The following is a 57,671-nucleotide window of genomic DNA, read 5'->3' as shown; positions in this document are numbered from 1 at the left end:
TCGCGGTTTTGGCTAGTGCGATAGATTCACTGCTTGATGTGGGAATCTCTATTTTTAATTTTTTTGCCATTAAAAAGTCCGAGCAACCTGCGGATAGTAAATTTAACTATGGGTTAGGAAAGCTAGAATTCCTAGCAGCCACATTTGAGGGTTTGATTATCACATGTTCAGGAATATATATTTTTTATACTTCTGTGCAAAAACTTATCTCCTCTCACGCGCTTGAGAGTTTATCTTCTTCCATAGGCATGATGATTGTCTCTTTTTGCGTAACATTTGTGCTTGTATGGTTTCTCCAAAAAGTAGCCAAAAAAACGCATTCACAAGTGATCAAAGCCGATGTGATTCACTACAAAGTAGATTTGCTTAGCAATGGTGCGATTTTATGTTCTCTTGCTATCATTAGTTTTAGCGGTTTTGAAAAACTTGATGCAATTTTGGGGATTATCATTGCGCTCTATATTATAGTTTCTGCTTTTAAGCTCATCAAGGAAAATGTTTTGTTATTGCTTGATAGGGCGATTGAACCACATATTTTTGCGCGCGTGCAAGAGATTTTAGAAGATTCTCCTATCACGAGCTATCACGCATTGCGTAGTCGTATCGTGGGAAATATCATTTTTATTAATGTGCACTTGGTGTTTCACCCAGATATTACACTTATAGAAGCGCATAAAATTTGTGATGACATAGAAAGCCGCATTCGCGCAATTGACAAAAGCTTGGTATGGGAAATTAATGCCCACCTTGATCCTTGTGATGATTCAGAATTTGATGTGATTTTGTAGTAAGGATAATATATGGAATTTCTTGTTGATTTTTTAGAATCTAACGCATTACAAGATTCAAAAATCTTCCCTCATCTTAAATGCGATGAGCAAGAAGCACAGATTCTCCAAAACCTTCTAAAAAATTATCTGTATGGTGAGAATATTTGCTCTGTGTCGCTATTTTTGAGCAAGTATTATGGCGAACAAGAATACAAAACACACTTTGAGCTTTTACCAAAAATATATAACCTCATCGAAATGGGGTGGGTTACACAACTTAATTCAGATGATCCTAATAGTATGCCTATGCTTATGCTAGAACTATATAATGAGCGCATTAGTCTTTCGTATAATTTTTTGCGACTTTTGGAGGGATACTTTGATGACACTCTACCAGAAATTAGCGCATACACTAGTGATTTGGAATATCTAAAAGATCAGTTTAAACGCATAGATTTATTACACAAAACAAGTCGTATGCGTCAAGATTCTCTATCGTTATCCAAAAATTCTCTCAAACTCCTTGAAGATAGAATCTCTGCAAGGCTAAAACTTACCAAAAAGCAACTCTCTCTTATAAAGTTTTTCAAAACCCATAAATTAAACCAAAAAGAACAAACTATATTTTTAGCCTTACTCAAAGAAGAATATTTCCCAAGAAGCATGCAAAATATGCGAGATGCAAACGCACTTATGCACCTTATAAGCAATGATGAATATGAAAAAATGGCAAACCTTGAGCTCCTTAGTGAAGATTCTAAATTGCTTTCAAAAGGCTTGATAGATTATGATGAGTATCTTTCAGGGTTTGGAAATATTGATAAATCTTTTTTTATCCCTAATGAAATTTTGCACATAATCAATAATCCCACCAAAAAACCAAAACACACAAAAATCACTCTAGAATCTCTAGTCAAAAATCAAGAAATTTTTGAACTCCTTGAGCCAAAATCCACGCTTGATGAGGTGATTTTATCCCCAAATACAAAAGAAACCCTAAAACATATCCTTGCACAAGTAGATTCTGTAGTTATTAATCGTTTAAAGCTATGGGGGATCAAAGAAAGCAAAAATATTGAAGCTAAAATTTTATTTTTTGGACCTCCAGGCACAGGCAAGACGCTTAGCGCAATGGCATTAGCCAAAAGCCTAAAAAAAGAGGTGTTAAGCTTTGATTGCTCAAAGATTCTATCCGCGTATGTTGGGGAGAGTGAAAAAAATGTGCGCCTTATTTTTGATACTTACAAAGAGATGTGCAAAAAAGTCAAAAGTGAGCCTATTTTGTTTTTAGATGAGGCAGATCAATTTCTCTCATCAAGAGGTGGAGCGCACACAAGCACAGATAAAATGCATAACCAAATGCAAAATATTTTTTTAGAACAAATTGAGCGTTTTGAGGGAATCTTAATCGCAACAACTAATCTTTTAGAAAATTTTGATAAGGCATTTTCGCGGCGATTTAACTACAAAATCGAATTTAAAAGACCAAACAAAGAGCAAAGGCAACAACTCTGGGAACATCTTTTGCCAACAAATATTACCTTAAATGGCACACGGGAAGCATTTATCGCGAAATTTTGCGAATCTGATCTTAGTGGTGGGCAGATAAAACTTGTCGTGCGAAATACTGCCTACAAAGTCGCCACAAGAGAAGATCCTATTTTTTGTATGCAAGATTTTGAAGAAGAAATCAAAAAAGAGCTAAACGCAAATTTTGATAACCAAAAAAGCGTAGGTTTTAGAAGGGAGTAATGATGATAGATATTTATCCGGCTATTGATCTTAAAGATGGTAAGGCTGTGCGTCTATACAAAGGAGATATGCAAAGCGCGAAAGTCTATGGTGAAGCACTAGCATTTGCTCAAGAAATTGAGGCAATGGGTGCAAAGTGGCTACACATCGTAGATTTAAATGGTGCATTTGCTGGAGAGCCACGCAACAAAGAAGTTATTAAGCAAATTCTCTCACACACATCGCTAAAAATCGAGTTAGGTGGAGGAATTAGGACGCAAGAAAACATCGCATACTATCAAGATTTGGGCGTGGAGAGGATTATTTTAGGATCTATCGCGCTACAAGATCCAGAGTTTGCACTCAAAATGGCACAACACTATAAAATCGCCATAGGAATTGATGCACGCAATGGCAAGGTAGCGACACAAGGTTGGGCAAAAGAGGAAGATATGGAAGCAAGTGTATTTGCTTCATATTTCAAAGGAAGCAAGGTAGATGCTATCATTTGCACAGATATTAACCGCGATGGCGCTCTAAGTGGCATAAACATAGAATTCACACAAAATATCGCACAAGCTAGCGGTATTTATACGATTGCGAGTGGAGGATTCTCTGATGCCGCGGAATTAGAGATTCTTAGTGCCAACCCTCATATACGCGGAGTTATCATAGGTAAAGCTTTTTATGAGCACAAAATAGATTTACAAAAGTATATGAAAAATACTTAGATTAAAGCAAATCTCAAACTTTGTATGCTAAGATTTGTGCAATTTTTCCGATATAATCCAAAATAAATTAATATTAAGGAGAGCAGCAGTGAAATTACTTGTAGTCGATGATAGCTCAACAATGCGAAGAATCATAAAAAATACACTCCAGAGATTAGGCTATGAGGATATTTTGGAAGCTGAACACGGCGTGGAAGCGTGGGGTTTGCTTGATAGTGTAGAGGGCATCAATGTGCTTATTACAGACTGGAATATGCCTGAAATGAATGGACTTGATCTAGTCAAAAAAGTAAGAAGTGATGATCGCTACAAAGATATTCCTATTATTATGGTTACCACAGAAGGTGGTAAAGCCGAAGTTATTACCGCACTCAAGGCTGGTGTGAATAATTATATTGTGAAGCCTTTTACTCCGCAAGTGCTTAAAGAAAAGCTTGAGGTAGTTTTGGGTGTGAACGAGGGCTAAACTCCCATCTCCTAATGCACGAAAAATACTTTCAATATACTATTTATCCAAGTCAAGATGTAGAGATCTTTGCGGATTTCCTCTCTTGCTTTATTGCAACATACTCTCAAGATTCTAGTTTGTGTAGTATCGAATATATCCAAAACGATAGCGTCTTTGATGAAAAGTTAGATTCTACACAATGGCACACGCTGCACACTACATACAACACGCTTTTACACTCTCCACAACAAACAAAACTTATAGCGCGTTTTCCATTTGATGTGCGTGAAGAATTTGCCAAAAACTTGGCGGAGTTTTGTGAGATTCTTAGCCACAGGGTAGAATCTAGCGTAGGTTGCGCTTACGCAATTACCCAAAAAGATAACCAAGATTGGATACAAGCCTATAAGGATTCTATTAAACCCATTGTATGTGGCAAGTTTTTTATCACACCTTCGTGGGATCTTTCACGCACTAGCTCACAGGATTGGCAACACATACCTATCATCATAGATCCTGCTCTTGCCTTTGGATCAGGACATCACGCAAGCACGGCAATGTGTATTGAAATGCTAAGCACTCTTAATTTACAAGGTAAAAAACTCCTTGATGTAGGTTGTGGAAGCGGTATATTATCCATAGTAGCTGCCAAACTTGGTGCGGAAGTGTATGCGTGCGACACCGATCCCCTTAGCATTGCAGAAAGTCAAAAAAACTTTGCCAATAATGATGTCTCTGCATGCAAAATTTGGGAAGGGAGTATAGGAAGCCTCAAAACAGATTTAACTTTTGATGTTATAGTAGCAAATATTTTAGCCTTTACCTTGAAGATTCTCTACAAGGATTTTATACACAATCTCTCTAGTGGCGGGATTTTAATCCTTTCTGGGATTTTAGAAACCCACAAAGATGATGTGTTAGAGACTTTTTTACAGGGTTTTAGGCTTATAGAATCTTGTGTGCGTGATGAGTGGGTAGCCCTAAAACTCCAAAAATGCACACATGATAAATCTTAAGGAGTATAAACAATGACAGAAAATCAAAATAATAACAACAAAAAAACGCCATTTAAGCAAAATCCATTTTTGACTTTTGCTATCTTGGTGATTGGTGTAATGATTTTATTTAAGCTCTTTTCACCTACAGGAGATATTCTTAGCGATAGACTAAGTGGCAATGTGGTTAGCAAAGAGGTAAGCTACTATGAGCTTAAACAACTCATTCAAAATAAAGAGGTAGATTCTGTAAGTATTGGACAAACTATCATACGCGCGCTTTCTACAAGCTCATCACCAAAAGTCCTATACACCGCCAAAAGAGTATCGGATCCAAATCTCACGACTTTGCTTGATGAAAAGCAAATCGAATATAGCGGCTTTAGTGAATCTAACTTCTTCACAGATATGATTAATATGCTATTGCCTATTTTTATCATCATTGCTATTTGGCTCTTTATCGCAAGTAGAATGCAAAAATCTATGGGTGGTGGTATGTTTGGTATCGGAAGCTCAAAAAAACTTGTCAATGCTGAAAAGCCCAATGTAACCTTTGATGATATGGCAGGGAATGAAGAGGCAAAAGAGGAAGTCGTAGAAATTGTGGATTTTCTAAAATACCCAGAACGCTATGCGGCAGTGGGCGCAAAAATTCCTAAAGGCGTGCTGTTAGTAGGTCCTCCGGGCACTGGTAAGACTCTGCTTGCCAAAGCAGTCGCAGGGGAAGCAAATGTCCCGTTTTTTTCTATGAGTGGAAGTAGCTTTATAGAAATGTTTGTAGGACTTGGCGCTAGTAGGGTTAGAGATTTGTTTGAAATGGCAAAAAAAGAAGCACCTAGCATTATTTTTATTGATGAAATTGATGCGATAGGAAAATCTCGTGCTGCAGGTAGTATGGTAGGTGGCAATGATGAGCGAGAACAAACACTAAACCAACTTTTGGCAGAAATGGATGGGTTTGGTAGCGAAAATGCTCCTGTGATTGTCTTGGCTGCAACAAACAGACCAGAGATTCTTGACCCTGCGCTTTTAAGACCAGGGCGTTTTGATAGACAAGTGCTTGTTGATGCACCAGATTTCAAAGGGCGTGTTGAGATTCTAAAAGTCCATATAAAAAGCGTCAAACTTGCGCGCGATGTGGATTTACAAGAAATTGCAAAATTTACCGCAGGGCTTGCAGGGGCGGATTTGGCAAATATTGTTAATGAGGCTGCACTCCTTGCAGGGCGTGAAAATAAAAAAGAAGTTTCTCAAAAACATTTCAAAGAAGCAATGGAGCGAACAATGATAGGTTTAGAGAAAAAATCTCGATCTATTTCGCCAAAAGAAAAGAAAATAGTTGCTTACCACGAAAGCGGACATGCTCTTATGGGTGAACTCACAAAAGGTGCGCATAGAGTAAATAAAGTTTCTATCATACCACGTGGTATGGGTGCGCTTGGCTATACTCTTCATACACCAGAAGAAAATCGCAATCTTGAGCAACGCTATGAAATGTTGGCACAAATTGATGTGTTACTCGGTGGGCGCGCTGCTGAAGAAGTATTTTTACAAGAAATTTCTAATGGTGCATCTGATGATTTACGACGCGCTACAGGAATTTTAAAAAATATGATTGTGTATTATGGTATGACTGATGTAAGCGGGCTTATGGTGCTAGAGGACTTTACGCGCAGAAATAATTTCTTGGGCGGTGGTGCTAATAGCCGTGAATTTAGTGAAGAAACTGCACAAAAAATGGATAATTACATACGCACTATGCTTGAAGAACACTTTGAGCATGTCAAGAAAACATTGCGTGAGTATGCACCAGCTATTGAAAGTATGGTTGCTGAATTATTAGACAAAGAAGTTATTGATGGTAGCAGAGTGCGAGAGATTATAGAATCGTATGAAAAAGAACATAATATGACTTCTCGCCTAGTCCCCATAGAAGAGGAACACTAAGAATATTAAGGCACTAAAGGAGGAAAGATGAACGCAAACATACAAATAATAGCCAAAGAAGGTTGGTTTGGCGCGATTGTGTGGGCAATTATTTTTTTAATCAGTGCATATCTTGATCTTGGGTTTATCACCTTTGTTATGTTGCTTGGCTTGGCATTTTGGTTATATATGTTTCGCAATCCCGAAAGGATCGCGGATGTAGATTCTACGAGTTTTGCAGCACCAATAGATGGCGTTGTGAAAAATATCGATATTCTTGAAGATAGCGTGTGTGTGGAGATTCAAACTCGATGCTATGACATAGGTGTAATACGAGCTCCTATGGATATTCTTAGCGCAAATTTGCAATGCAAAAATGGACTTAATCTCTATTTTAGTAATAACGATAAAAAGCATATGCTTAACGCATCTTTTAGCCTATCTTGGCAAGAACGCAATGACATATATCGTATAGACTTTTTCCCTCAACTATTAGATACTTCACGCATATATGCTACCTCAAATCTCGCTGTGGGTGATCGCTGTGGTTACATGAAAATAGGCTTTACCAAGATATATCTTCCAAAAACATTTAATATAAAAGTGAGTGTGGGAGATAAGGTCTATGGATATGAAAGTATCATAGGATACAATCAATGAAAATAAGTCCGCTTTTCATACTACCGAATCTCTTTACCGCTGGTAGCATTTTTTTAGGCATTTTAAGCATCATTGCCTCTTCACACAATAATTTTGCACTTGCGTGTTGGTTTATTGTCATTTCCATGATTTTAGATGGACTTGATGGGCGCGTAGCACGACTTACTAATACCTCTAGTAAATTTGGTGTAGAGTTTGATTCACTTGCTGATGTTGTGGCATTTGGTGTAGCACCCGCTATGTTATTGTTTTTTTATGTAGGAGAATCATATGGGCGACTTGGTGAAGTTGTCCCTGCGCTTTTTGTGATTTTTGGTGCAATTCGCTTGGCACGATTTAATATCACTACTTCAGATGAGCCACATTTTTTCATAGGTTTACCCATTCCATCAGCTGCAATTTTTGTCGTGCTTTGGATTCTAGTAGATTTGGAATATTCTATTTTTTCTGCTTCGATGTTGCCCCTCTTGCTGTGTGCATTTATTGTTGGAATCTTAATGGTAAGCAATATTCGTTACCCAAGCTTTAAAAAAATGCACTGGAATCTTAAGGCATTTATTGTTCTTGTGATCTTACTTGGTGTTATTTTTGTTTATCCTTCAGAGGCACTTTGCATACTCATTAGTCTTTATGTTGTGTATGGAGTTGTGCGTTGGCTTATACTTTTTGGCAAGATTCTTTGCAAGACAGATAAAAGTAAGTAGTGTGAGCTTATACATAATCTTATGCAAAGTTTCTATACTATACAATACGCCAAATTTTTTATGGAGCATTTATGCTAAGTTATAAAGATTCTGGAGTAGATATAGACGAGGGTAATGCCCTTGTAGATGGACTAAAGCCCTTAGTTCAAAGCACATTTGATACAAATGTTATCGGTGGGATTGGTTCTTTTGCTGGTGCATATGCTATGCCTAGCGGATATAAGCAACCTGTGATTTTAGGCGCTACCGATGGCGTAGGGACAAAACTACGCCTTGCCATAGATTCAGATATTTTGGAGAATGTGGGTATTGATCTTGTCGCAATGTGTGTGAATGATCTTATTTGCAACTTTGCTACACCGATATTTTTTCTTGATTACTACGCTACAGGCAAGCTTGATAAAGCAAATGCGTTGCGTGTCATACAAGGCATTGTAGAAGGCTGCAAACTCGCACAATGTGCGCTTATAGGTGGAGAGAGTGCTGAAATGCCTGGTATGTATGCCAAAAAAGACTTTGATCTTGCCGGATTTGCCGTAGGGATTGCAGAACAAGAGGATTTGCAACGCCAAACAAAACTAAAAGAGGGAGATGTGCTTATAGCCCTACCTTCTAGTGGTTTGCATTCTAATGGCTATTCGCTAGTGCGAAAAGTCCTAGAGCGCGCTAATCTTACATTAGATTCACTCTTTGAAGGTCTGCCACTCGCACAAACGCTCCTTACACCTACTGCTATTTATGTCAAAACCTTTTTGGCACTAAAAAACCATATCAAAGCACTTGCACATATTACAGGTGGTGGGATTATAGAGAATCTCCCTCGCGCGATTCCTCATGGATTAGGTGCTTGTATCCAAAAAAGTGCTCTTAAAACACCGCCAATTTTTGATTTAATGCGTCAATATGTCGATGAAGCAGAATGTTTTAGGACTTTTAATATGGGTGTTGGAATGATTTTTATAGTAGATCCAAAGGATGTCGATCTTGTGGTAGGCAAAAGTGGGGGTTATGTGCTAGGATATATAGATTCTAGCAGCGGAGTGAAATTACAATAATTATGGAGCATATATGTCATTAAAATCTATTGTAAAACTCTATTCTATCCCCATTCTTATCGTGATATTGGGAATTTTTTTGTATTTTGTGATATTTGCAGAACTTAATGAAAAAAAATTGTCATATTTATACGCACAATATAAAGACAACAAATCACAATCCGCACAAAACGCAGTAGATACAGATTCTCAAAATACACATACAACATCATCTACTGCTCCAGCACAAACACATAATGCACAACCAGAAGTCATCTTGACACAACCCACCAAAGAACCCCCAACCCCTCAAGCTACACAAACTATAGCGGTTGAAACCCCTCAAACAACTCAAGAGATTGCACAAGACCAAGCACCATCACAAGCAAATACAGACACACAAGATACGCTACCCCAAGCGCCACAACAAATACCTCAAATCTTTGATACCCCACAGATTCGGTATGTGCATGTGCGTAGTGCTAATATTCGCGCACTGCCAAATATAAATAGTGAGATTCTATACAAGGCATATGCGGGGCAACAACTACTCTTAGTGCAAAATATTCCAGAAAGTGAGTGGAGTGAAGTGGAGGTAGATTCTAAGATTCGTGGCTATATCGCTTCATACTTGCTTAGCACTAATCCCCCACAAGAAAACGCACAAAATACAAATGTCATATCCAAAAATACTATGCCTGAAGTTATCGTCAAGTCCGCTAACATTCGTGCACTTCCTAGCTCCGATGCACCAGTGATTACGACACTTAAACTTGGTCAAAGCGTGCAAGTCCTCCAAGATGATGGCGAATGGAGCAAAATCCTTTTAGACAATGGACGAGAAGGCTATATTGCATCTCGCCTTTTGAGCAAATAATGCAACAATTTTGTGTTTTTGGTAACCCTATCGCGCACTCAAAATCCCCTCTTTTACACAATACTACTTTTATGTCTTTAGGATTTGAGGCGCGCTATGGGAGATATTTACTAAAAATCCCTGATGAGCTTGGTGCTACATTTAGTATGCTTAAACTCCAAGGGGCAAATATTACCGTGCCTTTTAAAGAAGTGGCATTTGCCCAAAGCCACGAGGTGCGAGGGATTGCCAAAGAAATTGGGGCTGTGAATACTTGGGTGCGTGAGGGAGAGAAAATCATTGGTTATAATACCGATGCGCAAGGCTTTTTTATGTGTGTGCAAGAATGGAATCTGCGTAATGCACTGATTCTTGGTGCAGGTGGTTCGGCAAAGGCTTTAGCCTTTATCTTGCGACAAAATGGTATCACCACACACATCATCAATCGCTCCAAAACGCGCTTAGAAGACTTTGCGCGCAATGGTTTTGTGTGTTTTACACCCCAAAATTTCCACTCTACTAAGCCCTATGATATCGTGATAAATACGACTCCAGCCGGGCTAAATGATGAACTCTTGCCACTGCAAGAGACGCTTTTGCGCGCCATTCTCTCTCAAGCACGCTATGGCTTTGATCTTATTTATGGCAGGCAGACACCATTTTTAAAACTCGCCAAAGATCTTGGTTTGCAAACCTCCGATGGCGCACAAATGCTTATCAATCAAGCAGCACTTAGCAGTGAGTTTTTTAGCTTTGGGGCTATTAGCACCAAAGACGCACTTACATGTATGAATGCCCTTGGATTATAGAATCTAAGGCTTTTTGAAGATGAGAACAAGTATAATACACTCTTTATAGAGAGGTGTCCGAGTGGTTGAAGGAGCACGCCTGGAACGCGTGTAAGGTGCAAGCCTTCGAGGGTTCGAATCCCTTCCTCTCTGCCATATTTATACATTTCTTAGATACAAATCAATCCGCGTAAATTCATATAGACAAATGCCAAGAAACCGATTATAATGTGTATTTTTATGGAGGGTATGAATGCCACTAGGGGAAACGGATACAAGAATCAAATTTATCGATACCAAACTCAAAGATTCTAGCTGGAGCGAGGATTTTATCAAGCGTGAATATTATTTTACCGATGGTAGAAAACTGCTTGGAGGCAAAAGGGGTGTTAGAAAATTTGCTGATTATTTGCTGTGCTTCCAAAACAACAATCTAGCTATTATCGAAGCAAAAAGGCTTGGCAAAGATTCACTAGATGGATTATCTCAAGCCATAGAATATGGCGAGATTCTTGGTGTGCGTTTTGTGTATGCTACAAATGGCATAGACATTTATGAATACGATAGACTAGATTCACAAGGTCGCTATATAGATGAGTTTCCAAGCCCACAGATTCTCTTTGATAGGATTTTTGGCAACCTTTTGGAATGGCAACACAAACTTCTAACCCAAAAAGAACTTCATATCCCACAAAAGCCATTGCGTTATTATCAAAAAATAGCACTAGATAGAGTGATACAAGCCCTTATCAATAACAAAAAGCGAATCTTGCTCACCCTCGCCACTGGCACAGGCAAGACAACTATCGCCTTTGCACTTTGCTATCGCCTCTTGCAATCCAAATGGAATCTTGATAATGCCAATAGAAAGCCGAAGATTCTCTTTCTTTGTGATCGCATTACCCTGCGAAATCAAGCTTTAAATGAGTTTAATCCCATAGAGGAGGATTGCAAAGAGATTAGTGCAGGAGAGATACGCAAAAATCAAGACAAAGTGCCTACAAGTGCTGATGTGTTTTTTGGTATCTATCAAAGCCTAAGCAGTGAGGAGAATATTCAAGAAGACGCCAAACAAGACAGACACAAAGAAGAAAGCAAGTTGTATTTGCAATACCCAAAAGATTTCTTTGATCTTATTATCATAGATGAATGCCATAGAGGCGGAGCCAATCAAGAGGGGAGCTGGAGGGCTGTGCTAGATTATTTTGAAAGTGCAGTGCATTTGGGGCTTACTGCCACGCCAAAGCGAAGCGATAATGTAGATACTTACAAATATTTTGGTAACGCTGTGTATGAATACAGCCTAAAAACTGGGATAGAAGATGGCTTTCTCACGCCTTATAAAGTCAAGCGTATCATCACCACTCTAAGCGATGGCTATACATACAACCCCGATGACATTGTGCAAGGCGAACTACAAAGCAGACATTATGCGCCAATCAAATTTGAGCGTGAGATCACACTACCCAAATACAACGAATTTATCGCCAAAAAGATTCTAGAGCTTATCAATCCTATGGATAAAACGATTATCTTTTGTGTCAATCAAGCCCACGCAAGTGCTATAAAAATCGCCATTGACACACACAAAAAGATTAAAAGAGATGATTATTGTGTGAGAGTTACAAGCGATGAGGGGACTATAGGACTAAACTATCTTAAAGAATTTCAAGACAATGATAAAAGCTATCCTGTGATTCTCACAAGCTCCAAAATGCTAACAACAGGTGTCGATGCTAAAAATGTCCGAAATATCGTGCTTCTTGCCAATATCGGATCAATGATTGAATTTAAGCAAATCATAGGGCGAGGCACAAGAGTGTATGAGGGCAAAGACTTTTTTACAATACTTGATTTTTTTGGTGCGACCAAGCTTTTTTATGATCCAAAATGGGATGGAGAAAGCAATGCCATAGATGAAGAGAGTAACACAGATTCTGATACTAGTTTCCCTGTAAGCACCAAAAGTAACAAACAATCAAACAAAACAGATGAAACGCCAAGCCAAAAGGTGGTGATTCACCTAAAAAGCACCAAGCTACAAGTGCTAGATATACAAACGCGTTATGTAGGAGGAGATGGCAAACCGCTAGGCACAAAGGAGTTTTTGGAATTTCTCATCGGCAAGCTTGGTGCATATTATGATGACGAAAAGAAACTAAAGGCGATGTGGAGTGAGCCAAAAAATAGACAAGCATTCTTAAAAAGTCTCCAAAATGAGGGGATCGATGATGAAGTGCTAGAGAATCTACAAGAGATTTTTGAGCGAAAAGATTGCGATATTTATGATATTTTGGCGCATATTAGCTTTAGTAGCGAGATAGTATCACGCAGTGAGCGAGTGATAAGCGTGAGAAAAAGTGGCTTTTTGCAAAGATTCCATAAAGAAAGAGCTATAAGACTTATAGAGTTTTTGCTAGGATATTATGAAAAACACGGAATCAACGCCTTTGACAACATTAGCACTTTGCTAGAGCTTAGCTCACTTGGCTCTATGCAAGAAATCATTAATGACTTTGGCGGAATCTCTGCACTAAAAGAGAGCATAGAGGATTTACAGAGGGAAATATATGGGGTGTGAAAAATGGAAAATGAAATGATAAATACCTATGTAAAAAATTCTGCTAATAATTTTGTCATATTTTTAGATGAAACTCTATGTCATCAATATCATCATTTTTTACTATCTATTTCAAATCAATTTGAAAGCAAAAAGTGGAAAATGAAAAATTTTAAAAATTTTATTATTACTAATTTAAAAGAATGCGCTCTAACAGAACAAGAAAGGCAAAGTTTAGCAGGCAATGAAGGTGAAATTTTAGATAAAGCTATCTCAAAACTAAGAATAAATGAAAGAAGTGGAGAGATAGGAGAAATTTTCCTCCATGGTATCATGAGGGAATATTACAATGCTCTACCTATTGTTCCTAAAATTTTTTATAAACAAAATCGCAATGTGGAAGCATTAGGATTTGACAGCGCCCATTTAACTATAGAAAACAAGAATGCCATTTGTGGCTAGGAGAATCAAAGTTGTATGATAACTTAGATGATGCTATAAGAAATGCTATAAAATCTCTAAAAGATCATCTAAGTGACGACGAAATTATGCGTAATGAAGCTAGAATAATTGCAAATTCACATGAATTAGATAATTTAGGAAAACATCATAACATTCAGACACGCACATTGGCAAATTTCAAGCAAATTGTTAATGGGAATATTAATCTTGATGAATTAAAAAGCATTTTACATGTGCCAATATCTATTATTTATAATTGTGACCATACAAAAAACATTGAGGAAATTACCGACGATTATAAAACAACAATAAAAAATTTTCATAAAGAAAAGGGGAATGAAATATCAGAGGAAATCAAAAAACTTTCAAATAAAATTACATATATCGATAGAATAAAATTTCACATAATTTTATTTCCTGTTCCTGATAAGAAGGAAATTATGAGCAAAATAAATAAAATCTTTGAGAGTTATAGAAATGCTGACTAGTGAACAAATCTTTGATAAATGTGTAGAGATATATAAAATTCTAAATAACAACAAAGAAGCAGAAGCTAAAGAAGAGCTTTTGTATTTACTCGATGAAATTCAAGATAAAGCTTTATATCCGCCTATATTAAATCATCTTATCAGACAATTTGGGTTATACCCCTATATGAATCAAGATACTTCGATTTTAGAAGATAGATTTTTGCTAGAATGTTTTAAAACAGATATTGGAGAGGATGAACCAAAGGTTTTACATAGAGAACAATCAAGGGTTTTAAAAAGACTTTTAAGCAATGAAAGCCTTATTCTTTCTGCTCCAACAAGTTTTGGCAAAAGTTTTATTATCGATGCTCTAATAGCTATGAAAAAACCAAATAATATATTAATCATTGTCCCTACAATTTCTTTATTGGATGAAGCTAGAAGAAGACTTGTAAAGAAATTTTATAATTATGATATAATCACAACCACTCAACAGACCGATTTAAAAAATAACAATATCTTTATTTTTTCTCCAGAAAGAGCAGTTGAATATTTTTCATTTATTAATAAAGAAAATATCAGACTTGATTTTTTTATAGTTGATGAGTTTTATAAAATATCAAAGGATTATGAAAAAGAAAGATTTGCTCCATTGCAAAATGCTATTTTGAAATATATGGGTATTTCTGATCAAAGATATTATATTTGTCCTAATATAGATAAGATAAAAAATGAAAATAGCATTCTTTGTAAAGGAATGAAATTTGAATGCCTTGATTTCAATACTGTTTTTATTCATATTAATAAATGTTATAAGAATAAGGATTTTAAAAAAGAAGAAAAAATTCTAGAAATAGTAAAAAAAGATGAAAAAACTCTAGTTTATACTCAAAGTCAAAGCAATATAAAAAAAGTTTGTGAAATCTTGGTAGAAAATACCATTATAGAAAATTCAAATGCTTTATTGGAAAATTTTGCAAAATGGTTATCAAAATATTACGGAGAACACTACCTTAATGATACATTAAAAATTGGCGTGGGAATACATCATGGAAGGCTTCATAGGTGTCTATCGCAATTGCAAGTAAGATTATTTGAAGGAAAAGATTTACTAAAAACCATTGTTTCTACATCTTCTTTAATAGAAGGGGTTAATATTCCAGCAAAAAATCTTATTTTATGGGATAAAAGAAATGGAACAAAAAATATAAATCATTTTACTTATAAAAATATTATAGGTAGAAGCGGAAGAATGTTTAAATATTTTATAGGTGAAGTATATTTATTTGAATCTCCAAACGAAGATGATAATCAAGAAAAGATATTAGATGTAGAAATCAAATCAGAATCTTTATCTATTAATGATGAGATAAATAATGAAATTCCCGATAATATACAAACAGAAGTTAAAAATAATCAACGAGAGATAATAAAATTAATAGGAAGAGATAAATTCGATTTGCTTAAAAAAGAAACATTGTTAAAAAATGATTTAGAAGTTATTATAAAAATAATTCAAATATTGCAAAGTGAAGATTTTAATAGTGAAATTTTTACATATTTATTTAATGATGAACCTGATACATGGTATATCTTATCTAAAATTGCGTCTATAGGAGAATTTCATTGTAAAAATATTGGCGATATAAATACTGTTGAGTTGGTAAAAAAATTATCACAAAATTGGACTAAACCACTACCAAAACTTATTAAAGATATGGGAATTGATTTGGATGATTTTTTTAAATTTGAGAATCATGTAGCTTTTAAAATTGCATCACTATTTTCCGATATTAACACTTTACAAAAAATACTCTACCCTGAAAAAGCGATAGATATTTCAAGTTTTGTTACAAAACTTTCAAATGCCTTTTTGCCATCTGTGGTTTATACCCTTGAAGAGTTTGGACTCCCTAGAATCGTTTCTAAAAAACTTCATAAATGTGGATTCATTGATTTTGAAAATAAGGATTTAACAATAGAACAAGTATTAGATAATTTTAAAGAAAATACAGCTGATAATATAATCAACAAATTAAAAGAAAAAAATCTTTACGATGATTTTGAAGATTATATATTAAATTATTTTTATGAAGGTTTAGGGCAGTAAAATGACACATTTACCGCAGGGGTGGGAAGTAAAAACAATAGAAGATGTTTGTAAAAATTCAAACTCGAATTTAGCCTTAAAAGATATAAAAGATAAAAGTGGAGATTATCCTGTTTTTGGTGCAAGTGGCATAGTTGGTTATGTGGATTTTTTTCATAAAGCTCAAGAATGTTTAGGTATAATTAAAGATGGTGCAGGGGTTGGAAGAGTCTTTGTTTTACCTAAACAATCATCAGTAATAGGCACTTTAAGCTATTTAGAAAACAATGAAACTACGAATCTCAAATATTTGTTCTACTTTCTTAAAAATCTCGATTTTTCAAAATATATTTTAGGTTCGGCAATTCCACATATTTATTTTAGAGATTATAAAAAAGGGCAGATTCCACTTCCGCCGCTAGAAGAGCAGATGAGAATTGTAAAAATTCTAGATTCTGCGTTTGCTAGTATTGATAGAAGCATAGAGCTAGTAAAAGCAAATCTTGCTAATCTCGATGAGTTAGCCAAAAGTGTGCTTGATAGAGCTTTTAATCCTTTGGGAGATTCTACAGAATCTACACAGAATCCTAGCACACGCGATACACAATCTCCCTATCCCCTCCCGCAACATTGGGAATGGAAAACCTTGGGGGAGATGTGTAAGATTCTCAATGGTGGGACACCAGACACAAAAAACCCTGTTTTTTGGGATTTAAATCAATCGCACGAAGTGCAGACAGATAAAAGCGTCGTCGGGGTGGGGGGAGAGGTTGAGAGGGGGGAGGGAGCGACTTCGCAATTCAAGCCCCTCCACCCTCTCGCAAAAGACATAGAAACTAAAAATGATGATTGTAATTCTACGCCCTTATCTCAAGATGATAACTCCCCCTATCCCCTCCCGCAACATTGGGAATGGAAAACCTTGGGGGAAATTTGTTCTATTACAGACGGGACACATAAAACGCCAACTTATGTAGAAACTGGGATTCCATTTTTGTCTGTCAAAAATATTTCTAAAGGCTTTTTTGATTTAAGTGATGTTAGATACATATCGCAAGAAGAACATAATAAGCTTATTAAGAGAGCTAAGCCTGAATTTGGAGATATTTTGATTTGTCGTATTGGAACTTTAGGTAAAGCTATAAAAATTTCTTTAAAGTTTGAATTTAGCATATTTGTTAGCTTGGGACTTTTGAAACCAAAGATTAAGTTAGTAAGTGATTATTTAGCTCATTTTTTAAACTCTTATTGTATTGAAAAATGGATTAATGATAATAAGGTGGGTGGAGGAACGCATACCGCCAAACTAAACTTAAATGTTTTAGAAAAATGTCCTGTAGCCCTCCCAAAAGACATAAAAGAGCAAGAGCAAATCGCAAAGCATTTGGATTCTACTTTTGAGAGAATCAAAAAGCTAAAAGAGCTTTATAACGCACAGCTACAAGACTATGAGGAGCTTAAGCAATCCCTGCTTACTCAAGCTTTTAGCGGAAAGTTATAAATGTTAAAAAATTTGCCAAACTTTAACACAACAGCAAGATATGTTAAAAATTTTGGATTTTTTTAACATATTATCAAAGGATAACAATGCAAAAAAGCATAAAACGAAATCTTACTATGGATTTTTTAAGCTTTAGTTTGGAAAATCAAGAAGAGTTTTTAGAAGTAGTTTATAAAAACGATGATATATGGCTTAGTGCTGCTTTAATGGCTAGGTTATTTGAGTGTTCTAGTGATAATATTTATTTGCATATCAATAATATCTATAAAGAAAACGAACTTGATAAAAATTTAACTTCCGAGGAAATCTCGGTAGTTCAAAAAGAAGGAAAAAGGGAGGTTGCAAGAAAAATCACATTTTATAATTTTGATGTAATCATTAGCGTAGGATATAGGATAAATTCTTATAAAGCTACAAAATTTAGACAATGGGCTACAACAATTTTAAAGCAATTTAGCATCAAAGGATATGTGCTGGATAAAGAACGCTTGAAAAATGGTAGCGTAATAGATAAAAACTATTTTGATGAGCTTTTAGAAGAAATTAGAGAAATAAGAGCTAGTGAAAGACTCTTTTATCAGAAGATAACTGATATTTACACAACAGCAATCGACTATGATAAAAATGATGAATTAACTAAAGAATTTTTTGCTAGTGTGCAAAATAAACTTCATTTTGCTACACATGGACACACCGCAGCAGAGCTTATAAAACAAAGGGCAAATTTTCAAAAACCAAATATGGGACTTAATACTTGGAAAAATGCACCTGAAGGTAAAATTTTGCAAAGTGATGTAGTAATTGCTAAAAACTATCTTAGTCAAGATGAGCTTTTAGAATTAAATCGTATAGTAGGTATGTATCTTGACTATGCTGAAGATAGGGCAAAGAAAAATATAGCAATGACTATGCAAGATTGGAAAGATAAGCTTGATAGCTTTTTAGAATTTAATGAAAGAGAAATTCTAAAAGATAATGGTAAAATCAGTAAAAAAATAGCAGATGATTTTGCCAAAGAAGAATTTCATAAATTTAGAGTTATTCAAGACAAAAATTATAAATCAGATTTTGATAAAGCTATTTTAAAAGCCTTAAAGGATAACAATGCAAAATACAATCGATAGAATCACAGACATACTAAGGCGTGATGATGGCATAAGTGGTGCGATGCATTATAGTGAGCAGATTAGCTGGATATTGTTTTTGAAGTTTTTAGATGATTATGAAAGAGAATTAAAAGATGAAGCGTTTTTGAATGATGTGCCTTATACGAGCATTTTAGATTCTAAGTATGCGTGGCAGAGCTGGGCAGCACCCAAAAAAGATGGCAAACTTGATGTGAAAAATGCGCTAAGTGGAAGTGATTTGCTAGAGTTTGTCAATAACGAGCTTTTCCCTTATCTCAAAAGTTTTAAAAACAATGAGGACTTTAAAAGTATCGCGTATAAAATCGGTGGAATCTTTGAATTTATCGACAATAGAATCGCCAATGGACACACGCTAAGAGAAGTGATAAACCTCATCGATGAGCTTAGCTTCAGCAAAGAAAGTGATGTGTTTGCACTGGGTGATGTGTATGAGAAACTACTCAAAGATATGGGAAGCGATGGCGGTAATAGCGGGGAGTTTTATACGCCAAGAGCGTTGGTTAAAGTAATGGTAGAAGTTATCAACCCTAAGCCAAAAGAGAGAATCTATGATCCAGCGTGTGGGAGTTGCGGATTTTTGGTGGAGAGCTTTTTGCATATTTTGTATGAAGATAGGGCAAAAGGACAAAAAGCAAATCTAAGCGTAGAGGAGCTAGAGTTTTTGCAAAAAGACGCACTCTTTGGCAAAGAAAAAACGCCGCTTAGCTATGCTATGGGGATTATGAATATGATACTTCACGGGATAAAATCCCCAAATATTATCAAAACAAACACGCTAAGTAAGAGAATAACAGACATAACAGAGAGTGAAAGATACGAAGTCATACTTGCAAATCCTCCTTTTGGTGGCAAAGAAAAAGAACAGATTCAGGGCAATTTTATTGTGCCTTCCAACGCTACAGAGCTTTTATTTTTGCAACATATCCTAAAATCACTCAAAACCAATGGTAGATGTGCGATTATCGTGCCTGAAGGGGTGTTGTTTCAAAATTCAAATACCTTTGTGAAAGTCAAGCAAGATTTGATAGAAAACTATAATCTAGAATGTGTGCTAAGCCTACCTAGTGGCGTGTTTCTCCCCTATAGTGCAGTAAAAACCAATGTGCTATTTTTCTCCAAAGGGTTAAGAGGCATTGTAGATGAACAAGATAGCAGTGTGTATTATTATGAGCTTATCCCACCTTATAAACTCACCAAAAATAAGCCTTTGGAATATGCGCATTTTAAAGAATTTTTGGAGTGCTACAAACAACGAAAAATCACACCGCATTCTTACCTTGTGAGTTTGGAGGAACTAAAAGCAAGGAATTATGATCTAAGTGCCAAAAATCCCAATACAAAAGAGGAAAAATCCTTGCGTGAAGTGGGTTCGATTTTAGAATCTTTGCACAATACCCAAAATCAAGTGATGACACTTTTGGGAGAGCTAGAAACACAAATACACACAAAATCTCACTAACGATACAAAAGCCTAAGACATATGCGTATAAAAGCTAAGGCTACACTTGATCTTCTGGCAACACTCTAGCTAAGACATTAAAAAAGCGCAACAATATGTTTGCATTTGGCGATTTTTGGTGAATCTCAAATTCTCCGTTTTTATTGTATCCTTTCCAAAATATCTTATCATCTACGCACCAAAGTTGCCACGCATCCGCCATTTCTTCTTGGATATTTGCCTTTGTTTTTTGGGCAAAGCTTGGATTTTCAAAAACCACCACAGATTCTGTATTAAGATTACTTGATCGCTGATCGAGATTAAAGCTCCCTACCCATGTAATGCGCTCATCAAAAACAATCGTTTTGCTATGCAAAGACGCACCTGAACTAAACTTGCCTCGCACACCACTTTTCTTTTTTTTGCCCTCATATTGGTATTCATACACGCGCACACCATTTTTGACAAAAATATCACGATAGCGCTCCCACGCCGCATACACTACAAGCGAATCTGTTGAGGCTAGTGAATTAGTAAGGACGCTAATATGTATATTGCGATCTTGGAGTGATTGGAGATCGCCTATAGTATGCTTACCTGGCACAAAATACGCCGCGGCGATATACACATCTTTTGTAGTATGCGCAAAGATTTGTTTTAGCGCATCTGTGATAGGGCGATTGGGATTTGCTTTGTCGATTTTATCTGGCGTATCCGCGATAAACATTGCCTTGCCCCACGCCATATCAAATTGTTTTGTCGTGTAGTCCTGCATAAATGCTCTGATTGTCTCATCATATTTTAAAAATCCGCTAGGCTGGGTAGCGATCTTTTCTGAAATTGCTTTAATCTCTTTGATGTAATTTTTCATCGATCGCTTGGAGGGCAAAAGTGTCGCAGGGATAGAGCGCTCATACTCCCAATACTTCATAAAGCTCTTTGTTGCGGACTTTGCCACATCGCCGATAAAAACTACATCGGTATCGGTAAAATTTAAATGTGTATTATTATCAAAATAATCATCTGCGACATTACGCCCACCGATAATAAGCGCAGTATTATCAACGATAAAAACCTTATTGTGCATACGGCGATTGATACGCGAAAAATCATAAATCATTTCAGGGTAGCGCAAAAGCTTGGAGCGATTTTTATAGGGGTTAAAAATTTTAACCTCAATATTTGGGTGTGAATCTAGCGTAATAATATCCGAAAAATCAGAATCTAAGCCATTGTCATCAATCAAAATACGCACCTGCACGCCTCGATTTGCCGCTTTCCAAAGCTCGTGCATAAAAATTTTGGACGCAAACTCATCTTTGTAGATATAGGATTGTAAAAAGATAGTTTTTTGTGCCATACGCGTAAGTGCGACGCGGTGCAAAAATGCTTGTGTGCCATCAGATAGCAAAAATGCGCCACTCTCGCCTTTGTGTGCCTCTAACTCATTAGCATATACCATACCTAGTGTTGTGGTATTTGGGATAAATTCTGGGATTTTTTGCTTTTGTGGTAAAACACTGGCATTGACATCTTTGACATTCACCACCACAGAAGAACACCCTGCATACATAAAAACTACCAAAAATCCTATGACAATGATACTAGCAACACTCAATATATGTTCGCTCAGAAATGTCATAACTAACCCTTGGCTACGCTTCAAATCTTGACTTCACCAAAAGTCTGCTCAAGCTTCTTACCAAAGTTGCTCATAAACCCTTCGCAAGATCGCATACCACTCAAAATCACTATCCAAGAAACATAAATCCACAACATCAAAAACAGCAAAATAGAAATTTGTCCATAGATACTTTTGTAAGTTTGGTTATAAAACACATAATACACAAACCCCCATTTTGTGATAAGCCACACAATCGTAGTGCCTAAACTAGAAAGCAATAACGGGAAAAAATGCAAGACTTTGTTTGCTGAAATTTTAAACAACACAAAAAACATCACCCAAGTGATGAGATAAGGCAAAGTCTTATACAGCATACTAAAATCCGCCACATCATTAAGCACCCTTTGGACTTCACCACTAAAATAAATAGAAAGCGCCAAGGACACTGGAAACAAAGTAATCATAGTCCAATACACCACGACAGAATCAAAAAACTTTCTAGGGCTTGAATTAAATACTTTAGCAGTTACATACTCAAAGTTGCGAAAAAACAAAATCGAAGTAACAAGCACATATACTAATCCCATCGTGCCAAGCTTGGAGCTATTTGCCAAAAACGCATCAAGGTATTGAGAAAATGTGTCTGTATTGGTGGGCAAAAGATTTGATAAGATAAGCTCTTTTAGCTCCAAAATCTCGCTTTGAAACTGCGGAAAACTAAGCAAAATAGAAAAAAAGATAAGCAACATCGGAATAAGGGCAAAAATCGTATAAAAACTTAGTGAAGCAGCATAAATCAACTGCTGATCAAAAAAGCGATAGATTCTGCGAATCTCAACGCTTATTTTGCGCACAAATACTTTGGAGACAAAAGGTTTTTTCATCGATTAATGGCAACTTGTCGCGGGTGTGTATCCATATGAAAGTATGCGATCAACATCGTTTTTGGGAGCCTCGCCTTTTGTCGTGAGATAATCACCTAGCACAACCGCATTTATCCCACATTCAAAAAGCTTTTTTTGATCCTCACCAAAGATATGCTCTCGCCCACCAGCTATCATCAAACGCGTTTTTGGTAAAAATTCACGCGCTAATGCCACGCAATCAAGTGCTTCTTCTTTGCTAAGTTTAGGAGCTTTTATAGGCAAATTTGGGTTAGCGATATAAAAATTTATAGGGCTAGAATGAGGTGTGAGAATCTGCAATGTCTTAAGCATATCAATCCTATCTTCCCAACTCTCTCCCAAACCAAAAATCCCTCCTGAACATAGCCCAAGCTCTGCTTTTAGTGCATTCTCGCAAGTCTCAAAACGCTCACTCCAAGTATGGGTGCTACAAACTTGTGGGAAAAAATTCTTAGAAGTTTCAAGATTATGGTTATAGCTATCCACACCATTTGCCTTAAGGTATTTGAGTGAATCCAAATCCGCTCTCCCACAACACGCGATAATATGTAAGCCCAAATCCGCCTCTTTAATCGCGCGTGCAGCTTGTGCGATATATTCACATTTTTTAGAATCTAACCCGCGCCCAGAGGTTACAAGACAAAACCCAAGTGCGCCGTATTCTTTAAGGCTTCTTGCTTCGTGCAAAATATCCTCTATAGGTTTATTTTTGTATGTAGGAACATTTGTATTGTAATGAGAAGATTGAGTGCAATATTTGCAATCCTCTGCGCAATTTCCGGAAGTTACATTGCAAATAGAGCATAAAAAAATTTCTTTTGGATTCATTGTATTCCTTTGGTATGAGTTGTATAAATGATATTTTGTATTTGGTTGGCAATTTTCATAGCATTTTGCCCATCAATTTCATTGGGCGCGATCTCATTTTTTGGTGCAGTATTGGATACTTGAGAATCCCTAGAATTAGCGCGACACATATTGCTAAAATCGAGCAATTCCAAAAGCAAGGCTTCCTGTGGTCGCACCTCGATACTCTCACTGCGCGATGAAATAGAGATATTGTGTAAATGTTGCTCGATAGTTTGCTTGTTGATTAGCACTTCTTTGCTCAAAAGATTACAATCAATATACATATCTTCGCAAGTAGCAGTAATTTGGCGGATTCTCTTTTCTGTGATACGCGAAGCTGTAATCGTGCTAAAAGCACCATTTTTATGCGTGATAATCGCACGCGCATATTCAATCATACCATTAATCACGACACCATGGGCTTGCACCTCACGCGCTTCTCCATTAAAAAGCAAACTCAAATCAATATCGTGAATCATCAAATCCATTACAACATCAACATCTGTAATGCGGTTGCTCATTTTATTGGTGCGGACAAAATCCACACTAAAAATGCGTGGAGAATTTTTTAGTAATTCCCGCAAAGCAGCAATAGCAGGATTATAGCGCTCAATAAATCCTACTTGGATACAGAGATTTTTATTGCGTGCAGCATCTACGATGATTTGGGTTGTATCAAGCGTATCGGTTAGGGGCTTTTCGACAAAAATATTTTTGATATGATCGCTTACTTTTTGGATATAGTCAAAATGCGTAAAAGTCGGCGTAACAATAATCACGCCATCGCTATTTTGCAAAGCATTTTCTAGCTCACTTTCATCTTGGAGCGCATACACATCAAATTCTTTTGCACTTTTTTCTAATAATTCTTTATTCACATCATAAATAAAGCTTACTTCAACATTTTTTAAAAGATTAAGGTTGCGTAGGTGGTTTTGACCCATTTTGCCAATGCCTAAAAGCCCAATTTTTACAATTTTGCGATCCATACTTCCACCTATACTCTAGCTAAGCAAAGCATTAAGAGATTCTATAATATAGCTCTGCTCTTGCTCACTCAAGAAGGCACTAAAAGGCAAAGAAAAAATCTCGCGTGAGATTCTCTCGCTCACAGGGAATGCACCTTGTTTGTAACCCAAATATGCCAAAGATTCTTGTAAATGCAAAGGTAGCGGATAATGTATAGCCGTAGGAATGCCTTTGTTTTGTAGCATATCTAGCACTTTTTCACGCGTAAATCTCTCATCAGCCAATCGCACCGAATATTGCGCATATACACTTGTGCGATCGCTTGGAATCTGTGGCAAAATGAGATTTTTTAGGTTGCGTGTATAGATATGTGCTATCTCCTCACGCTTGGCAATCTCTTGGTGAAAATGCTTAAGCTTGGCGTTAAGCACCGCGCATTGTATAGAATCTAAACGCCCATTAAGTCCTATGTATTTATGCATATAACGCCCAATTTGCCCGTGATTAAGGATAGATCCGATTTTAGAATCAAGCGCTTCATCATTGCAAAATACCGCGCCACCATCGCCATAACACCCAAGTGGCTTAGATGGGAAAAAGCTTGTTACGCCTATTGTAGAGAGGTTACACGAATATTTGCCTTTGTATGTTGCACCAAAACTTTGACACGCATCTTCTATCACGGCGATGTTATGTGCATTGGCGATAGCATTGATACTATCCATATCCGCAGGTAATCCATACAAACTCACAGGAATAATCGCCTTAGTGCGTGGTGATATGGCAGATTCTATTTTAGAGGGATCGATGTTATATGTCGCCTCATCAATATCAACAAAAACAGGTTTTGCACCCAAAAGCGCAATCATTTCAGCAGTAGCAATAAATGTAAAAGGTGTTGTAATAACCTCATCATCTTTTTGTATCCCAAGTGCCATAAGTGCAATAAGTAGTGCGTCTGTGCCGCTAGAAACTGCACGCGCATACCGAGCATTACAAAATGCACTAAGATTAGATTCTAATGTATGCACACTTGGACCCATAACATATGCACTAGAATCCAAAACCTCTTGTATCGCTGTATCTATCTCATCTTTATAAGCCCTATATTGTGCCTTTAGATTAATAAATTGTATATCCATCGCTCACCTAGTTCCGACAAAATTTGGGGAATTTTACCAAAAAAATATTTAAAAATTTGTCCCATATCCGATTTAGCTTCTAACTTGCACAAGGAAGTGCAAGCAAACATACATAAAGGAGTATATCATGGCTTTCCAAGTCAACACTAACGTTAGCGCACTTAACGCAGCAGCTCAAGGGACATTCACCCAATACAATATGAAAAACTCACTTGAAAAGTTGAGTTCTGGTCTTAGAATTAATAAGGCAGCAGATGACTCTTCAGGTATGACTATTGCCGATAGTTTGCGATCTCAAGCAAGTGCATTAGGTCAAGCTATCAGAAACACAAACGATGGTATGGGGATTATCCAAATTGCGGATAAGGCGATGGACGAACAATTAAAAATCCTAGACACAATCAAAGTCAAAGCGGTTCAAGCAGGACAAGATGGACAATCAACACAATCTCGTCAAGCAATCCAAGCGGACATTAAACGCCTTATTGAAGGTTTGGATAATATCGGTAACACAACTACTTACAATGGTCTTGCATTGCTTTCTGGATCATTCTCTAACAAAGAATTCCAAGTAGGTGCTTACTCTAACCAAACGATTAAAGCATCTATTGGTGCGGCTGTGTCTAACAAAATCGGTCAAGTGAGACTTGAAACAGGTCAGAATGTTACAGCAACTGGTGAAGTGAAGTTGAAGTTTGTTAATGTCGATGGTGTTAATGATGTAGAGCTTGAATCTGTAAAAATCTCTTCATCTGCTGGCACAGGTTTGGGAGCACTTGTAGAGGTTATCAACAAAAACTCTGATAAAACAGGTGTGCGTGCAACTGCCAATGTTATCACAACTTCAGATGAAGCTGTCAAAGCGGGAAGCCTTGGTGGTGTGATCCTTAATGGATTCTCAATTGGTGATATTATTGGTATTAAAGATAACGATAGCGATGGTCGTTTGGTGCAAGCTATCAATGCCGCTACAATGGATACAGGTGTAGAAGCTTATACAGATAACCTTGGTCGTTTGAATTTGCGTAGCACCGATGGTCGTGGGATTCAATTCTCTACAACAGGTGCGGTAGCACAACAAGGGCAAAACCAACAAGCTCAAGGCAATGGACAAACTCAACAACAAGCCGCTGGCGTGCTTGCAATAGAAAAAGTCAATGGTGGCAAAGATATTACTGCAGGTCCAGATGTTAAAAATGGTGGTAACTGGAACCTTGGACGCCTTTCACTTGTAAGAACTGATGCAAGAGACATTGTAATAAGCGGAGCAGGTATTAGTGCAACAGGTTACAACACAGATCAAACAGTTGCTGAAGCTACCGTGAACTTGCGTGATGTAACAGGTTCTTTTGACAAAGATATTCGTTCAGCTTCTGGTGGTAACTTTAATGGTGTGTTTATCGACGAATCAAAAAACCTTGGTGCAGGTGTAACTTCTCTAAGAGGTGCAATGGTAACAATGGATATCGCAGAATCTGCTACAAAAATTCTCGATAAAATCCGTGCAGACCTCGGTTCTGTTCAAGGACAAATGGTAAGCACTGTTAATAACATCACTATTACTCAAGTGAATGTTAAAGCAGCTGAATCACAAATTAGAGAGGTGGATTTTGCAGCTGAAAGCTCAGAATTTAGTAAGCTAAATATCTTGGCTCAATCTGGAAGTTATGCACTTTCTCAAGCTAACGCGGTTCAACAAAACATCTTAAGACTTCTTAACTAGTCTTAAGGGTTATGCCTTACTTTTTGCTAGAGGTGCTTACCTCTAGCATACTTCAAGTGCTTCTTTTTACCTCTTTTGATAGATTATCCTAAGCCCAATTTTTTGAATCTTAAGCTACAATTTTCTTGATACTCTTATAGAATCTAAGGATATTTCACAATGTTTGTCGATAGTGCTGATATTTTTGTATTTTCTGGTAATGGTGGTGCTGGTGGCGTAAGTTTTTTGCGTGAAAAATTTGTCATACAAGGCGGACCTGATGGCGGAGATGGTGGCAAGGGTGGCGATGTAATCATCGAAGTAGATCCAAATGCACACACCTTAGCAAATTTTCGTGGCAAAAAACATTATCGCGCACAAAATGGTGCAAATGGTGCACCACGCAATTGTAATGGGAAAAGTGGCGAGAATCTCATTATCAAAGTGCCACTTGGCACGCAGATTCTAGACTTTGATAGTGGTGAGGTTTTGGCGGATTTTGGTGAGAATGCAATGCGCGTAAAACTCCTAGAGGGTGGCAAGGGTGGATTAGGCAACGCACGATTTAAAACCGCGCGCAATCAAGCCCCTACACACGCCCAAAAAGGTATCCCAGGAAAAGAACTGCATATCCGCCTAGAACTCAAGCTTATCGCTGATGTTGGGCTCGTGGGCTACCCAAATGTAGGCAAATCCACGCTTATCTCAACACTTTCAAATGCAAAACCAGAAATTGCCAATTATGAATTTACCACAATCACACCACACTTAGGGGTAGTGGAAGTTGATGAATTGCATTCTTTTGTAATGGCAGATATTCCGGGAATCATCGAGGGTGCGAGTGAAGGCAAGGGATTGGGATTAAGATTCCTGAAACATATTGAGCGCACGAAATTTTTACTTTTTGTGCTTGATAGTGCAAGAGAAATGGATATCTGCACGCAATACACAAATCTAGTGCGAGAACTTGAAAATTTTTCCCCTGCCTTAAGTCAGCGAAATTTTGGGATTGTAGTTAGCAAATGCGATGTGCATACACCAGAGCTAGATTCACTCCAATCCCTTTGTGCCTCACACGCACACACACCACATTTTATCCTGCCTATTTCGGCTGTAGCCCATCAAGGGACCAAGGAACTTGTTTTTGCACTTTTTGAAGCCTTGCAATCAAACTCTGCACAAAATCCCTAAATACTAAGTTTTTGGTAAAACGCACTTTTGCCACAAAAAGTAGTGGATATGAGAATATATTTGGCTTAGTTTTTAGAATCTGTGTGGGCGTTTGATACGCTTCAAACGCACTTGCCGATAAAATCGCTCTAAACCTCTTTTTTCCTTTGGTCCTATAGCATAAAAAATATGCTCCAAATACTCTGCAATATACCAAGATTCTATCCCACTCCTATGCGAAGCTGCCATAAGCATATAGTGGGGAATTTTTTTGTGTTTAGTCCCATAACGCTTATTAAATGCCTTGCTAATACGCCCTAAAAGCTCTCCATAGCTACTAAAGCACAAACGCCCAAAGACAAAGGGTAGTTTGGTGCGATCCCACCATTTTTCTCCCATATCTTCAAATTCACCGCCATCGTATCTAAACTTAAGCGCCCTATCACCGATGAGCACCTCACCTTGCAACCCCAAAACCTGCGAAAGCGCATTGGAAGTATCAGATTGGTAATCAAAGCCACTGCCTTTTTTGACAATCACACTCCATACTGCACCTTTGGCGATGATACCGCTAGGACATACCTTATGTTTATAATGTGATGCATAACCAGCAATCGATGAGATAAATCCCGCATCAATGCGCCTAAACAAGAAATCTTGATTAAGCTTTGAGGGAAAGGATTTTTTAAGTGCAATGCACTTTTTCATATATGAGGGCAGTGGATAGGCTTTGATACACACATCAAAGGGCAAAAGATTAAGATATGCAATTTTTCCAAAACGCATTAAATAACCATTGTGACATGTTGGTGTTTTGATAGTGTGCTAAAAATCGCGTCGCGCTGTTCTTGAGAATCTACCTCGAGTTTGATATGCACGCTCACGAATTTTCCGCCATTAGAAAAACGAGTTTTTATAATCTCATAAGGGTTATTAATGGCTTCAAAAATGGCATTTTGCACCTGTGTTTCATCTCTGCCAATCACAACATACTCCCACAAAGTAGGATATGTAATCTGTGGAGTTTGCTCTAAATCGTTATGAATGTGTTGCATTTACACTCCTTGCAATAATGTTACAAATTCATCTGGAATCTTGGTAATCTTTTGGTGGATAATATCAACAAATGCAAGTGTTACCTCCATACCAAAGATACGATCTTGTGTTGTAGGCGAAAGGCTAGATGTATTATGTCCTTGAGTGATTCTGTATATGTCTTGTCTAAGACGCACGGAAGTCTGTCTCATCTGCAATACCTCTGTTCGCACCTCTAGCACATCGCCTAGCTTAGCACTCGCATAAAATTTTGCCTCCAAACCACTAACCACAAAACCACAATTTCCGCTATATGGCTGCATAGTGTTGGCAAAGAATATCTCGCTTCGTGCACGTTCGCAATATTTGATATAGTTTGTGTGATAGACAATCCCACCACAATCTGTATCCTCAAAATAGATTCTCACTTGATATGTCTGCATTGCATTTCCTAAGATTTTAGCGATTCTAAAAATTGCTTATACAACGCATTTAGATTCTCAAGCTCTTTGGTGCAGTCTTTGGAACTTGTCTGCTCTAGAATCTGCAAACGCTTACACAAATACTCAAAAAGCACCCTATCAATATCAGGAAGTTTGTTTGCTGCACTTGCCTCTTTGGATCTACCCTTGACAATCACGCGTGCAGGTATGCCTACTGCTGTGCATTCAGGTGGGACATCGCGTATAACCACAGAATTTGCACCAATCTTTGCATTTGCCCCTATGGTAATATCACCCAACACTTTTGCTCCAGCCCCAATCACAACGCCATTTTCTATGGTAGGGTGGCGCTTGACCTTATCCAAACTCACGCCACCTAAACTCACACCTTGATAAATGGTTACATCATCGCCTATAATCGATGTTTGTCCTATCACCACACCAATAGCATGATCAATAAAAACACGCCTACCAATCTTTGCTTCTGGGTGAATATCAACATTGGTAATAAAGCCTGTAATCCCCATAAGCACACGCGCCAACCTCCGAAACCCACGCACATACAACCAATGTGCCACCCTATAATGCACAAGTGCAATCACACCCGGATAAAAAAATAGCTCGATTCTACTCTCTAGCGCAGGGTCACGCAACCTCACAATACTAAAATCCTCTTTAATGAGTTGCCACAAACTACGCTCTTGCATATTAGCCCTTTTTGATACTAATGGTGCGGAGATAGCCATTTTCGCTAAGCATAACATATAAGCGTCCTAGCACCTCTTTTTTGCTATCTGAATCTAAATCCTGATTTTCCTCGATATATTGCTTTAGGATTCGCTCAATCTCTTTGGTATCATAATCCAAGTCATCAAGCACATCAAGAATAGTTTGCGCTTCCAAAAGATTGCAAAGCTCATAGCCTTTATTAAGATCATCATCAAATACAACGCTAAATTCTGTAGGGTGCGTAAAAAGATTATGTCGCATACCCAACACCTCTTGATACGCTCCCACAAGAAAGAATCCTAAAAAATATTCTTCTTTGGTTACATCAACATCGTGCAAATACAATGGCTTACTCGCATCAAATGCTACTTCCCCATCACTATCGCAAGTAATATCCCATAAACTCGCACTCCTTGTTGGTCGGCGATTTAATCTATCAAGAGGCATTACTGGAAAATTTTGTCCCAATCCCCAATAATCAGGCAAGCTTTGGAAAAAGCTACAATTTAGCAAATAGCGCTCTTGCACTTGTTCTTGAATAGCAATAATCTCATTATGATTTTTATGCTTAAGGAGTTTGAGGACTTTTTTGATAATAAGATGCACCAACACTTCGGTATTGCTACGATCTTGCAAATCGATATATCCCAAATCAAATAAAGTCAGTAGAGATTCCATATGATCAAAGCTATCGTGCAAGTATTCAATCGCGGTTTTTTCACTCACGCTCTCATAAAGATCATAAAGCTCTTGGATAAGTGGTGGATTAGAATCTTTAAGTTTAAGTGCCTTTTCATCATATTCTTGAGAAAGTAGCTCTAGCACAGGTGCGACCAAAACCGCGTGATTAGCGGCAATAAAACGCCCAGATTCTATAAAAATATCAGGTTCTTTCTCGTTTTTGTTTTTTGCAATTTCACGCAATGAAAACACCACATCACCGCTAAATTCTTCAAGCGTGTAATTGCGATTATTCTCATTTTCGTGTTGGGTATATTCCACCGCCAAACCACCGCCGATATTCACGCAACTTAGATTCTTAGCGCCTTTTTTGCGAAGTTCGGCATAAATGTTTCCAGCCTCCCTCAAGGCTTTTTTAAGAGGCAAAATATCACTCATTTGGCTACCAATATGAAAATGAATCATTGTAAATCTATCTAAAAGATCGTGTCGCTCAAGCATATTAAGCGCCTCTAAAAGTTCTGTAGAAGTTAAGCCAAATTTTGAATAAATTCCACCGCTTTTTGCCCACACACCTATACCACTGCTATGAAGGCGGATTCTAAGTCCTATTTTGGGATAAGGCTCACCCATTTCTTTGGCAACATCAATGATTGTTTCTAATTCATTTAACCCCTCAATCGTGATTGTAATATCGTGCTTCATATTTGCCGCAATAAAGCCAAGAGAAATCATCTCTCGATCTTTAAAGCCATTAACAGTAATTGGCGTATTTTTGTTGGCATATGCCATTGCCAAAATAAGCTCTGGCTTACTCCCTGCCTCTAACCCATAACATTTATCTGCACTTTGCTCCACAAGTGGCAAGACAAAATGTGGCATTTGATTGACTTTGAGGGGGAAAACTGCCTTAAAATTCCCTTGGTAATTGTATTCTGCAATAGCACGCTCAAATGCCGTAAAAACCTTGCAAATCTGATTTTTGATAAGATGAGGAAAGCGTAGCAGTAATGGACCTCGATAGCCCTTTTCACGAATCTCTTGCACGATTTGTATCAATGCGGGTTTGCTTTTGTGATTAATTTTTACTTGCCCATCATCAATAAAAAAATCGCCATTAGCCCAAAAGTTAATGCCATAATCCACCATAACTATACCTTACAAATCTAGATTCTAAACTCGCATTATACAAAAGATAAAGATATAATGCGCCAAAAAACATACCCAAAGATTAAAGATTCTTAATCACCAAGGAGTGGCTATGCTAGAAATACAAAACCTAAGCTCATATACGCTAGATTCACATAAGTTTGAGGAGATTTTTTTCACCCTTGCCAAAGCCTATAAACCAAACCTAGCCTCTCATCTTTGTGTAGAAATTCTCATCACAGATTCAGCCCAAATCCAAGAAATTAATGCAACACACCGCAACCAAGATAAACCCACAGATGTGCTTTCATTTCCTTTGGATGTGGATTTTGTGTATGCACCTGCAGAATGTATACTAAACATAGGTTCTGTGGTGCTTAATGCCCAAATGGCTGATGCAGTAGCCACAAACTTAGGACATAGCCTAGAAGATGAGTTATATTTACTATTTATCCACGCTTTGTTGCATATTTTTGGTTTTGATCATGAAGTCGATAATGGTGAGCACAGGCAAGAAGAGTGTCAATGGATCACATTCTTTAAACTCCCAAAAAGCCTTATAGAGCGCACACAAGATTCATAACAAAAGGAATATCCTTTGCTTTTATCACAAAAAACACAAGGATTTGGTGATGAAAAATATAGCATTGTGGATAGGAATGTGCGGATTTGTAACTCTAACATACGCATTTGATGCGGATATTGATTTTAATGAGATTCCAAACTATGTCGAAGAATCTCCCTCTCAAGAATTTATCCCAGATATTCCGCGCGCAGGAAGCTTATTTGGCACGGGTGATAGACCCCTGTTTGCTGATAGAAGGGCGATGAAACCTGATGATCTTATCACCGTGATTATTGAAGAAAACGCAACAGCAAATTTCACAACCAACAAAGCCTATAATGGGACAAGTGGCGGTGTTGTTACGCCTCCTAGCATACAATATGGTGGCGCCGATGAGGAACAACAAAAAATCGCTCAAGAACTCAACAACCAAAGCGCCTACACTCTCACCAAAGCCAACAACACGACAAACTTTACTGGTGGTGGCAACCAAAGTCATACCGATGCGATTAATGCTACTATCACTGCACGCATCATCAAAGTGCTAGAGAATGGCAATTATTTCATTGCAGGACAAAAAGAGATTTTAGTCGATGGAGAAAAACAAATTTTACAAGTAAGCGGTGTGGTGCGTCCATACGATGTAGAAAAAAACAACACCGTCCAAAGTCGCTACCTTGCCGATGCCAAAATCGCCTACCGATCTGTAGGACCTATCAGCCAAACGCGTAGTAAAAACCCAGTGAGTGATGGAATCGAGAGTGTGTGGCCATTTTAGATGAATCTCGCCATTATTCCCGCTAGAGGAGGTTCAAAGCGAATCCCACGCAAAAACGCTAAACTTTTTTGTGGTAAGCCTATCATAGCCTACGCAATCCAAAATGCCATACGAAGCGAAATTTTTGATGAAGTGATTGTAAGCACGGATTCAGAAGAAATCGCTACTATCGCCATACAATATGGCGCAAAAGTGCCATTTATGCGCCCACAACACTTAAGCGATGATCACACACCCACGCTCTCAGTCATAGCACACGCCTTACAAATGCAACAAGCCCAAGATCTTGATATGGTTTGCTGCTTGTATCCAACCACGCCACTTTTACCTACACACATACTCACGCAGGCTTATACTATGCTTTGCAATGATGATAATGTGCATTATGTGTTTGGAGCACTTGAATATGCGCACAGCCCTTGGCGGAGTTTTAGACTAGATTCTATCTCGCTACCTACCCACACGCATACCACCACACAAGAAAAAGCATTTGCTCCCACACTTTTATATCCACAATTTGAAAAGACACGATCCCAAGATCTTGCACCGCTATATTATGATGCAGGGCAATTTTATTTTGCCAAGGCTTTATATTTTATGCAACAAATACCCATATTTGCGCCACATTCTCGCGCTCTTATCCTAAATCCTTTGTATGCCCAAGACATAGATACATTACAAGATTGGCAACTTGCCGAACTAAAATACCAACTTGTGCATACAACAAATGCCAAATGACACTCTATTATTTCTATGATGATGGTGCCAAAGCTGGATTAGGACATTATCGTCGCATACGCCTACTCGCACAAAAAATCAAACACATAACAACACACCAAAAAATAGAGCATGTGTTTTGCCCCATATCAACATATGCGTTACAACACCTAGAGAATCTACACACATTTTGTGCTAACATACACCCACAGCAAACTTTAGGTGCGATAGTAGATAGCTATATCTTTGAGGCAAAGCACTTTGCCTTGTTAGATTCGGTATTCCCACGCCTTTTGTGCCTTGATGATGAAAATCGCAATGTGTATCCACCAAAAAGTTTTATCCTTAATGGTGCGCTTAATGCCCACAAACTCTATCCTCACCACGATAGCCAATATATGTTAGGCATAGACTTTGCACTTTGTGATGAGATATTTACGCCTATACCCTTAGCACAAGAAAAGGTGCGTGCGATATTTGTAAGTTTTGGAGGCAGTGATCACCAAAATTTTAGCACACAGATTTTGCCATGTATTCAATCTAGTATGCCATCTTGCACCATACACCTTGTATTGGGTCAATACTATCCTCACCTGCCACCTACAGGAGAAAACCTTATATGCCACAATGCCCTTAGCACACCACAAATGCAACAAGTCATGCAACAATGTGATATTGCCATAAGCGCAGGTGGTGGCACACTCATAGAACTCGCCCAAAGCCTTATGCCTACCATTATGATTGAATCTGCGCCAAACCAACACTTTCAAATCACGCAATTTGCTACACTTGGTGCATTTAAACACGCCAAAAGCCTTGCACAAATCCCAAAGATTCTGCAATCTCTTGCACCCCAATCCGTGCGCCAAAGCATAAAAAACACTCTAGCAACTTTGCATTTTGGACAAAACATACAATCTGCCCTAAGGAATATCTTTGGCTTATAATATTGCGTGGAGATCGCGTGGGAGGAAATGATGAATTATACAATACTTGGCTATGAAGCAAGAGATTTTTGCTCTTGTGAGCAACATTTGTTAGAAGAAATTTTAGCTATCCGCAACACACCACAAGTCGCACAATGGATGTATAGCACACATATCACGCACAAAGGGCATTTTGAGTTTGTCAAGCACCTAAAGCAAGATCCAACGCAACGCTATTGGGTTATTTTACACGAAAATTGCATCCTTGGAGTTGGATCACTCACGCGTATGCGATACAAACACGCTTATCTTGGAATCTATACCAACCCACACGCCACGCATATCGCACACAAAGGGCAAAAAATACTGCACATTATCGAGCATATTGCCTTTAAAGAGTTTGGCTTACATACTTTATTTTTGGAAGTAATGAGCACTAATAAACGCGCCCTAAATTTCTATCAAAAGGCTGGATTCACACATAATGGGATTTTGCAGGATTTTGTGTTGCATGATGATGTGTTTTGTGATGTGTGCATTATGAGTAAAACACCCAAGCAACATCTTGCAATCAAACCCACACATATGACACACACACCCTTAATCGTAGCAGAGCTTAGCGCCAATCATTGCGGAAGCTTAGAGATCGCGCGTCAATCACTCCACGCAATCGCCAAAAGTGGCGCACATGCCATAAAACTCCAAACCTACACGCCAGATTGTCTCACGCTTGATGCAAAAAATCAATACTTTAAAATACAAAAGGGATTATGGAAAGATACATATCTCTATGAACTTTATAAAACTGCCCAAACACCTTGGGAATGGCATGAAGAGCTTTTTACATTAGGGCGGGATTTGGGGTTACTTGTCTTTAGCTCACCATTTTCTAAGCAAGGGGTAGATTTTTTAGAATCTCTTGATTGCCCTATGTATAAAATTGCAAGTTTTGAGGTGCTAGATCTTGAGCTTATAGAATATGTGGCAAGGCTAAAAAAACCTATGATACTCTCAAGTGGCATAGCTGATGAACAAGAACTCCAAGAAGCAATAACCCTATGCAAAAAACACGGAGTGCGCGATATTACACTGCTTTTATGCACAAGCGCTTATCCTGCGCCATTAGATTCTATACACCTAGCAAGTATGCGTGCATTTGGGCAGAGATATGGTGTAAAGTTTGGACTCTCTGATCATACACTTGGCACTCTGTGTGCGAGTATGGCTGCAACGCTTGGGGCTAGTATGATAGAAAAACACTTCATTTTAGACAAAAAATTACAAAGCCCAGATAGTGCGTTTAGCCTTGATGCAAAAGAATTTAGTGAGCTTGTCCAAGATATTGCGCGTGTGCGTGAGATTATGGGAGATGAGAATTTTAACATATCACAAAAACAGGGGCGTGAGTTTGCTAGAAGTATTTGGGTAGCACGAGATATAGCAATGGGTGAAGAGCTTACAACACAAAACATCAAAGTATTGCGACCAAATGGTGGACTACATCCACGAAATTATAAAAACCTTTTAGGGCGCAAAGCATCGCGCGATCTCAAATTCGGAGAGCCACTCACCAAAAAAGACTTCATATAAATGTGTATTATAGAGAATTTTTACGCAAAATATCCCAAAAACACGCTCAAGCCTTGACTTTTGTATAAAACTCGCTAAAATATGTGCGTCTCTAAAATTTTATCATAAGGGGTTTATCATGAACAAGGCTACTTTCGTTGAACTTGTTAAAACTGCAGGAAAGTTTGAAACAAAAAAAGATGCTGAAAGAGCAGTAAATGCTTTTACAGAAGCTGTAACTAAAGCACTTGCTAAAAAAGAAAGTGTTGAATTGGTTGGCTTTGGTAAATTTGAAACTGCTATCCAAAAAGCAAAAACAGGTAAAGTTCCTGGAACTAACAAAACATACACTACTAAAGAAAAGAGAGTTCCTAAATTTAGACCTGGTAAAGGTTTAAAAGACCTTGTAAGCAAAAAATAACTTTGCTTACTTTCTAGGGATACTCCCTAGATTCTCTTTATTATTCTTCTTTGTATTTCTTTTATTTCATTAGCGTATCAAGACTTTCTTTAATATTCTTGCCTTCTGTAATCGCATACACTTCGTGTGCAATAGGCACATAAATACCTTTTTCTTGTCCAATTTTTGTGATAGCTTCTGAAGTTTTTACACCTTCTGCAACTTCTCCTAGCTCACACAGAATCTCTTGCATTGTTTTACCCTTTGCAAGTCCTAATCCCACGCGATAGTTGCGCGACATTGTAGAATTTGATGTCAAAAACAAATCTCCAGCACCAGAGAGACCCAAAAATGTCTCCATCTTTGCGCCAAAATATTCTCCAAAACGATTCATCTCCACAAGACCACGCGCCAATAATGAGGCTTTGGCATTTGCCCCTAGATTTAATCCATCACAAATTCCCGCGGCAATAGCGATGACATTTTTATACGCTCCAGCTATCTCACCGCCTATCACATCAAGACTTTCATAGGTTTTGATAAAGCTTGGCATAAGTGCCCCAAACTCTTTGGCAAGTAAAAGATTATGTGCGTGAATCACAAGTGCGCAAGGCAATGATTGTAGCACTTCTGAAGCGAAACTTGGACCACACAAATAAGCGACATTATTTTGTGATGTATATTGCTCATAAATATCACTCACAAATGCGTTATGCGCAGTTTCTATGCCCTTAGAGGCAGCAAGAATCTTGCATTCTTTGGGCAATGCTATGCCTCCCAACCAATCCCTTAAGGCATTTGTTGCAATTGCTATAACAAAATATTCGCTCATCAAGGCTTCAGCAAGCTCTACTTGCCTAATATTTGCAGCAACCATATCTCTCACATCACGCCTAGATACAATGCACACTTCATTTTTTTGTGAAAGCGAAAAAGCTAAAGCCCTCCCCCAAGATCCACCACCAAAAACACTTACTCTAGCCATAATTATTTCCAGCACTCTGCATTGGTAATCCCTACACTAGAAGCCTTAAAGTGTGGATCTTTTCCTGCCTTGCGCTGCATTTCATAATCACGCAATACACGCAATGCAATATTTCCAAGCAATACAATTGCTATAATATTGATAATAGCCATAATTCCCATAAAAATATCTGCCAACTCCCACGCAAGATCAAAGCCTATCTGTGTCCCAACAAAAACCATAAGCACCGCACTTGCACGAAAAATATTAAGAGCTATTTTGTTATCGGTAATAAACCTAAAATTCATCTGTGCATAGAAAAAATTACCAATAAGCGAAGTGAATGCAAAAAGCGTAACAGCGACACTCACAAAATGCAACCCAAACTCTCCCAAATATCCTTGCATGACCTTTTGCATAATCGCCATTCCCTTTAGCTCCTGAAGATTCTCTTGGGAACAAAGCACCACGAGCGCAGTAGCGGTGCAAATTATAAGTGTATCAATAAATACAGAGAGTGTTTGCACCATACCTTGCTTAGCGGGGTGCGTAGTGTGTGCCGCAGCTGCAGCATTTGGCGCAGAGCCCATACCTGCCTCATTAGAAAACAAACCACGCTTGATACCTATGACCATAGCACTTCCAGCAAAGCCCCCAAACATTGCCTCAAAATCAAAAGCTTGCTCAAAGATATGCATAAACACACGAGGCAACTCAGCAAAATGCGTTATGATCACAAAAGCCGCAACACCAAAATATCCAATTGCCATAACTGGCACAAGCGTAGAAGCAATGAATGCGGAAGATTTATTTTTACCATAAAAAAATCCTACTACCAATATTGCCAACAAAATACCAAGGAAGATTCTAAAATAACCATTTTGAAATGAATCTTGACCTATGTATATCTCAAAAACAGAAGTAAGCGTATAAGCTTGCAAGCCATTAAATCCATATGTAAAACACGCAATAAGTGAGATAGCAAACACAATCCCAAAACTTCTAGAACCTAATGCGCTTTGTATATAATACGCAGGACCACCTTTATAATTATAAGCGCCATCCTTGCGTTTATACACTTGTGCAAGTGTGCTTTCTACAAAGGCACTCGCTCCACCAAGCAAAGCAGTAACCCACATCCAAAAAAGCGCACCCACACCTCCGACACTCATCGCAAATGCCACACCCACAATATTTCCTATTCCTACACGCGACGCAGTAGAAATCATCAATGCCCCAAATGGCGATACATGTTCTTCATGTGATTTTTCGCGCAAAATCTTTAGGACTTGTGGTAAAAAGCGAAACTGAATAAATCGTGTGCGAATACTAAAATAGATTCCACACGCAATAAGCATAAAAACCAAGAGATATGTATAAAGAAAAGTATTGATAGACTCAAAAAAAAGCGTAATATGTTGCACAAACTCCATTAATTCCCCTTTGTGAATAATAAATTTACTATAATAAAGCCCTTAGTCTTACATTTTTCTTAGACCTACTGCCACCAAAAGCACAAAAATGGTAATTCCAAGTCCCAAAAAAAGCTCTAAAAGCCCATAAAGTCGTATGAATGGCTGGGTAATAAGCGGTGAAGCAAATTGCCCTAAAAACATAAAAGAACTCATAAAGCCCATAGCCTTGCCTCTATGGTGAGGCTTAGCGATACTAAAAAGATATGAGTTGTTATTGACAATAATAAGACCACCGCCACAGCCAAGCAAAATAAGTCCAAGCAACACAACCACATATGTGTGAAACACAAAAAAGAGTAAAAATGCACTTCCCATAGCAGCTAAAGCTATGAGATACACTTGCTTGATACTAAGGTAGATTCTAATACGCTCATAAAACAGCGCAATAATCCCAAACGATAATGCAGAAATTGCCATAGAGATTCCCACAATCTTTGGACTCTCATGCAAATATTGTGTGATAAAAAATGGTAAGCGCGTGGGTGAGACAAAATATGTAGCCATGACAAAAAAACCCATAAAATATACTGGAATAAATGGCCAGATTCTAAAAGGCTCATCATCTACATGTTCTTGTGGTATGTGTTTGGGCGTTTTTGGCTCAAAAAGATATATACTTGCCAAAATAAAAAATACAAAACCCAAAAAATATACCAAAAATGGATAACGCCAACTCAATGCGGACAAATATCCAGCTATACTTAAAAATACTGCACTTCCTCCGGCTGTAGCAAAACCCTGCACTCCAAGCATTTTTTGTCGCTCACTACCTGTATAATAACTCGCTACCAATACCGAAGCAGAAGTCATCACAAATGCCGTAGCTATGCCAAAAACACAACGCGAAATAAGAATATAATAAATATTATCAAGCCAGAATCCAAGCACCCCTGCGCTACTCCAAATTACCATTGAAGGAAGCAAAAAGCGCAATTTTCCAAATGTATCAATTGCTATGCCAGCTATGGGTGAAAAAAACACGACAAAAAGTGAGGGGATAGTAAGAATCAGTGGGACAAGCACATCAGCGTGAGGAATATGAGCAAAATGCTCACTAAGTGCAGGGAGTGAGGGTGAGATAACAACATTTCCAAGCACAGTCATTGAAGTGCTTGCAAATAATGCCACCAAAAACAGAGGCTTATGTGTTAGTGTATGAATCTTTTTTTCAAGCTTTGTCATAGATACACTGCAATCATATACAGATTCCATAACTTGTATGTATATACAAGTTATGACAAAAACACTTGTTCCAAATATTTTGTATGAATAGCAGAATCATGAAAGTCTTTGTTTTCCATCATTTTGATATGAAAAGGAATGGTGGTTTTGATACCTTCGATACAAAATTCCTTAAGCGCGCGATGCATTCTAATGATAGCTTCTTGTCTATCGTGTCCCCATACAATGAGCTTACCTATCATAGAATCATAATGCATAGGCACACTATAACCACCATACGCATGAGTGTCAAGACGCACATTAGCACCACCAGGGCTTACCCATTTTGTGATTTTACCTGGACACGGATAAAATTTTTCAGGATCTTCAGCAGTGATACGACACTCTATACTATGTCCCTTAAATGTAATACTCTCTTGTGGTGGGAGTTTCTCACCTTCAGCAATACGTATCATCCACTCTACAAGATCTAGCCCACTAATCATCTCGCTCACAGTATGCTCGACTTGCAAACGCGTATTCATCTCCATAAAATAAAAATCTTCGTAATTTGCATCAAGCAAAAACTCAAATGTCCCAGCACCCACATAACCAATATATTTAGCTGCCTTGACTGCTGTTTCTAAAAGTTTTTGTCGCACTTCTTCTTTAAGCACAACCGCGGGAGCTTCCTCAATAAGCTTTTGTTGTCGTCTCTGTGCCGAACAATCACGCTCACCAATATGCACAACATTGCCATGCTTATCGGCTAGAATCTGCACTTCGATATGCTTTGGATTGCGAATAAATTTTTCCATATAAATTGTGCCATCACCAAACGCACTTACCGCTTCAGATTCAGCTGCAAGATACAAATTCTTTAAAAGTTCAGGCTTTTCCACCACACGCATACCGCGCCCACCACCACCTGCAGCGGCTTTTAAAATCACAGGATAGCCTATTTCTTCGGCAACCTTTTGGGCTTCTTTGTAATCTTTAAGTGCGCCATCACTTCCCATAATCACAGGCACACCTGCTTCTTTCATCACATCTTTAGCCTTGGACTTATCACTCATAAGCACCATTACTTCACTGCTAGGTCCGATAAATTCGATATTATGATGCGCACAAATCTCTACAAAGTTTTGATTTTCAGACAAAAACCCATAACCCGGAAAAATCGCATCGGCATCAAACAATTCTGCTGCACTCATAATGGCTGGGATATTGAGATAACTTTGACTTGATTTATCTCCACCTACGCATACTTTTGCATCAGCTACATCAAGATAATGTGTGTTTTTATCGGCGGTAGAATAAATGGCAATAGCTTGCTTACCCATTTCTTGAATAGTCCTAATAGCTCGTAGCGCAATTTCTCCACGATTTGCTATTAAGATTCTTTGTATTTTTTTTGTGCTCATAGCAATACCTTAGAGTTTTTGGATACGCACAAGGTTAGTGCTAAACTCAACTGGCGTAGCATCATCTACCTCAATAGAGAGAATCTTACAATCACATTCTGCTTCAATCTCATTCATAATCTTCATCGCTTCAATAATGCCGATAGTCTGTCCTTTTTTCACCGTATCACCAACATTAACATAAGGAGCTGCACCTGGGCTTGGACAACGATAAAATGTCCCAACCATTGGAGAAGTGATAAATTCTCCACCCTGAGCTTGTGGAGCTGCTGGAGCTGGTGTAGAAGCCAAAGCTTGTGGCGCTTCATTTGCAACTACAGGAGATACAACTGGAGCTTGTGGAACACTCACGGGAACGATGCTTGTGTATTTCTCAAGCTTTAACTCAAACTCTCCATCTTTGAGATTGAGTTTTGCGATTTGACTATTTCCAAAAATTTCCATAAGTTTTTTGATTTCTTGTAAGTTCATCTAACCCACCTTCTAAAATTCAAAATTTAATCTGCTATAATACCACATTTTCAAGTAAAGCAAGGTTATTTCTTAGCCTATCTTGCAACTTCACAATAATGAGGGGTGTTTATGGGTCTTAAATCAGATACTTGGATACGAGAAATGAGTTTGCAAAATGCGATGATAGAGCCATTTTGTGAAAAGCAAGTGAGTAAAGAAACCATTAGTTATGGGCTTTCTAGCTATGGTTATGATATTCGTGTAGGTGAAGAGTTTATGATCTTTAGTAATATAGGTGCTACCTTGGTAGATCCTAAGAATTTCAAAGAAGAAAATGTAGTGATAAAGCGCGTCAAAGAATATTGCATTATCCCTCCAAATTCTTTTGCACTAGCCCATAGTATAGAATATTTCAAAATGCCTCGCGACACGCTTGCTATTTGCCTTGGTAAAAGCACATATGCACGATGTGGGATTATTGTCAATGTTACGCCCTTTGAGCCAGAGTTTGAAGGGCATATCACTATAGAAATCTCCAATACTACACCACTTCCGGCTAAAATCTATGCCAATGAAGGAATTGCGCAAGTCTTATTTTTGCAAGGTGATGAAGTGTGCGAGGTAAGCTATAAAGATAGAGGCGGTAAATACCAAGGGCAAAGAGGCATTACTTTGCCAAGGATTCTCAAACACTAAACGATATTTACTGCTTAAATGCCCAAAATCGGCTAATCACATAACCTACAAGCGTGTAGGCTACTTGCGCGCAAAGAAGCGCTATATATTCGTTAATGCCAAAGATTCTGTGTGCAACACTAAGCACAATCATACTTGCACCATAAGCCACACCCATAGCGACAATAAAACGCACAAAATCTTGTTTATGTGAGTTTTGAGATTTGAAAGTAAATTTTTTATTTAGCACATAAGAATTTAGCACACCAAAAATCGTGCCTATGGTTTGGGAAAGCTCTACCATAACACCAAAATATGTAAGCACCAAAGCACAGCCTAAGCCCACAAATGTATTTATGACGCCCACACATATATAAAGCACTAATGAATGTGAGAGCACAGCCTGTATTTTCTTACGCATACAAAACCTAAAAGTTTCTTAGATTCTTATGACTTTTGCGACGCTACAGAATCTTGTGAATCCACATCAGATTCTGTATCCTCATCTTGTGTGCTTTCATCATTTTCTTTATGCACATAGCGTTCATGTCCCTTAAATTCTATGATTGTGCAAGCAGGGTATGTTTCGATTCTGTGATAACGATTATCAATAAGCTTTAATCGCTTACCGGCAGTCTCTGGATTACATCGCGCATCAGTTTTTAGCTTATCCCAATCTTCAGATTCTGGAATAACCTCTAATTGCTCATCTGGCACATCACCCCAACCATAGTGTTTCATAACTGTGCGCACCCACCATTTTCCATCGGTAATAGATACAAGACGCTTCATTATGCGATTGCTTTTTGAAGAGTTTTCCAACACAGGTGATGAAGTAACCCAGCCCTTAATCCTAAAAAGATACTTATCAGATGAGGCTTGTTTGGGGACAATATTTGCCAAATCATTTAAAAGAATGGTAACCCTAAAAATTTGGTATTCATTTTGTTTAGAAAGTGCGTTGCCATAAGAGTTTGCAAACACTACAAGCGACCAAGAAAAGAAACCAACCACAATCGCAGAAAGCACAAAAAATACTCTTTGAGCGCCATTTCTTGTGGCAAGTTTTTCAGAATTTGTGCGCTTTTGATCCTCTCTCTTATATGCCCATCCTCGCCATGCACTAACGACATAAATCGCCAAAGCCGCCGTAAATACACCTATACCAATAAATGCACGAGGACGCGTAAGAGGTTGAGAAAGCACAAGATATGTGCCATATGAGAGACAAATACCAAGCACAAGGGCAATGATTGCTATACCAAGTGCGAGAATCTTATTGATTTTAGACTGCACCAACGCAGATAGCAAGAAAAATGCCACAAGAAGTAAGAAACAAATCTTAATACCGCTCCAACCAAAATCATGCCACAAATAATCAAGATACATATCAAGATTGCGCATAAATCCGCTAATTAATTCCTCTTTTGGAAGCATACTTGTGCTTGCTTGAGCATGCGACATAGGGTGCATAATAAAAAGTTTAAAAATACCAAGTGCAATGAGATAGTTTGTAAGCGAGACTGCAACAAAAATAATAGTTTTTTTCAATCCAGCATTTGTTTGGTTAAGCATTAAAAATGCAAAAAACAACACTAAAATAACTTCTATCCCACTACTTGCTTGATATGTCATACACATTCCCAAAGAAGAGAGAATCCCTACAGGGATGTAAGCGCGCACATGGTGAATAAATACAAATGGAATCACACTAAAAAGCACAGAGAGCGCCATATAAGGCGAATCATAACGGAATGAAAGTTCCTCTAAGAAATAAGGCGAAAGCCCAATGGGCAATGAAGCAATGATACCCAAAACCGTCAAGCGTTTTTTGTGTGGGACTTCACTCTCTTCCCATACGCTATCTTCTTTTTTCCAAATAACCTCACGAATGCTCCACACCAAAATCACAGAAGCAAAGCTCAAAAACCCAATGGCTACAAGCTGTGTAAGCGGTGCGATATCGGCAAGCACGGTATCCATATGCATAAAAGTAGCCAAAAACCAACTAATATAGCGTGAAAAATTATCCCATTCTTTATAACCAATAACCGCACGATTCCAATCATCAATATAATACACATCAGCGCGAATAAGAGCCATAATCCCTACAAGATACAAGGAAAATGCTATGAAGACATACTTCCAAAATCCTTGTGTGTGAAAAAATGCCCATGAAGCGATAACAAACTCTCTAAGGGCTTTTGAAAATATATTTCTGCGCATTACTTCTCCTTTGTCGTATGTAAAGATTGTGTTTGTTTAGAATCTTCTAAAATATAGATAGGACGCATTTTGACTTGCTCATAGATTCTTGCGATATATTCCCCAATCACACCCAAAAGCATCAACTGAATTCCACCAATAAAACTAATAAGCACGATAAGACTTGGGTATCCAGGCACGAGATTTCCATACAAAAGGGTAAATACGAAACGATAGATTCCATACCCAAATGCAAAAAGACTAATAAGCGATCCAAGCACAAACGCGATTCTAAGAGGTGCGGTGCTAAAGCTTACAATGCCTTCAATAGCATATTTAAAGAGTTTCCAAAAACTCCAGCTAGAAGATTCTTTAAAATGTGGGATATACTCATATTCAAGACATTGTCTTTTAAACCCTACCCACGCAAACATTGCCTTTGAAAATCGATGATATTCTTTCATCTCTAAAAGTGCGTCAATCACTTCCCTATCCATAAGGCGAAAATCCCGCACGCCAGATTCAATTTTTACTTCTGAAATGAGATTAGAGAGTTTATAAAACATTTCACTTAGTGCTGCGCGTATCTTACTCTCACCGGCTCGTGTCGTGCGACGCGCATACACGACTTTTATTTCACGATTAGAATCTAACCAAATTTGTATCATTTGTGGTATGAGACTAGGAGGATCTTGCAAATCCGCATCCAACAAGATCACGCCCTCACCTCTCGCTTTTTGCAATCCTGCTAAAATCGCTGCTTCCTTACCAAAATTGCGCGAAAAAGAATATACATTGATACGATATGTCGAATCTGTATGATTTTTTTGCATATCATGCAAAATTTCTAAAGTCTTATCCTTGCTCCCATCATTGACAAAAATAAGTTCATAAAAAGGCTTATTGTCTTGAGGGAATAGGTGTTTTACACCACTCATAGTTTTTGTGATTTCCTCCAAAAACTTTGGGAGAGACACCTCTTCGTTATAGCAAGGCACAACGATTGAAATATGTGTAGAATCTAACTCCTGCATACACGCCTCCATACCAAATGAAATGTATTTATAAGAATAAAAGTGAGATTCTATACTTTTTTTACTAACTCTTTTGTTAAGTGCGTAAAATCTTCACACACTTATGCAAACTTTCGACAAGATATTGTATGTCTTCTATAGTATGTGTATAGTGCAAACTTATGCGTATCCACCCGGGGCGTTTGTGTGGGTTTTGGAGCAAATCACAAAGAAGTTTTTGTGATTGTTGTGTGGTAAATTCTAGCGAATCTAACTCCATAAGATAATGCCCATAAGGTCCAGCGCAGCTACAACCTGCACGAGTTTGAATCCCAAACTTTTGGCTTAAAAGCATACTTAAATCAAATGGCGAAACACACGCGATATTAAAACTAAAAATTCCTAGATTCTCTGCTGTCTCACTCTGATGTCCATACAATGTCAATGCCGGAATGCTTTTAAGCTCTTTGAGGAAAATATGGCTTAGCACCCTCTCGCGACGCTTGATGTGCTCTAGTCCAATCTCATTGCGAAGCTGATAAGCAAGTGCTGCACGCAAAAGTCCGATGATATAAGGAGTGCCTGCTTCCTCTTTGTGTGCGAGGTTTTGGACATAGAGTTGTCCATTATCATTTGCATACTCAATCGTGCCTCCACCGCTAAAACTTGGTATAGGATTCTGACAAAGACTTTTTCGCACTGCAAGCAAACCGCAACTCTGCACACCACCAAGCAATTTATGAGGCGCAAGAAAAAGCGCATCAAAACAATGCGAGGGAATATTCATATATGGCGAGCTACTTGCCCCATCAAAGGCGAGGATCCCTTTAGGTGCATGGTGCCTAAAGGTATGCGCAATCTCTTCAAAAGGCGATATGATACCGCTTACATTGGAAGCAAGAGCGATGGAGGCAATTATTTCGTCATTATGACAAGCTTGAAGCTTGGTGGCAAAATCACTCACACAAAAATGCCCTACAGAATCTAGCGCAACCTTTTGTATTTCACATAAACCCTCGCGTAAGCTAATTTCATTAGAATGATGTTCATATGAGCTAATAAAAACCTTAGGAAGTTTTGGGAGTGAATCTAGCGCTAATCGCTCTCGTGTGGCTGGTGGGATATAAATTCCTAAGAGCTCTTGAAACTTTTTAATCGCTCCACTTGCACCAGAACCACACCCTATCAATACAAATTCATCATCAAGCTCAAGACCTTTGGTAAGCCTAAAGCGTGCCTCCTCATACAATGCTCCCATAATTCGCGCATGTGTAGCAGAAAATGAGTGTGTATTGGCATAAAAAGGCAAAATCTCTTGTATGCGGGATTCTATGACTGCATACGCAAGTCCTGAAGCTGTCCAATCAAAATATGTGCTTTGTGAATCCAAAATCGTGTGCCTACGCACCTCTTCTAATACCTCATCAAAGCCCATATCTGCACGACTTAGCAAGGGTGCAAAAAATTTTTGAATAAATGATTGAATATCCATAGTAACTTAGGATTGCATACTTTATTTAGATTCTATGATATATGGCACACTATGCACTCCTGCCTGTGCGACTGCTTTGCTAATTTCTAAGACTTTTTGATTTTGCAAATCTTTTGGCTTATACTCTCTATTATAGATTGTTGTAAGCAATGCAAGATTTTTAGATTCATCATTTGTTTTTTTGTCAAAAATTTCACTAGCTTTTTTAATCGAATTTTCACCCAAAAATCCCACAACAAGCATAGCAACATTGCTAGATTCTAGCCGCGAAGAGAGTTTCTCAAACTCTTTTAAACAATACGGACACATCGGATCAGAGATTATGTATATGGTTTTTTGTGTAGGTTTTTTTGCCTTAAATGTGATCACTTGGTCTTTATAAGTGTCAAAAAGTTTTATGGCTTTTGCATCGACTTTCGCCTTTTGAGCGTTTGTAAATTCTGTCTGTATGCGATCAAACTTTGTTAAAAATGCATTATCCTCACTCCACATCAACTCACCAACATTAAAAAGCACCTCGCCATCACTAGAGCTAAAAAGCATAATCTGCTCACCATTTTGGTTATGCTCCAAAACCACCGCAAGGAGGTTATGTCCTACTTCCTGTGTGCTAAGCACTTTTGCTGGGATTTGTTTAGAATCTAAAAGTGTTTGGAGTTTTTGCTTTGGGTTATCCGCACCCAAAAGACTACATACACATATCATAATAACAAAAAAGATTCTCATACACACTCCTTTTGTGAAGCTATTTAGAAAATTTTGCGTTGGGATTGTAGACTTTTTGCTCTTTTAATGGGCTTAAATTTCACACATAGCCACTCATAGCCAATATTCTCTCAAGATATTTTTTAGGCATTTTGTTATAATGTTTCATAAAAATTGACTGCAAAAGGAGCATTATGTCTACAGATATCAAAAAAGTGGTTTTGGCATATAGCGGTGGGCTTGATACAAGCGTGATTCTCAAATGGCTTGGAGACACATATGGTTGCGAAGTGGTAACCTTTACAGCAGACATTGGGCAAGGCGAAGAAGTAGAACCTGCACGAGCAAAAGCCTTGAAATTAGGCATAAAACCGCAAAATATTTTTATTGATGATTTGCGTGAAGAATTTATACGCGATTTTGTATTTCCTATGTTTAGAGCAAATACAATTTATGAGGGAGAATATCTCCTTGGCACAAGCATTGCACGCCCTTTGATTGCCAAAAGACTTGTAGAAATCGCTCGAGAAGTGGGCGCTGATGCCATAGCACACGGCGCAACTGGCAAAGGCAATGATCAAGTGCGATTTGAGCTTGGAGCTTATGCGCTAAATCCTGATATAAAAGTCATCGCGCCTTGGAGAGAATGGGATTTAAATAGTCGCGAAAAATTACTTGCTTATGCAGAATCTGCAGGCATTGAGATTGAAAAAAAGCAAAATAAATCGCCTTATTCAATGGACGCAAATCTCTTGCATATAAGCTATGAAGGGCAGATTCTAGAAGATCCAAATGTTGCACCTGAAGAAGATATGTGGCGATGGAGTGTAAGCCCCAAAAATGCCCCTGATAACCCAACTATCATTACCATTAGTTTTGAAAAAGGTGATGGCGTAGCAATCAATGGCGAGAAGCTAAGCCCTGCAGAATTTTGGGCAAAACTTAACAAGCTTGGCGGAGAGAATGGTATTGGCCGACTTGATTTGGTAGAAAATCGCTATGTGGGTATGAAATCGCGTGGGTGCTATGAAACTCCGGGTGGGACAATCTATCTAAAAGCACATCGCGCTATAGAATCTCTATGTCTTGATAGAGAAGCAGCGCACCTAAAAGATTCGATAATGCCAAAATATGCCGAGCTTATTTATAATGGCTATTGGTTTAGCCCAGAGCGTGAGGCGCTGCAAGCATTGATTGATAAGACACAAGAAAAAGTCGAGGGTGTCGTGAGACTAGAACTATATAAAGGCAATGTAACCGTACTAGGTAGAGAATCCAAAAACTCTCTCTTTAATGCAGCGTATAGCACCTTTGAAGAAGATTCTGTATATAACCAAAAAGACGCCGCAGGATTTATCAAACTCAATGCACTAAGATTTATCATCGCAGGAAAAACGAGAAAGTAAAGAAGCTTTAATACAAGAAATGCTTTTATGCGAATTTGTCAAAATCTACAAGGATTTTGACAAAGATAAATTCTCACCGCATACTTAGAATCTACAATACGCACCTTGTGTTAATCACACACAATTTGTGTGCCAATGCCTTCTTTGGTAAAAAGCTCTAAAAGCAGTGAATGCTCAATGCGCCCATCAATAATATGTGCTTTTTTGACACCATGTTGCACGCACCCTACACATGCCTCAAGTTTTGGAATCATACCGCCACTAATAACACCACGCTCTTGCAAAGATTCTATAGCGCGAGGTGTGAGCGAACTGATAAGCTCCTTGCGCTCATCAAGCACACCGGGAATATCGCTAAGAAAGATGATCTTACTTGCTTGCAATGCCTTTGCAATCTCGCATGCCGCGATGTCGGCATTAATGTTATACCCCACACTATCTTCTCCGCTTGCAATAGGTGCAATGATTGGCACAAACCCTTCGTGTAATAGTTTCTCAAGCAATTGTGTATTGACACTTGTAATCTCCCCTGTGTAACCAAATGCACCATTATCTTTGGCGCGCGCACTAAGCATCATACCATCTTTGCCACTTATCCCTACTGCACGAGCTCCATGGAGATTTAAAAATGCTGTAAGCTCTTTGTTAATCTCGCCGCTTAGCACCATTTCTACAACTTGCATACATTCTTTGCTTGTTACACGATAACCATCAAGAAAATGACTTTGTATCTCTAGTTTAGCAAGCATTTCATCAATGCGCTTCCCACCACCATGCACGACAACAGGGCGAATTCCAACCATATACATAAGCACCAAATCAAGTGCAAAATTTTCTTTCAAATTGGGGTTTAATTGTGCAGCACCACCATATTTAATGACAATTATTTCCTCGCGAAACGCACGGATAAAGGGAATAGATTCTAAAAGGACATTGACTATTTTTTGCTGTGTTTTGTAAGTTTTTTGCATAAAGTGCCTTTTATAAGAAATTTATCTTTTTGCATTATTATTACCTAAAAAACATTAAGGAGCACATAATGAAAAACATTGTATTGCTAGATTCACAAACATTGGGCGAATGTGATTTGAAGGTCTTTGAGCAATTTGGTAATTTCACGCATTACCCCACCACAAATCCGCAAGAAATACTACAACGCTGCCAAGATGCGCACATTATCCTCACAAACAAGGTTATTCTTGATGCTGACACATTGGCAAAATTACCAAAGCTAGAGCTTATTTGTATCACCGCAACAGGGACAAACAATGTAGATCTTGAATACGCTAAACAAAAAGGTATTGCTGTCAAAAATGTCGCTGGATATTCTACAAATGCAGTAGCGCAACACACGCTTATGATGGCATTATATTTTTTAGGGAATCTAGGATATTACGACAACTATTGCAAAAGTGGAGAGTGGAGCAGAAGTGCCATTTTCACACATATCAAAGATCCTATTAGGGAACTTGATGGTTTAGAATGGGGCATCATAGGGCTAGGCACGATAGGACAGAGAGTGGCGCACCTTGCGCAAAGCTTTGGGGCAAAAGTAAGCTACCACTCCACAAGCGGAAACAATAAAAATGCACAATATCCACACAAAGACTTAGATTCACTCCTACGCACAAGCGATGTAATTTCTATCCATGCCCCGCTTAATCCACAAACCAACAATCTCTTAAATGCAAATAATCTCACGCTCCTTAAAGATCATACAATCTTGCTTAATGTTGGGCGTGGTGGGATCGTGAATGAAGCAGATATTGCCCATATTTTAGAATCTAAGCCATTTTATTTTGGCACTGATGTCTTAGCAAAAGAGCCTATGGAATCTAACCACCCACTCTTAAATCCAAAAATTGCACACAAACTCCTCATCACGCCACATTATGCGTGGGCATACGACAAAGCACGCACAAGGCTATTAGAGGGTGTTATCAAAAATATTGCAGAGTTTGTAAAATAAATTTTTGTTCATGCTTTTGGAATCAAAGTATTTTTAGGATACAATCTCAAGGCTTTGGATTGAAATCTTACATTAAGGAGTGAATAAATGATGAAAAAAACTTTGATTTCCTTAGCAGTATGTGGAACATTAGGCAGTGTAAGTGGGACAGAGATTATAGTCTCTCCCTTTGGGTATCTCACAGGCATGTATCAATCGGCACCTACCGATAAATTCGCATTTCATGTGCGCAGTGGGGCGGATTTTAATATCAACAATAGTGGCTTTTCTTTTGGACTTGGTGCTATTGGTTTGTGGAATATTCCTCTAGATAGCAACCAGCCTTCAAATAGCGTAGGAGATATTTCTGATGCTTATATCCAATACAAACGCAGCGTCAGAACAAATGAAGGCAACACAAAAGAAACACTGCACGCATCTGTTGGGCGCTTTAATAGTGATTTTTTGCGATCTGATTGGTTAGCTGGAAATATACAAGGTATTGGAGCGCGCTATTCTGTCTCAAATCGCTTTGATCTATACGCAAGTTACCTTAACTCTTATCTCAACACAGGCTATAAACGAGGACAAATTGGAGCAAAATACGGAACTTCTATAGCCAATCTTACACCATTTAGCCCTAATACCAAAGATAGATATATTGGTGGTGAAGTGATTATGGCAGGGATAAGCTTCACAGAAAAACAAAAGTTTTTGTTTGATATTTTTGGGCTTTTAAATTCTTCTTTGCCAAATACTCTCCCAGCGGTGCCAAATGGCAATAGAGGCTCATCACTGCTTGGACAAGTTGGTGCAACCATTAGTTTTAATATCGCTACATCCCAAGAGGGCTTTCAAGCTAGAACAACCTTGCGCGGTTTAGCACAATATGGTAATACAGATAGACGAGATGCACCAGATAGACTTGGACAAGATTTTAGCTTCCTTGCGTGGGCAGATGAAAAACTCACAATCTATAATGATTTTTATGTTGGTGCAGGTGCGCATTATGTAGGTGGTCGTGAAGGTATGGGCGGTATTTGGAGCATTACTGATATGACTCGTTATTATGGTAATACAATGGGTCTAGCTAGCACCACTATGGGCTATATTGCACCATACTTTTTCAATAACACAATAACTGCATATGTGTATGGCGGAATTGATTACAAACGCTTTACACTGCATGCTTTGGCTTCATTTATCGATTATCAAGAATTTTCACTTATGGCACAATATAGATTCTGGGAGCAAGGTGCTATGAGCCTAGAAGCTGGTGGAGGTTTTATCCATTATAAATTTGATGGATACAGCACACAAACAGACACACCATACTACGCACTTATCCCAACAAGTCAAAATAGCTTCAATGTTTTTGTGCGATTTAATTACTAAAAGGTAACGCTTGGAAGAGATTACACAAGGTCTGCAAACTTGGGGCTATATGCTCCTGTTTTTATATAGCCTCGGTGGAGGCTATATGGGATTGGTCGCTGCGGCGACTATGAGCACTCTCGATCAGTTAGACATCACACTTTGTATTCTTGTGGCATTTTTGGCAAATATGCTTGGAAGCACATTTCTTGCATATATTGCTAGATATTACAAAACGGATATTCTGCCTATGTTTGCCAAATATTCGCGCCAAATTGCCCTCACACAAATTTGGATTCGCAAATATGGCAAAATCAGCATTTTTATTGGCAAATACATTCAACTTATTCGTGCTATAGTGCCTGTTGCTGTAGGGATTAGTCGCTATAAGTTTAGTCTTTTTTTGCTATATAATGCCATTGCGTCGCTTGTTTGGGCGGTTTTGATAGGATGTGTTACCTTTTTTTCAAGCAATGCCGTGCTTGCCCTGATGCACAAGCTTGATGTGCATCCATATATTTTGCCAGCCGTGCTTATATGTTGGGGGATATTCATTGCGTTTTTGATACACAATGCCTCACGCAAGATTCACAAAAAACCCAAATCTACTCGCGCATAAGAATCTTATCGCCAAAGCCCTCTGTATTTTTCATAAAATCTCGTGCTTCTTGCTCGCTCTTAAATCCCTGCAAAAACACGCGATAGAGAATCTCATTATTTGCATCGCGCATTTCTTTGATAATAGTCGTATATGGTGGATATTTGTCGTATTGCTCTTTAGTTATACGCGCACCCTCTTGCTTTTTAAACGCTCCTAACTGCAAAGCAAAATTTCCACCTGCTATACTTTTTGGTGTCTCTCCGACATGAAATTCCTCTTGCAACACCTCATCATTATTAAGTTCATCTTTAGATTCTGTATTAATCACGCCTTTAAAGCCAATCACCTCAAGGCGCACTTTTGCCGTGCCAACCTTTATCATATCAATATCCTTTGCAGCAGCATTACTTAGATCAATAATGCGCCCATCAACAAATGGTCCTCTGTCATTGATACGAACAATAGTGCTTTTACCATTCTCAAGATTATAAACCTTTACCACCGTATTCATAGGAAATGTTTTGTGTGCTGCGGTATGCGCATACATATTGTATGTTTCACCATTAGAAGTTTTTTTGGCGTGAAAATCAGGTCCATACCAACTCGCCAACCCATCAAAACGATCGCCAAGTTTTACTTCCTCGGGGTGATACCATTTACCAGCAACCTGATAGGGCTTCATTGTAGCATTTTGGATAGCTGGAGATTCTCGCATAGTGTTTCCGCCTATATTAGAATCTACACCACTTTTAAACGCATCAAGATCATCATAGCTATCCGAAAAGCCATGATATGTATTGGTATTGCCATGCTCAAACGTGCGTTTTTGGGTATTTTTATAGCTACCCCAATCCTCATATTCACTAAAAGAACCATTACCACCATTATAAGCACTTGTGCTTGCACAACCACACAATGCCCCTACAAGTCCGATACAAATATATGTGATGCATTTAGAATACATCATCGCTCCTTATTGTTTTGGGTTTTCTGCTAACTGAATGAAGCCATCAAGACTTTCACCCTGCAAATATTCTTTGTTTTGATCAAAATAGATATTTAATCCTTGCAAATCCGTCTCATCTTGTGTCAAAAAAAACTGCCCTTCGCCATCAAAGATTCGCTTTTGATAATCATACACACCTTTTTCACTCCACAATACAAGCCCATCCTCTCGAACAAAACGAATACTTTGTGGCGCATAATATTTATCTTTGATAGCTTTTAGATATGGCGCATAATACTCCTCTTTTCGTCCTTGAGAATCTAGCTGATAGGCAAATACTTCATAACCCTCATCGTATGTGTTGTAGCGCAAGATTCTTGAACCATTTGCAACAAGCGAAAGCGGATCAGTGGTGAGCAAAAAAAACTCAAAATCCCCAATCTCAATACTTGGAATGTTAGTCCCAATGTCCTTGTATGCGCTCTCATCTTGCTCAAAAAACAAAATACTGCCTACACTTAAAAGCAATAAACCAATAAAAAACGCATAAATACTAAAGGAAATATTTTTGAAGTTCATTGCCACATTCTTTGCCTGTAATATCTTTAGTTTCTTTTCCTGCTTTAGACTTAGATTCTCTAGCAAGAATATCCTCTATCATCTCGCGCACTGCACCCTTGCCACCTTTTTTTTGCAAGACATTTTTTGCAATTGCCTTAATTTCTTTGGCACTATCTTTAGGCGCATAGCTTTGCTTGATACGCATAAACATTGGCAAGTCATTCAAATCATCTCCTATGCACGCTACTTCATCACTTGCAAGATTAAGCTTTGCCAAAAGCTCTTGCACCACCGCACCCTTATCGCTCACACCCATATACACAAACTCAATGCCAAGCTCTTTAGCCCTTCTTTGCACGATAGAAGACTCACGCCCAGTGATAATGGCACTTTTGCGTCCTAATTGCTTATTCCACACGCTTAAAGCCAAGCCATCTTTGATATTAAAACTCTTTAGCTCCTCGCCATTTTGCGTGTAGGTTACTTCGCCTGTTGTTAAAGTGCCATCTACATCAAGGAGCAAAAGCTGAATCGTTTTCATAATACGCCTTTGGTGCTTGGCGTAGAGATTCTAGGATTTGGTGTGAGTGCACGACGCAAACTCACACCAAATGCCTTAAACATCGCTTCTGTAATATGGTGCAAATTCTTGCCACGCTCACACACAATATGCGCGCTTATATTGGCGTTAAAGCACACTGCACGAAAGAATTCTTCCACAAGCTCCACATCAAAACTACCAATTTTCCCCCTATTATAATGTTCCCCTACTTCAAAAACCAAAAAAGCGCGATGTGAGAGATCTATATCACAAGCAACACACGCCTCATCCATCACCACACGCGCATTACCAAATCTCTCTACTCCATTTAGTGGATACAGCATATGTTTTAGTGCTTCGCCCAACGCTATACCACAATCCTCCACACTATGATGATCATCAATATGTGTATCGCCCTGACATGTAAGAGTGAGATCTATAAGACTATGCTTACTAAAAGCCTCTAACATATGGTTAAAAAAACCTACACCGCTCTCAATCTTTGATACACCACTCCCATAAAGCACTGCCTCTAAGCTAATATCTGTCTCTTTTGTTTTGCGTGTATGTGCTATGTGGTCTTTCATAAAGCTACCTTTGTAAAGAATCTAAAATGCCACCATTTTACCAAAATATTCACACTCCACGCAAAAAATAGCCAAAAATTATCTCTTTAAGGCAAAGTTTATTACAATGTCTACATCACTTACCAAGGGGCAGTCATGAATGATTTGCAATTTCTCGCGCCATTTTTTGCACAAAAGAGGGTATTAATCCTTATAAGCGCATCTGTGTCGTTATATAAAATGCTAGATGTTATAAGCACACTCACCAAATTTGGCGCACATGTTAAGGTGGTGATGAGCAAAGAAAGCACTACTTTTATCAATCCTATGCTTTTTGAAGCCCTTAGCAAAAATGTCGTTTTGCACCAAGATTCACAAAATTGGACACATACAGACGCACCAAACCACACTAGCTATGCTAGATGGGCAGAAGTCGTGCTGATCGCCCCAGCTACTGCAAATACTATAGCCAAACTCGCGTGTGGTATGGCTGATGA

The 57,671-nt window shown here is 38.3% G+C and carries 55 protein-coding genes, 1 tRNA gene and 2 pseudogenes (2 of these 58 cut by a window edge); 33 read left to right on the top strand and 25 right to left on the bottom strand.

Going from position 1 to position 57,671, the window contains the following annotated elements; translation table 11 throughout:
• The 18 genes and pseudogenes from B9T66_RS01955 to B9T66_RS01870 all read left to right on the top strand — a co-directional run.
• Positions 1-788, top strand: the 3' portion of a protein-coding gene (locus tag B9T66_RS01955) for a cation diffusion facilitator family transporter (protein ID WP_095627312.1). It extends 112 nt beyond the left edge of the window; the window shows 788 of its 900 coding nt (coding positions 113-900); its start codon lies beyond the left edge, outside the window; it ends in the stop codon at positions 786-788.
• A gap of 12 nt (positions 789-800) precedes the next feature.
• The gene (locus tag B9T66_RS01950) at positions 801-2,522 is read left to right on the top strand and encodes an AAA family ATPase (RefSeq protein WP_095627311.1); all 1,722 of its coding nucleotides are present in this window, start codon (positions 801-803) and stop codon (positions 2,520-2,522) included.
• Positions 2,522-3,232 carry a 1-(5-phosphoribosyl)-5-[(5-phosphoribosylamino)methylideneamino]imidazole-4-carboxamide isomerase gene (hisA, locus tag B9T66_RS01945; protein ID WP_095627310.1) on the top strand — a complete coding sequence of 237 codons (711 nt, stop codon included), beginning with the start codon at positions 2,522-2,524 and terminating at the stop codon, positions 3,230-3,232. Before B9T66_RS01950 ends, hisA begins: the two co-directional genes overlap by 1 nt.
• An 88-nt stretch (positions 3,233-3,320) precedes the next feature.
• Positions 3,321-3,698 (top strand): chemotaxis response regulator CheY, encoded by a 378-nt coding sequence (locus tag B9T66_RS01940; RefSeq protein ID WP_095627309.1) that lies wholly within the window; start codon positions 3,321-3,323, stop codon positions 3,696-3,698.
• Positions 3,699-3,712: 14 nt separating this feature from the next.
• A complete protein-coding gene (prmA, locus tag B9T66_RS01935; protein WP_095627308.1) occupies positions 3,713-4,696 on the top strand; it encodes a 50S ribosomal protein L11 methyltransferase in 984 nt (327 codons plus the stop codon).
• Between the two features lie 12 nt (positions 4,697-4,708).
• The gene (gene ftsH / locus B9T66_RS01930; RefSeq protein ID WP_095627307.1) at positions 4,709-6,622 is read left to right on the top strand and encodes an ATP-dependent zinc metalloprotease FtsH; all 1,914 of its coding nucleotides are present in this window, start codon (positions 4,709-4,711) and stop codon (positions 6,620-6,622) included.
• A 27-nt stretch (positions 6,623-6,649) separates the two neighbouring features.
• Positions 6,650-7,261, top strand: a complete 612-nt coding sequence (locus B9T66_RS01925; RefSeq protein WP_095627306.1) for a hypothetical protein — start codon at positions 6,650-6,652, stop codon at positions 7,259-7,261.
• Positions 7,258-7,965, top strand: a complete 708-nt coding sequence (gene pssA / locus B9T66_RS01920; RefSeq protein WP_095627305.1) for a CDP-diacylglycerol--serine O-phosphatidyltransferase — start codon at positions 7,258-7,260, stop codon at positions 7,963-7,965. The genes B9T66_RS01925 and pssA overlap by 4 nt, the downstream gene beginning before the upstream one ends.
• A gap of 71 nt (positions 7,966-8,036) precedes the next feature.
• A complete protein-coding gene (gene purM / locus B9T66_RS01915; protein ID WP_095627304.1) occupies positions 8,037-9,020 on the top strand; it encodes a phosphoribosylformylglycinamidine cyclo-ligase in 984 nt (327 codons plus the stop codon).
• Positions 9,021-9,033: 13 nt separating this feature from the next.
• Complete coding sequence (locus tag B9T66_RS01910; protein WP_095627303.1) at positions 9,034-9,876, top strand: SH3 domain-containing protein; 843 nt, start codon at positions 9,034-9,036, stop codon at positions 9,874-9,876.
• Positions 9,876-10,664, top strand: a complete 789-nt coding sequence (locus tag B9T66_RS01905) for a shikimate dehydrogenase (RefSeq protein WP_095627302.1) — start codon at positions 9,876-9,878, stop codon at positions 10,662-10,664. The genes B9T66_RS01910 and B9T66_RS01905 overlap by 1 nt, the downstream gene beginning before the upstream one ends.
• 47 nt (positions 10,665-10,711) lie before the next feature.
• Positions 10,712-10,799: transfer RNA gene (locus B9T66_RS01900), tRNA-Ser, on the top strand.
• 97 nt (positions 10,800-10,896) lie between these two features.
• Positions 10,897-13,224, top strand: coding sequence for an EcoAI/FtnUII family type I restriction enzme subunit R (hsdR, locus tag B9T66_RS01895; protein ID WP_095627301.1), 2,328 nt, complete (start codon positions 10,897-10,899; stop codon positions 13,222-13,224).
• A 3-nt stretch (positions 13,225-13,227) separates the two neighbouring features.
• Positions 13,228-14,153: pseudogene (locus B9T66_RS09355) on the top strand (HamA C-terminal domain-containing protein).
• Positions 14,143-16,245, top strand: a complete 2,103-nt coding sequence (locus B9T66_RS01885; RefSeq protein ID WP_095627349.1) for a DEAD/DEAH box helicase — start codon at positions 14,143-14,145, stop codon at positions 16,243-16,245. The pseudogene B9T66_RS09355 and the gene B9T66_RS01885 overlap by 11 nt, the downstream one beginning before the upstream one ends.
• Position 16,246: 1 nt before the next feature.
• A complete protein-coding gene (locus B9T66_RS01880) occupies positions 16,247-17,725 on the top strand; it encodes a restriction endonuclease subunit S (RefSeq protein WP_095627300.1) in 1,479 nt (492 codons plus the stop codon).
• An 86-nt stretch (positions 17,726-17,811) separates the two neighbouring features.
• Complete coding sequence (locus B9T66_RS01875; RefSeq protein ID WP_095627299.1) at positions 17,812-18,849, top strand: virulence RhuM family protein; 1,038 nt, start codon at positions 17,812-17,814, stop codon at positions 18,847-18,849.
• Positions 18,830-20,332 carry a type I restriction-modification system subunit M gene (locus tag B9T66_RS01870; protein ID WP_095627298.1) on the top strand — a complete coding sequence of 501 codons (1,503 nt, stop codon included), beginning with the start codon at positions 18,830-18,832 and terminating at the stop codon, positions 20,330-20,332. Before B9T66_RS01875 ends, B9T66_RS01870 begins: the two co-directional genes overlap by 20 nt.
• A gap of 40 nt (positions 20,333-20,372) precedes the next feature.
• On the opposite strand, the gene B9T66_RS01865 is transcribed toward B9T66_RS01870, so the two are convergent.
• The 5 genes from B9T66_RS01865 to B9T66_RS01845 are packed head-to-tail and all read right to left on the bottom strand — an operon-like array spanning position 20,373 to position 25,800.
• Positions 20,373-21,953 carry a phospholipase D family protein gene (locus B9T66_RS01865; protein WP_095627297.1) on the bottom strand — a complete coding sequence of 527 codons (1,581 nt, stop codon included), beginning with the start codon at positions 21,951-21,953 and terminating at the stop codon, positions 20,373-20,375.
• Between the two features lie 20 nt (positions 21,954-21,973).
• Positions 21,974-22,819, bottom strand: coding sequence for a YihY family inner membrane protein (locus tag B9T66_RS01860; protein ID WP_095627296.1), 846 nt, complete (start codon positions 22,817-22,819; stop codon positions 21,974-21,976).
• A 3-nt stretch (positions 22,820-22,822) separates the two neighbouring features.
• The gene (locus B9T66_RS01855; RefSeq protein ID WP_095627295.1) at positions 22,823-23,668 is read right to left on the bottom strand and encodes a biotin synthase; all 846 of its coding nucleotides are present in this window, start codon (positions 23,666-23,668) and stop codon (positions 22,823-22,825) included.
• Positions 23,665-24,678 carry a Gfo/Idh/MocA family protein gene (locus B9T66_RS01850; protein ID WP_095627294.1) on the bottom strand — a complete coding sequence of 338 codons (1,014 nt, stop codon included), beginning with the start codon at positions 24,676-24,678 and terminating at the stop codon, positions 23,665-23,667. Before B9T66_RS01850 ends, B9T66_RS01855 begins: the two co-directional genes overlap by 4 nt.
• Positions 24,679-24,693: 15 nt before the next feature.
• Positions 24,694-25,800, bottom strand: a complete 1,107-nt coding sequence (locus B9T66_RS01845) for a DegT/DnrJ/EryC1/StrS family aminotransferase (RefSeq protein ID WP_095627293.1) — start codon at positions 25,798-25,800, stop codon at positions 24,694-24,696.
• A gap of 127 nt (positions 25,801-25,927) precedes the next feature.
• On the opposite strand from B9T66_RS01845, the gene B9T66_RS01840 reads away from it, so the two are divergent.
• Positions 25,928-27,523, top strand: a complete 1,596-nt coding sequence (locus B9T66_RS01840; protein WP_095627292.1) for a flagellin A — start codon at positions 25,928-25,930, stop codon at positions 27,521-27,523.
• 159 nt (positions 27,524-27,682) lie between these two features.
• The gene (gene obgE / locus B9T66_RS01835) at positions 27,683-28,693 is read left to right on the top strand and encodes a GTPase ObgE (RefSeq protein ID WP_095627291.1); all 1,011 of its coding nucleotides are present in this window, start codon (positions 27,683-27,685) and stop codon (positions 28,691-28,693) included.
• Positions 28,694-28,765: 72 nt separating this feature from the next.
• Here the strand turns inward: obgE and B9T66_RS01830 are convergent, their stop codons facing one another.
• Genes B9T66_RS01830 through speA form a run of 5 tightly spaced genes read right to left on the bottom strand, consistent with a single transcriptional unit; the run spans position 28,766 to position 32,709 of the window.
• Positions 28,766-29,458, bottom strand: coding sequence for an MqnA/MqnD/SBP family protein (locus B9T66_RS01830; RefSeq protein ID WP_095627290.1), 693 nt, complete (start codon positions 29,456-29,458; stop codon positions 28,766-28,768).
• A complete protein-coding gene (locus B9T66_RS01825) occupies positions 29,458-29,727 on the bottom strand; it encodes an HP0495 family protein (protein WP_095627289.1) in 270 nt (89 codons plus the stop codon). Before B9T66_RS01825 ends, B9T66_RS01830 begins: the two co-directional genes overlap by 1 nt.
• Positions 29,728-30,150, bottom strand: a complete 423-nt coding sequence (locus B9T66_RS01820; RefSeq protein WP_095627288.1) for an acyl-CoA thioesterase — start codon at positions 30,148-30,150, stop codon at positions 29,728-29,730.
• A gap of 8 nt (positions 30,151-30,158) precedes the next feature.
• Entirely contained in the window at positions 30,159-30,857 is a 699-nt protein-coding gene (gene cysE, locus B9T66_RS01815; RefSeq protein WP_095627287.1) for a serine O-acetyltransferase, read from the bottom strand.
• Between the two features lies 1 nt (position 30,858).
• Positions 30,859-32,709, bottom strand: coding sequence for an arginine decarboxylase (gene speA / locus B9T66_RS01810; RefSeq protein WP_095627286.1), 1,851 nt, complete (start codon positions 32,707-32,709; stop codon positions 30,859-30,861).
• Positions 32,710-32,821: 112 nt separating this feature from the next.
• On the opposite strand from speA, the gene ybeY reads away from it, so the two are divergent.
• The 7 genes and pseudogenes from ybeY (at position 32,822) to B9T66_RS01780 (ending at position 37,685) form a co-directional block, all read left to right on the top strand.
• Positions 32,822-33,292 carry an rRNA maturation RNase YbeY gene (ybeY, locus tag B9T66_RS01805; protein ID WP_095627285.1) on the top strand — a complete coding sequence of 157 codons (471 nt, stop codon included), beginning with the start codon at positions 32,822-32,824 and terminating at the stop codon, positions 33,290-33,292.
• Between the two features lie 49 nt (positions 33,293-33,341).
• A complete protein-coding gene (gene flgH, locus B9T66_RS01800; protein ID WP_095627284.1) occupies positions 33,342-34,052 on the top strand; it encodes a flagellar basal body L-ring protein FlgH in 711 nt (236 codons plus the stop codon).
• Complete coding sequence (gene pseF, locus B9T66_RS01795) at positions 34,053-34,790, top strand: pseudaminic acid cytidylyltransferase (protein ID WP_095627283.1); 738 nt, start codon at positions 34,053-34,055, stop codon at positions 34,788-34,790.
• Positions 34,787-35,716 (top strand): hypothetical protein, encoded by a 930-nt coding sequence (locus B9T66_RS01790; RefSeq protein WP_095627282.1) that lies wholly within the window; start codon positions 34,787-34,789, stop codon positions 35,714-35,716. Before pseF ends, B9T66_RS01790 begins: the two co-directional genes overlap by 4 nt.
• 27 nt (positions 35,717-35,743) lie before the next feature.
• A pseudogene (pseH, locus tag B9T66_RS09100) lies at positions 35,744-36,226 on the top strand (UDP-4-amino-4,6-dideoxy-N-acetyl-beta-L-altrosamine N-acetyltransferase); the annotation flags it as partial.
• Between the two features lie 54 nt (positions 36,227-36,280).
• On the top strand, positions 36,281-37,285 hold the full coding sequence (gene pseI, locus B9T66_RS01785; protein ID WP_257874569.1) for a pseudaminic acid synthase: 1,005 nt from the start codon (positions 36,281-36,283) through the stop codon (positions 37,283-37,285).
• 118 nt (positions 37,286-37,403) lie between these two features.
• Positions 37,404-37,685 carry an HU family DNA-binding protein gene (locus tag B9T66_RS01780; protein WP_095627280.1) on the top strand — a complete coding sequence of 94 codons (282 nt, stop codon included), beginning with the start codon at positions 37,404-37,406 and terminating at the stop codon, positions 37,683-37,685.
• Positions 37,686-37,746: 61 nt separating this feature from the next.
• Here the strand turns inward: B9T66_RS01780 and B9T66_RS01775 are convergent, their stop codons facing one another.
• From B9T66_RS01775 to accB, 5 genes are read right to left on the bottom strand one after another with little or no spacing between them, the layout of a single operon-like run.
• Entirely contained in the window at positions 37,747-38,649 is a 903-nt protein-coding gene (locus B9T66_RS01775; RefSeq protein ID WP_095627279.1) for an NAD(P)H-dependent glycerol-3-phosphate dehydrogenase, read from the bottom strand.
• A 2-nt stretch (positions 38,650-38,651) separates the two neighbouring features.
• Positions 38,652-40,061: an alanine/glycine:cation symporter family protein gene (locus tag B9T66_RS01770; protein ID WP_095627278.1), complete on the bottom strand. Its 1,410-nt coding sequence runs from the start codon at positions 40,059-40,061 to the stop codon at positions 38,652-38,654.
• Between the two features lie 48 nt (positions 40,062-40,109).
• Positions 40,110-41,285 carry an MFS transporter gene (locus B9T66_RS01765; RefSeq protein WP_095627277.1) on the bottom strand — a complete coding sequence of 392 codons (1,176 nt, stop codon included), beginning with the start codon at positions 41,283-41,285 and terminating at the stop codon, positions 40,110-40,112.
• A gap of 50 nt (positions 41,286-41,335) precedes the next feature.
• Entirely contained in the window at positions 41,336-42,688 is a 1,353-nt protein-coding gene (locus B9T66_RS01760; RefSeq protein WP_095627276.1) for an acetyl-CoA carboxylase biotin carboxylase subunit, read from the bottom strand.
• Between the two features lie 9 nt (positions 42,689-42,697).
• Entirely contained in the window at positions 42,698-43,159 is a 462-nt protein-coding gene (gene accB / locus B9T66_RS01755) for an acetyl-CoA carboxylase biotin carboxyl carrier protein (protein ID WP_095627275.1), read from the bottom strand.
• A gap of 111 nt (positions 43,160-43,270) precedes the next feature.
• Here accB and dcd point away from each other — a divergent pair, with 111 nt between their 5' ends.
• Complete coding sequence (dcd, locus tag B9T66_RS01750) at positions 43,271-43,837, top strand: dCTP deaminase (protein WP_095627274.1); 567 nt, start codon at positions 43,271-43,273, stop codon at positions 43,835-43,837.
• Positions 43,838-43,844: 7 nt separating this feature from the next.
• Here dcd and B9T66_RS01745 read toward each other — a convergent pair whose 3' ends face one another.
• From B9T66_RS01745 to B9T66_RS01725, 5 genes are all read right to left on the bottom strand, one after another.
• Complete coding sequence (locus tag B9T66_RS01745; protein WP_095627273.1) at positions 43,845-44,237, bottom strand: GtrA family protein; 393 nt, start codon at positions 44,235-44,237, stop codon at positions 43,845-43,847.
• 26 nt (positions 44,238-44,263) lie between these two features.
• The gene (locus B9T66_RS01740) at positions 44,264-46,042 is read right to left on the bottom strand and encodes a glucosyltransferase domain-containing protein (protein ID WP_095627272.1); all 1,779 of its coding nucleotides are present in this window, start codon (positions 46,040-46,042) and stop codon (positions 44,264-44,266) included.
• Positions 46,042-47,055 carry a glycosyltransferase family 2 protein gene (locus tag B9T66_RS01735; RefSeq protein WP_095627271.1) on the bottom strand — a complete coding sequence of 338 codons (1,014 nt, stop codon included), beginning with the start codon at positions 47,053-47,055 and terminating at the stop codon, positions 46,042-46,044. The genes B9T66_RS01740 and B9T66_RS01735 overlap by 1 nt, the downstream gene beginning before the upstream one ends.
• A 76-nt stretch (positions 47,056-47,131) precedes the next feature.
• Positions 47,132-48,526: an aminotransferase class V-fold PLP-dependent enzyme gene (locus B9T66_RS01730; RefSeq protein ID WP_257874564.1), complete on the bottom strand. Its 1,395-nt coding sequence runs from the start codon at positions 48,524-48,526 to the stop codon at positions 47,132-47,134.
• Between the two features lie 21 nt (positions 48,527-48,547).
• Entirely contained in the window at positions 48,548-49,252 is a 705-nt protein-coding gene (locus tag B9T66_RS01725; RefSeq protein WP_095627270.1) for a hypothetical protein, read from the bottom strand.
• A gap of 173 nt (positions 49,253-49,425) precedes the next feature.
• Here B9T66_RS01725 and B9T66_RS01720 point away from each other — a divergent pair, with 173 nt between their 5' ends.
• Positions 49,426-50,637, top strand: coding sequence for an argininosuccinate synthase (locus tag B9T66_RS01720; protein ID WP_095627269.1), 1,212 nt, complete (start codon positions 49,426-49,428; stop codon positions 50,635-50,637).
• Positions 50,638-50,747: 110 nt separating this feature from the next.
• Here the strand turns inward: B9T66_RS01720 and argB are convergent, their stop codons facing one another.
• Positions 50,748-51,608, bottom strand: coding sequence for an acetylglutamate kinase (gene argB, locus B9T66_RS01715; protein WP_095627268.1), 861 nt, complete (start codon positions 51,606-51,608; stop codon positions 50,748-50,750).
• 68 nt (positions 51,609-51,676) lie between these two features.
• Here argB and B9T66_RS01710 point away from each other — a divergent pair, with 68 nt between their 5' ends.
• The 3 genes from B9T66_RS01710 to B9T66_RS01700 all read left to right on the top strand — a co-directional run bounded on the left by B9T66_RS01710 (position 51,677) and on the right by B9T66_RS01700 (position 54,578).
• Entirely contained in the window at positions 51,677-52,606 is a 930-nt protein-coding gene (locus B9T66_RS01710) for a D-2-hydroxyacid dehydrogenase (RefSeq protein WP_095627267.1), read from the top strand.
• 87 nt (positions 52,607-52,693) lie between these two features.
• Positions 52,694-53,980 carry a hypothetical protein gene (locus tag B9T66_RS01705; RefSeq protein WP_095627266.1) on the top strand — a complete coding sequence of 429 codons (1,287 nt, stop codon included), beginning with the start codon at positions 52,694-52,696 and terminating at the stop codon, positions 53,978-53,980.
• 10 nt (positions 53,981-53,990) lie between these two features.
• On the top strand, positions 53,991-54,578 hold the full coding sequence (locus tag B9T66_RS01700; RefSeq protein ID WP_095627265.1) for a DedA family protein: 588 nt from the start codon (positions 53,991-53,993) through the stop codon (positions 54,576-54,578).
• Here the strand turns inward: B9T66_RS01700 and B9T66_RS09320 are convergent.
• Genes B9T66_RS09320 through hisB form a run of 4 tightly spaced genes read right to left on the bottom strand, consistent with a single transcriptional unit; the run spans position 54,565 to position 57,195 of the window.
• The gene (locus B9T66_RS09320; RefSeq protein ID WP_095627264.1) at positions 54,565-55,524 is read right to left on the bottom strand and encodes a septal ring lytic transglycosylase RlpA family protein; all 960 of its coding nucleotides are present in this window, start codon (positions 55,522-55,524) and stop codon (positions 54,565-54,567) included. The two genes, B9T66_RS01700 and B9T66_RS09320, sit on opposite strands and share 14 nt — an antisense overlap.
• Positions 55,525-55,533: 9 nt before the next feature.
• The gene (locus B9T66_RS01690) at positions 55,534-56,085 is read right to left on the bottom strand and encodes a hypothetical protein (protein WP_095627263.1); all 552 of its coding nucleotides are present in this window, start codon (positions 56,083-56,085) and stop codon (positions 55,534-55,536) included.
• On the bottom strand, positions 56,060-56,608 hold the full coding sequence (locus B9T66_RS01685; protein ID WP_095627262.1) for a KdsC family phosphatase: 549 nt from the start codon (positions 56,606-56,608) through the stop codon (positions 56,060-56,062). Before B9T66_RS01685 ends, B9T66_RS01690 begins: the two co-directional genes overlap by 26 nt.
• Positions 56,605-57,195: an imidazoleglycerol-phosphate dehydratase HisB gene (hisB, locus tag B9T66_RS01680; RefSeq protein WP_095627261.1), complete on the bottom strand. Its 591-nt coding sequence runs from the start codon at positions 57,193-57,195 to the stop codon at positions 56,605-56,607. Before hisB ends, B9T66_RS01685 begins: the two co-directional genes overlap by 4 nt.
• 135 nt (positions 57,196-57,330) lie before the next feature.
• On the opposite strand from hisB, the gene coaBC reads away from it, so the two are divergent.
• A protein-coding gene (gene coaBC / locus B9T66_RS01675) for a bifunctional phosphopantothenoylcysteine decarboxylase/phosphopantothenate--cysteine ligase CoaBC (protein WP_095627260.1) crosses the window boundary here: on the top strand, positions 57,331-57,671 show its 5' end (the start). Its footprint extends 928 nt past the window's final position; 341 of the gene's 1,269 nt are visible here — the first part of the coding sequence; it begins with the start codon at positions 57,331-57,333; the stop codon falls past the right edge of the window.

This window comes from Helicobacter sp. TUL (assembly GCF_002287135.1).
Lineage (GTDB): Bacteria > Campylobacterota > Campylobacteria > Campylobacterales > Helicobacteraceae > Helicobacter_F.
This window is presented reverse-complemented; position numbering and strand designations above follow the sequence as displayed.

Coding starts and splice junctions, on each gene's coding strand:
- B9T66_RS01950 (WP_095627311.1), top strand. CDS start 801: ATGGAATTTCTTGTTGATTTTTTAGAATCTAACGCATTACAAGATTCA.
- hisA (WP_095627310.1), top strand. CDS start 2,522: ATGATGATAGATATTTATCCGGCTATTGATCTTAAAGATGGTAAGGCT.
- prmA (WP_095627308.1), top strand. CDS start 3,713: ATGCACGAAAAATACTTTCAATATACTATTTATCCAAGTCAAGATGTA.
- ftsH (WP_095627307.1), top strand. CDS start 4,709: ATGACAGAAAATCAAAATAATAACAACAAAAAAACGCCATTTAAGCAA.
- B9T66_RS01925 (WP_095627306.1), top strand. CDS start 6,650: ATGAACGCAAACATACAAATAATAGCCAAAGAAGGTTGGTTTGGCGCG.
- pssA (WP_095627305.1), top strand. CDS start 7,258: ATGAAAATAAGTCCGCTTTTCATACTACCGAATCTCTTTACCGCTGGT.
- purM (WP_095627304.1), top strand. CDS start 8,037: ATGCTAAGTTATAAAGATTCTGGAGTAGATATAGACGAGGGTAATGCC.
- B9T66_RS01910 (WP_095627303.1), top strand. CDS start 9,034: ATGTCATTAAAATCTATTGTAAAACTCTATTCTATCCCCATTCTTATC.
- B9T66_RS01905 (WP_095627302.1), top strand. CDS start 9,876: ATGCAACAATTTTGTGTTTTTGGTAACCCTATCGCGCACTCAAAATCC.
- hsdR (WP_095627301.1), top strand. CDS start 10,897: ATGCCACTAGGGGAAACGGATACAAGAATCAAATTTATCGATACCAAA.
- B9T66_RS01885 (WP_095627349.1), top strand. CDS start 14,143: ATGCTGACTAGTGAACAAATCTTTGATAAATGTGTAGAGATATATAAA.
- B9T66_RS01880 (WP_095627300.1), top strand. CDS start 16,247: ATGACACATTTACCGCAGGGGTGGGAAGTAAAAACAATAGAAGATGTT.
- B9T66_RS01875 (WP_095627299.1), top strand. CDS start 17,812: ATGCAAAAAAGCATAAAACGAAATCTTACTATGGATTTTTTAAGCTTT.
- B9T66_RS01870 (WP_095627298.1), top strand. CDS start 18,830: ATGCAAAATACAATCGATAGAATCACAGACATACTAAGGCGTGATGAT.
- B9T66_RS01865 (WP_095627297.1), bottom strand. CDS start 21,953: ATGACATTTCTGAGCGAACATATATTGAGTGTTGCTAGTATCATTGTC.
- B9T66_RS01860 (WP_095627296.1), bottom strand. CDS start 22,819: ATGAAAAAACCTTTTGTCTCCAAAGTATTTGTGCGCAAAATAAGCGTT.
- B9T66_RS01855 (WP_095627295.1), bottom strand. CDS start 23,668: ATGAATCCAAAAGAAATTTTTTTATGCTCTATTTGCAATGTAACTTCC.
- B9T66_RS01850 (WP_095627294.1), bottom strand. CDS start 24,678: ATGGATCGCAAAATTGTAAAAATTGGGCTTTTAGGCATTGGCAAAATG.
- B9T66_RS01845 (WP_095627293.1), bottom strand. CDS start 25,800: ATGGATATACAATTTATTAATCTAAAGGCACAATATAGGGCTTATAAA.
- B9T66_RS01840 (WP_095627292.1), top strand. CDS start 25,928: ATGGCTTTCCAAGTCAACACTAACGTTAGCGCACTTAACGCAGCAGCT.
- obgE (WP_095627291.1), top strand. CDS start 27,683: ATGTTTGTCGATAGTGCTGATATTTTTGTATTTTCTGGTAATGGTGGT.
- B9T66_RS01830 (WP_095627290.1), bottom strand. CDS start 29,458: ATGCGTTTTGGAAAAATTGCATATCTTAATCTTTTGCCCTTTGATGTG.
- B9T66_RS01825 (WP_095627289.1), bottom strand. CDS start 29,727: ATGCAACACATTCATAACGATTTAGAGCAAACTCCACAGATTACATAT.
- B9T66_RS01820 (WP_095627288.1), bottom strand. CDS start 30,150: ATGCAGACATATCAAGTGAGAATCTATTTTGAGGATACAGATTGTGGT.
- cysE (WP_095627287.1), bottom strand. CDS start 30,857: ATGCAAGAGCGTAGTTTGTGGCAACTCATTAAAGAGGATTTTAGTATT.
- speA (WP_095627286.1), bottom strand. CDS start 32,709: ATGGTGGATTATGGCATTAACTTTTGGGCTAATGGCGATTTTTTTATT.
- ybeY (WP_095627285.1), top strand. CDS start 32,822: ATGCTAGAAATACAAAACCTAAGCTCATATACGCTAGATTCACATAAG.
- flgH (WP_095627284.1), top strand. CDS start 33,342: ATGAAAAATATAGCATTGTGGATAGGAATGTGCGGATTTGTAACTCTA.
- pseF (WP_095627283.1), top strand. CDS start 34,053: ATGAATCTCGCCATTATTCCCGCTAGAGGAGGTTCAAAGCGAATCCCA.
- B9T66_RS01790 (WP_095627282.1), top strand. CDS start 34,787: ATGACACTCTATTATTTCTATGATGATGGTGCCAAAGCTGGATTAGGA.
- pseI (WP_257874569.1), top strand. CDS start 36,281: ATGACACACACACCCTTAATCGTAGCAGAGCTTAGCGCCAATCATTGC.
- B9T66_RS01780 (WP_095627280.1), top strand. CDS start 37,404: ATGAACAAGGCTACTTTCGTTGAACTTGTTAAAACTGCAGGAAAGTTT.
- B9T66_RS01775 (WP_095627279.1), bottom strand. CDS start 38,649: ATGGCTAGAGTAAGTGTTTTTGGTGGTGGATCTTGGGGGAGGGCTTTA.
- B9T66_RS01770 (WP_095627278.1), bottom strand. CDS start 40,061: ATGGAGTTTGTGCAACATATTACGCTTTTTTTTGAGTCTATCAATACT.
- B9T66_RS01765 (WP_095627277.1), bottom strand. CDS start 41,285: ATGACAAAGCTTGAAAAAAAGATTCATACACTAACACATAAGCCTCTG.
- B9T66_RS01760 (WP_095627276.1), bottom strand. CDS start 42,688: ATGAGCACAAAAAAAATACAAAGAATCTTAATAGCAAATCGTGGAGAA.
- accB (WP_095627275.1), bottom strand. CDS start 43,159: ATGAACTTACAAGAAATCAAAAAACTTATGGAAATTTTTGGAAATAGT.
- dcd (WP_095627274.1), top strand. CDS start 43,271: ATGGGTCTTAAATCAGATACTTGGATACGAGAAATGAGTTTGCAAAAT.
- B9T66_RS01745 (WP_095627273.1), bottom strand. CDS start 44,237: ATGCGTAAGAAAATACAGGCTGTGCTCTCACATTCATTAGTGCTTTAT.
- B9T66_RS01740 (WP_095627272.1), bottom strand. CDS start 46,042: ATGCGCAGAAATATATTTTCAAAAGCCCTTAGAGAGTTTGTTATCGCT.
- B9T66_RS01735 (WP_095627271.1), bottom strand. CDS start 47,055: ATGCAGGAGTTAGATTCTACACATATTTCAATCGTTGTGCCTTGCTAT.
- B9T66_RS01730 (WP_257874564.1), bottom strand. CDS start 48,526: ATGGATATTCAATCATTTATTCAAAAATTTTTTGCACCCTTGCTAAGT.
- B9T66_RS01725 (WP_095627270.1), bottom strand. CDS start 49,252: ATGAGAATCTTTTTTGTTATTATGATATGTGTATGTAGTCTTTTGGGT.
- B9T66_RS01720 (WP_095627269.1), top strand. CDS start 49,426: ATGTCTACAGATATCAAAAAAGTGGTTTTGGCATATAGCGGTGGGCTT.
- argB (WP_095627268.1), bottom strand. CDS start 51,608: ATGCAAAAAACTTACAAAACACAGCAAAAAATAGTCAATGTCCTTTTA.
- B9T66_RS01710 (WP_095627267.1), top strand. CDS start 51,677: ATGAAAAACATTGTATTGCTAGATTCACAAACATTGGGCGAATGTGAT.
- B9T66_RS01705 (WP_095627266.1), top strand. CDS start 52,694: ATGATGAAAAAAACTTTGATTTCCTTAGCAGTATGTGGAACATTAGGC.
- B9T66_RS09320 (WP_095627264.1), bottom strand. CDS start 55,524: ATGTATTCTAAATGCATCACATATATTTGTATCGGACTTGTAGGGGCA.
- B9T66_RS01690 (WP_095627263.1), bottom strand. CDS start 56,085: ATGAACTTCAAAAATATTTCCTTTAGTATTTATGCGTTTTTTATTGGT.
- B9T66_RS01685 (WP_095627262.1), bottom strand. CDS start 56,608: ATGAAAACGATTCAGCTTTTGCTCCTTGATGTAGATGGCACTTTAACA.
- hisB (WP_095627261.1), bottom strand. CDS start 57,195: ATGAAAGACCACATAGCACATACACGCAAAACAAAAGAGACAGATATT.